This is a genomic window from Crocosphaera sp. (genome assembly GCF_030064895.1).
Lineage (GTDB): Bacteria > Cyanobacteriota > Cyanobacteriia > Cyanobacteriales > Microcystaceae > Crocosphaera.
The window spans coordinates 1-49,300 of the sequence record NZ_JASJEB010000116.1 but is presented as its reverse complement, the minus strand read 5'-3'; the positions used below and the strand labels follow the sequence as shown (position 1 = coordinate 49,300).

Here is a 49,300-nt window from a genome sequence, read left to right as displayed (position 1 = left end):
GTTCTGCTAACATTGGACGTAAAAGTAAAGCCAATCTCTTTGAAAAGAGAGAGGTATTAGAGGGGCTTTTGGACGCTCCAAGACGATACTTTATCGTGTAAAGAATCCCCAACTTCTAAAGTTGGGGTAGTTCAATTCAATCAGCTTGCTAGCAATAGTGCTACTGCTTGCACTTCCCTGTCAACCATCCCAAGCAGAAATCGTTCGTATTATGGCTGCCAATACTTCTAGCGGTAACCAGCAAGCCTATGAAAATCCAGGTATTCGGATTTTTCAAGGCTTAAAGCCAGACATTGTTCTTATTCAAGAGTTCTCTTACGAGCAAGGAACCATCGAACAGCTCGTTGAAGATGCATTTGGTCCAGATGCATTTTTTTATAGGGAAGATACACAAGGGGATACAAGCAACCCTCTTCCTAATGGCATAGTTAGTCTATACCCCATAGTAGATACGGGTGAGATTGAGGACAATAATATCAGCAATCGGGATTTTCCCTGGGCAAAGATTGATATTCCTGGGGATACTGATTTGTGGGTTGTAAGCGTTCACTTTAAAGCAAGTAACGATTCAAAAAGTAGGAGGAATGCTCAGGCAAATAGCTTGATCGATGAGTTAAAAGATCTAGTTCCTCCTGAAGACTACTTAATCATTGGTGGAGATTTCAATACTTCAAACCGCTCCGAACAAGCCTTGAAATCTCTAAATACTTTGGTAAATACTTCTGGTCCCAACTATCCAGTAGATCGCTCTGGAGATCCTGATACCAATTCGAGTAGGAAAAAGCCATATGATGCTATCTATACTGATGTAGATTTAGAAGAGCAAGAGGTTCCAGTTGTAATTGGCAGTAACACTTTTCCCAATGGACTCGTATTTGATAGTCGGGTCTATTCTCCTCTCTCTGAAGTAACACCTATTCGGAAAGAGGATAGTGGCGCGCCAAATATGCAGCACATGGCGGTTGTTCGTGATTTTGATTTTTAGAATGATTGGCTTTTTTTTCTTTGATAACCATTAATTATATTTTTACAAGGAGGAATTTTGGTGATTATTTTAAAAAACTGTTTCTCAGCCTTAATCATAGGATGTTGGTTGTTCTTCAGTTGTACATTTACACCCTCAGCACTGGCGCAATCTACAGATATGCTAGAGATAGCTACATTCAACGTAGAATCCCCTCGTTTCTGTAACGGTGAGACTATTGTGGAAACCAATCCTCAGATAGTTAAAAAACGTTTTGAAGCATTGGCTGGACCTGCGCTTTGGGCATTATCAGAAGTCCCAGACAAAGATACCGCAGAGATATATGCTCAAGCTGCAAGTTATCCAGGTTCTGATTTCAAGGTCATAATGGGGACTAAAGGTAGGTGCCAAGATAAGCTAGCTATTCTTTACGATAACGAGCGTATGTCTATAGTTGGGAGAGAACAAGAACTGGTTGATGAGGTTGGAGGCGATCGCGATCCATTGGCTGTGCGCTTTAAATTAAGCGATGATACTGAATTCTGGGCGGTTGCCAATCATTTTGCAAGAGGTAATGAGGACTCTAGAAACAGTCAAGCAAAAAAACTGCGTGAGTGGATCGAGCGACAAACGCTTCCTGTAGTAGCTATGGGAGATTTTAATATGGACTACAGTGTCGATCCTTCTCTCAATAGTAGACGTCCTGAGGGTCAATGTCGGAATAGGGACTTGAACAAATTAGGAAATAAAGCCTACGAGACATTCACAACTTCTAGCGACATTAGATGGATTCAACCCAAATGCTTAAGTGATGGAACCTGTCCTATTGAAGGAACAGGTTGTTTCCTACCTTGCTTCAATAGCATCCTGGACTTTGTATTTCTCGGCGGTCTTGCTTCTTCTGATTGGCAAGGAACATCCGAAATTGGTTTCAAAGCAGATCGCGATTATTGCTCTTTAGATCCTGAAGGAGACACCGATCATCGTCCCGTATTAGCTACCTTGACTTACCCGATTCGAACAAGACCAATTATTATTCCTAATACTTCCGTAAAGATTGTAGAGATTTTCCCCAATCCATTGGGGAATAATCAAGTCGAGACACAAAATGAAGCTATTACTATCGAAAACCTCGGTACCGAAGCAGTAGATTTGTCAGGTTGGAAGTTCCGCGATGTGGCTAACCAAATGTGGAACCTTTCTGGAACAGTCGCTCCTGGAGAAAGAGTAGAGTTTCGCCGTAACGGGCAGTCAATGGCATTGAATAATAATGGAGATACTGTTGAACTGCTTGATGCCACCGGCAATATTGTTGATTTTGTAAAGTACGAGGAAACTTTTGAGGGTGAGATAATCGCCTTTTAAGGCTAAAACTAGCCAGGCTGTCACCTGGACAATCTGGCTCAAAACCCTATCTCCTATTCCTAATACCTAGTTCCAAAACGTCACTGGTTGTTTCTAATATCGTCAATGGAAAAAATGAGGTTAGAATTACCTTATTTTGTCGTAGAATTACATTCACCTAGTGATAATTTAAAGTCCTTGCAAAAAAAGATGCAAGAATACATAGAGAATGGGACAAAATTAGCATGGTTAATTAATCGTCAAGAGCAACAAGTCGAAATTTATAGACCAGAAAAACAAGTAGACATATTAAATAATCCTGAAACATTATCAGGAGAAGATGTGTTAGTGGATTTTGTCTTAGAATTAGAAAGAATCTGGTAATATATTAACCGAGAAATCACATTAAAAATTATAATGTCTACAGGGCTAATAATTCCATGAAAAAGGTACAAATTTACACCGACGGTGCTTGTTCTGGCAACCCAGGAAAAGGCGGTTACGGGATTATTTTAAGCTACAATGAACACAGAAAAGAACTCTCAGGAGGTTATCGTTTAACCACCAATAACCGCATGGAAATGATGGCCGCTATTATTGGCCTCGAAGCCCTAAATACACCCTGTGATGTTACTTTATATACTGATTCGCGTTACTTAGTCGATGCTATAACCAAAGGATGGGCAAAAAAATGGCAAGCCAATGATTGGCAAAGAAACAAAAAAGAACAAGCCAAAAATCCTGATTTATGGCAAAAATTATTGGACCTCTGTGAACAACATCAAGTAGAATTTATCTGGGTTAAAGGTCACGCCGGACACCCTGAAAACGAACAATGCGATCGCTTAGCAGTGGCCGCTTGTCAACAACTAGAATTATCTATTGATGCAGTTTATGAACAACAAGATTAAGTAATTTAACATTTTTGAAGATCAATGGATCAACGAAAAAAAGGAATTCCCTTGCTTGTACAATAAGATATAGAAGATTGGAAAAAAATTATGAACGATAATGCGACCTCTACTCAGCGAAACGCTGATAAAGTGGAAATCTCTATTAACATTGATGCAGAAGTTCTAGAACAAATCAAACACCTGACCAATGATCCTAGTCGCATTATTGAAACAGCGATTAAGCAATGGTTAAACGGGGAACGAAATAGAGATGATGACTTGACTCGTACCTTTCGTCGTAACCCTCCTTTACCACCGCGAGGAGAATGGAACGATTAACAGTTGAGGACGCAAGGTTTGCGTCCCGCTTTGATCCTAATTGGGGTTTCCAATAGTATGAATATTAAGGAAACTGGTGCTTCTGCTTTGTCTCAAGGGTAAACCACCCAAAATCAAAACTTGATCCCCTTGACTGACGAAATTTCGCTCTAATAATAAGGCTTCCATCTGTTTAAGTAATTCTTCTAGGGTTAGGTAATCGCATTCAAACAGAACTGGACGTACACCCCAAACTAGGTTAAGACGGTGATAAACTTCTATGCTAGGGGTCAAAGCCACCACAGGAACTTTGGGACGCTCAGCAGCAGCAAGTTTAGCGGAATATCCCGTTTCTGTAAAAGCTACAATACATTGTAGAGCCAGCACCTTATCAATGGAGTTGAGGGCCTCGGCTAAGGCATGAGCTTTATCTAGATTTCGTGGAGCATAATTAGTAAAGGTAATTTCCGACTCAATATCACGGGCAATACTCGCTAACATGGTCACCGCTTGCACAGGAAAGTCCCCCACAGCAGACTCTCCTGAGAGCATAACTGCATCGGTTCCATCAATGATAGCATTAGCCACATCGCTGGCCTCAGCGCGGGTAGGACGAGGGTTACGAATCATACTATCTAGCATTTGCGTCGCAGTAATCACAGGAATACCCTTTTGATTACACATCCGAATAATACGTTTTTGCAGTAGGGGAACCTTTTCGGGACGCATCTCCACCCCTAAGTCTCCACGGGCCACCATGATGGCATTACATTCATCGACTATTGCTTCTAAATGTTCGATGGCCTGGGGTTTTTCGATTTTTGCTAACACGGGAATGTCCACATTTCTCGCAGCTAAAAAGGCTTTGAGTGCTTGAATATCGGCTGCTTGACGAACAAAACTCAAGGAAATGATATCTACACCCTGAGAGATACCAAATTCCAAGTCTTTTTTATCCTTTTCGGTCATGGAAGGCAGTCGTAAATTCAGAGAGGGAAAGTTGACCCCTTTATGACTTTTGAGAATACCCCCTTCAACTACTTTACAAGTCACTGCTTTACCCTCGACGGTTTCCACGGTTAACTCTAGTAGACCATCGTCTAACAAAACTTGTGTCCCTGGTTGCGCTTCTTCGGCTACATAAGGATAATCGATCCCTACGGTGTTTTCTTGACCGTTCCATTCTTCTAAAGGAACGATAGTTAAAGAGGAACCTTCTGTTAAAGTCATGCCGTTATTAGGGATGTCTCCCACCCGAATTTTTGGCCCTTGTAAGTCTTGTAAAATGGTTAAGGGAAGGTCTAATTCTTGGGACAATTGACGCAGTAATTTGACCATTTTTCCATGATCTTCGTAGCTTCCGTGAGAAAAGTTTAATCTAGCTACGTTCATTCCTGCCAACATCATTTGACGCAATACATCGGCAGAATAACAAGCTGGTCCAATAGTGGCAACAATTTTGGTGCGAAAAGTTAACGGTTTCATAAGTTTCCTGATTTTTGCTTAAATTCTTTTTGTTTTGTAGTTTAAATTTTCTCACATAGATAAATAATTAATTCTGTTGAAATACTTTCTTTTTATTTTTTAGAGGAAAGTCAGAAGTAAGAATTAAGTTTTATTATCCATTATCCATTGTTCATTGTCCATTACTAAACTAACTTCTATTGAGACATTTTTTTTTAAACCACCTTAAAATAATATTAATTTTTTCTTGATTTGGCAATAAAAAATTATAATTTTAGTTATAAATTAATTCATTATTAATATATTCTTAACAAAACTATAAAAGCAAAGGTTAAGATTATTAAAAGTTTTAAATGGTTAATGACAAAAAATTTTATAATCGGGTAAATCTAGCAATTCTCATACTTGTGAGGTACAGAGTTTTCTAGTTTTAGGAGTTCGGAGTTCGGAATTCGGAGTTAGGAGTTCGGAGTTAGATATTAGGTGTACCTCATGAGTCCGAGAAAGGCTATATAAAAACTTATCATCTCCTAAATTTAAGGAGAAACGGAGGGAAAATGATTAAAAAAAATCCTGTCAAAGTTGAAGATGATCGCACTGGTTTAGAGATCCAAACTTTACGACGAGCAATTTTAGATAATCTCTTCTATATTCAAGGTAAATTTCCAGAAATTGCCACCAAAAATGACTTTTATTTAGCCTTAGCTTACACCGTCAGAGATCGCCTTCAACAAAGATGGTTAAACACCATACAAACTAAACTAGAAAAAGATGTAAAAAAAGTTTGTTACTTATCAGCAGAATTTTTAGTGGGACCACATTTAGAAAACAATTTAATTAATTTAGGTATTGCTGAAAAAGTAAAAGAAGCTGTAACAGCATCAGGTTTAAACATAAAAGAATTGATTGAAGCAGAAGAAGAACCTGGACTTGGTAATGGTGGTTTAGGACGTTTAGCTGCTTGTTATATGGACTCTTTATCCAGTTTAGAAGTACCGGCCATTGGTTATGGAATTCGCTACGAATTCGGCATTTTTGATCAGGAAATTAGAGACGGTTGGCAAGTAGAAATAACGGATAAATGGTTACAGTATGGAAACCCTTGGGAAATTTGTCGTCCTGAAGCTTCTGTTACTGTTAATTTTGGCGGTCATACTGAACCTTATGTCGATGGACATGATCAGTTTCATATCCGTTGGGTTCCCGAATATATAGTTAAAGGAATTCCCTATGATACCCCTATTACTGGTTATAAAGTTAACACAGTTAACACTATGAGATTATGGCGATCAGAAGCTTGTGAATCTTTCGATTTTCAACGCTTTAATGTGGGAGATTATTATGGGGCAGTGGATGATAAAGTTAGTTCAGAAAACCTGACAAAAGTTCTTTATCCTAACGATGAACAAATCGAAGGTAAAGAATTAAGATTAAAACAACAATACTTTTTTGTCTCTTGTTCTTTACAAGATATGATTCGGATTCATTTATTAAATAATCCAAATTTAGATAATTTTTATGAACAATGGGCAGTACAATTAAATGACACTCACCCGGCGGTTGCTGTAGCTGAATTAATGCGCTTATTGGTGGATATTTATGAATATGAATGGGGCAAAGCTTGGAATATTGTTGAGAAGACTTTTGCTTATACTAATCATACTTTATTACCAGAAGCATTGGAAAAATGGCCTATTGAAATTTTTGGTAATTTATTACCTCGTGTTCTCGAAATTATCTATGAAATTAATAGTCGTTTCTTAGATCAAGTTCGCATTAAATTTCCTAACGATGATAGCAAAATTTCTGCTCTTTCTATTATCGATGAAAGTGGGGAAAGATATGTCAGAATGGCGCATTTAGCTTGTATTGGTTCCCATCATATTAATGGGGTGGCTGAGTTACATTCCCAATTGGTAAAAGATACTATTCTTCACGACTTTTATCTACTTTGGCCTAAAAAATTTACCAATGTTACTAATGGTGTTACCCCTCGTCGTTGGGTGGTTCAAAGTAACCCTCGTTTGAGTGAATTAATTACTTCAAAAATTGGCGATAATTGGATTAATAATTTACAGGAATTAAAGAAATTAGAAAGCTACGCAGAAGATAAAACTTTCCGGAAGAAATGGCGAGAAGCTAAACAGGCGGTTAAAAAAGATTTAGCTAATCATATTCAACAAAAAGTAGGAATTGTTGTTAACCCTGAATCCTTATTTGATGTACAGGTGAAACGCATTCATGAATATAAACGGCAACATTTAAACGTCTTACACATTATTACTCTGTATAAGCGTCTTAAGAACGATCCTAACCTAGATGTTCCCCCCCGTACCTTCATTTTTGGTGGTAAAGCAGCCCCTGGTTATTTTATGGCCAAACGTATGATTAAATTGATCACAGCAGTAGGGGATGTGGTTAATAATGATGGAGATATAGGCGATCGTTTGAAGGTAATTTTCTTACCAGATTATAACGTTACCTTTGGTCAAAGAGTTTATCCGGCGGCTGATTTATCAGAACAAATTTCTACAGCAGGAAAAGAAGCATCTGGAACCGGAAATATGAAATTTTCTATGAATGGTGCCTTAACTATTGGTACATTAGACGGGGCAAACGTAGAAATTCGTGAAGAAGTTGGAGCCGAAAATTTCTTTTTATTCGGGTTAACAACTCCAGAAGTTTTAAACTTAAAAGCACAAGGTTATGTTCCTCGTCGGTATTATGCTTCTATTCCCGAATTAAGAGGAGTTTTAGACTTAATCGAGTCTGGATTCTTTTCTCATGGCGATCCCGAATTATTTAAGCCTATTGTAGATAATTTAATGTACGAAGATCCCTATCTTTTATTAGCGGATTATAAGTCTTATATTGAATGTCAAGATAAGGTTTCTCAAGCTTATAAAGACCAGGAAAATTGGAGTAAAATGTCTATTTTGAATGTGGCTAGAATGGGTAAATTTTCCAGTGATCGCTCCATAAAAGATTATTGTGATAAGATTTGGAATGCTTCTCCGGTTCCCATTAAACTCAAAGATTATGTCCAAAAAGACGCACAACTCAGTGTCAATAAATTCTAAGATATATTGATGTTAAAGGGAAGATTTTATCGTTATATTACGCTATATTGTTACCAAGGCCAACAAAATTAACTTTCCATGACTGAAACTACTAAACCCCTTACCCATAAAAAAATTGGTGTCGCTGTCATCTATAATGACACTGGTTTAATTTTAATAGATCGTCGTCCTGATAAAGGTTTATTAGGAGGTTTATGGGAGTTTCCTGGGGGAAAAATAGAACCAGGTGAAACAGTAGAAGATTGTATCAAACGAGAGATTAAAGAAGAGATTGATATTGATATTGAAGTCGGAGAAAATCTAGTTAATTTAGAGCATACTTATACTGATTTTAAAGTAACTTTATGTGTTCATATTTGTCGCTATTTAAGAGGGGAACCCAAACCCATCGAATGTCAGGAAATACGTTGGGTAACTTTAAAAGAAATTGATAAGTTTACTTTTCCTGAAGCCAATATAAAGATCATTGAGATGTTGAAAAATAGATAAAAAATAATAGTAGGGTTCAACGGCCGTTGAACCCTACAAATATATAGCAATCAAGAATGAACTATTACAAAATAAGCAAAAAAATTTAAACTAGAATGAAATAATTAGAAGCAATTGATTTTATTCCCAATAGTAAAATAGGACAATTAACAATGAATTTAATCAAAGATAGAGCTAAAAATTTATTGGTAAAACTAAAACAAAAAAAATGGATGTATTTACATAAAAAATTAATTTCTATTGGCTTAATTTTATTAATTTATGTACTAATTTTATGGGGTAATTTCACAATATTCACAGTTAACTCTTTTGCGCAACCTTTACAAGAATTTTCCAGAATAAACGCTCTTGATAATACCCTGTCCTTAACCACAGAGTTTAAAAATAATATTTGTTGGAATGTTGATGAATGTAAGATTGCCTCAAACAGAACCCAAAATGATGACGTAATTAGTGAAACAACAGATTTAAGAAATATAATAGAACACCAAATACAATTTATTCGGGATCTTAGAAAAATTTATGGTAAGGACTCTTGGTCTAGATTAACTATAATTTTATTTATGACAATTGGACCTATAAAAATTATTCCAGTGTTTGCCAGACTGACTAAAAATGCTAGCAAACAAGTCAGAATTCAGTTAGCTATCAGAAGTTTTATTTTATCAACTTTATCTATTATTATAGTTGCTTTAACCAGTGAAAATCTTTTAAATAAATACAAAATTAGTCTCAGTTCTTTAATGGTAGCCGCAGGAATTGTTTTATTTTTACTTTCCCTAAAAATGCTTTTACAACAATATGATCCTCAAACAAATAATTCTTTTCCTATACCAGAAAATCCCTTGACAGCATTAGTTTCCCCACTTACTTTTCCGACAATTTTAACTCCTCAAGGTATAGCATTAGTAATGATATCTATGACTGTAGCACAAAGACTTGACAATAATGTTTATAAAATTTTGGGATTAATTATGGTTATAATGATTCTTAACTTACTCTCTATGCTATACGCAAGACAAATTTTAACTGTTCTTCAACCGACATTACTACAAATTTTAAGTTTAATTTTAAGTATTATTCAGTTAGCCTTAGCTATCTCTTTTATGTTTTCGGGAATTACCTTACAAATACTAACTATTAATTTTATTCTTCAACAATAATATTAGATAATTGACTTGACACAAACAATGAATAGAAGTACCCTTATTCTATTCTTTAACTTGTTTAGTTTCATTACATAACCTAGCTAATAATTTTACTCCATTTATAACAATAAATTGGCTCTAATTAATTCTAAAAATGTCTTTAAATCGTCGTCAATTTTTAAGCGCATCTCTGGGAAGTTTAAGCCTTTTAACTTCTCTTTATTTTACAGCATCTGCTCAAAATGCTTCTCTTATTAAACCCCGAAAACTTAAACCAGGTTCAGGAGTTGGCTTAGTTAGTCCAGCAGGAAAAACTTATATTACAGAACAGATTGATATTGTACAAGATGCCATCAAAGCATTAGGATTAGTCCCTTATTTAGGTAATCATGTTTTAGATCAATATGGTTATTTTGCAGGAAAAGATCGAGATCGTGCCGATGATATTAACCAGTTTTTTGCCGACCCAAAAATTGACTTATTATTACCCATTCGTGGTGGTTGGGGATGCGCTCGAATTTTACCTTATTTAGACTATAATGTAATTAGAAATAACCCTAAAATTATTGTTGGTTTTAGTGATATAACAGTCTTATTAATGGCCATTTATACCAAATCAGGATTAGTAACCTTTCATGGTCCCAATGGTTTTAGTTCTTGGCGACCAAAACAAGTAAATTCTTTCAAACAAGCATTATTTACTGAACAAAAAATTAGCTTTCAAAATGAACGAGATACTGATGATAATAACCGCTTAATGCAAGTAAAAAATAGAATAAAAACAATCAACTCAGGAACAGCCAGAGGAAAAATAATAGGTGGAAACTTATCAGTTTTATCAGCAATTATTGGTTCTCCTTATGTACCAGATTTTAGAGGACATATTTTATTCATTGAAGATGTTGGAGAAGATATTTACCGTATTGATCGCATGATGACTCACTTAAAAATAGCTGGAATTTTAGATAAAATATCGGGGTTTATTTTTGGTCAGTGTACCAAATGTTTACCTAGTGGTGGTTATGCTTCTTTAACCTTAGAACAAGTTATAAATGACCATATCAAACCATTAGAAATTCCAGCTTGGATGGGCGCACAAATTGGACATATTGAACCAATTTTAACCTTTCCTATGGGAGTAGAAGTGGAAATTAATGCCAATACAGGAACAATTAACTATTTAGAATCAGGGGTTATTAATGGATAATGGATAATGGACAATAGATAATTAATTAAGTCTGGATAAAACCTCTTCTTTCAAAGATGGATAAGAATGCGCTTTTTGCTAATTCTCCCCATCCCCCAGTCTCACCCTGCCATATCTGCTATGATGATATAGACCCTGTATCCCATGATATAAATATTCTCAATTCAACTTTAAGCAGCCTTTAACCCTTATGTGCTACAATTTTTAAAGATTTTGCCATTGAGTCGGAACAAGGCACATCAAAAGCGATTATAAGGAAACTCCATGACCACAAAAAGTAATTACGGTGCAGAACAAATACAAGTTCTCGAAGGGTTAGAACCGGTTCGCAAACGTCCAGGGATGTACATTGGAACCACAGGGTCCAGAGGACTTCACCACCTCGTCTACGAAGTCGTGGATAATTCCATTGATGAAGCCTTGGCTGGTTATTGCACCCATATCGAAGTTGATATTAACGCCGATGGTTCAATAACTGTTACTGACGATGGCCGTGGCATCCCTACAGACGTTCATCCTACCACGGGTAAGTCAGCTTTAGAAACTGTCATGACTGTCCTTCATGCCGGGGGAAAATTTGGAGGGGGTGGTTATAAGGTTTCGGGAGGTTTACACGGGGTTGGTATTTCCGTTGTTAACGCATTATCTGAATGGGTTCTTGTTAATGTTTGGCGTAATAATAATATTCATACCCAACGTTATGAAAGGGGAGTTCCTCTTGGTTCATTAGACACAAAACCGGATAAAAAACATTCAACTGGAACCTCTGTTTCTTTTCTCCCTGATATTCAAATATTTTCAGGAGGAATTGAGTTTGATTATAATACTTTGGCTGGAAGATTAAAAGAATTAGCCTATCTCAATGCCGGGGTGAAAATAACATTTACTGATCATAGAAAAGAAGAACCTTATAGTGAAACTTATTGCTATGAAGGAGGGATTAAAGAATATGTCACTTATATGTGTCGAGATAAAGATCCTTTACACAAAGATATTATTTATGTTTCAGGAGAAAAGAACGGGACACAAGTTGAAGTTGCTTTACTCTGGTGTGTAGATGCTTACAGCGATAACTTATTAGGATTTGCCAATAACATTCGCACCATTGATGGAGGAACACATTTAGAAGGGTTAAAAACAGTTCTCACTCGTACCATGAATAATGTTGCTAGAAAACGCAACAAATTAAAAGATAATGATTCTAATTTAGGGGGTGAAAATGTTAGGGAAGGTCTAACAGGAGTGATTTCTGTTAAGGTTCCCGAGCCGGAATTTGAAGGGCAAACAAAGACGAAATTAGGGAATACAGAAGTTAGAGGTATTGTAGATTCCTTAGTAGGGGAAGTGTTAACCGAATACTTAGAATTTAATCCCCAAGTTGCTGATAATATTATTGAAAAAGCTGTACAGGCTTTTAAAGCAGCAGAAGCAGCGAGAAGGGCCCGTGAATTAGTTCGTCGTAAGTCCGTTTTAGAATCTTCTCCCTTACCCGGAAAATTAGCAGATTGTAGTAGTAGAGATCCCGAAGAATCAGAGATTTTCTTAGTAGAAGGAGACTCTGCTGGAGGTTCAGCAAAACAAGGAAGAGATCGACGGTTTCAAGCTATTTTGCCACTCAGAGGTAAAATTATTAATATTGAAAAAACCGATGATGCTAAAATCTACAAAAATAACGAAATTCAATCCTTAATTACTGCTCTAGGTTTAGGTATAAAAGGAGAAGAATTTGATTCAGCACAATTGCGTTATCATCGTATTGTAATTATGACCGATGCTGACGTAGATGGGGCTCATATTCGGACTCTGTTATTAACCTTTTTCTATCGTTATCAACGGGCATTAGTTGACCAAGGATATGTTTATATTGCTTGTCCTCCCTTGTATAAAGTAGAGAGAGGACGAAACCATGTTTATTGTTACAATGAACGACAATTACAAGAACATATTAATAGTCTTCCTACTAATGCAAATTATACGATTCAACGGTTCAAAGGGTTAGGGGAAATGATGCCAACTCAACTGTGGGAAACTACTATGAACCCAGAAACTCGTAGCATGAAACAAGTAGAAATAGAAGACGCTGCCGAAGCCGATCGCATCTTTACTATTTTAATGGGCGATCGTGTTGCCCCCAGACGGGAATTTATCGAAACTTACGGACCAAAATTGAACTTAACGGATCTCGATATTTAATCGTTACTCTAGCAAGTTAAACTGCTTTGGTAGAGATTTTGCCTTGAATATCTCTACCAAATTTTATTTTCTAACTTCCGACAATTAACTCTATGAAGATTAAATCAGGTTTACTTTGGTTTTGTGCGTTAGTCTTGACTGTTTTTCTGAGCTTAACTACTTTTAATCTACCCGCTCATGCTTTTTCCTCCTCAGATTATGACCATTTGTTGCAAACAAATGAATGTAATGGATGCGATCTCACAGGGGCAGATTTATCTGGAAAAGATTTATATGGTAGCGTACTGATTGGTGCAGATCTATCAGGAGCAGATTTATCTGATTCACTATTGATAGAGGCTAAACTAGCAGGGGCCAATCTTACTGGAGCAAATCTCTCTTATGCAGAGTTATCAGGTGTTAAACTATCCGATGCTGATTTAACTGGTGCCGATCTTTCTGATGCTAAACTATCTAATGCTGAAATGGACCACGCCACTTTATCAGAAGCTATCCTTACTGCGGCGGATCTTGAAGGTGCTATTCTTATTGAGGCTGATTTAATTGGTGCGATCGCTCAATCTGCCAACTTTGATCAAGCAATTTTGTCTGGTTCTAATTTGTCCAGTGCTGATTTTGAAGGTTCATCGATGAGAGACATAACACTTTCAAATGCTATCTTGACAGAGGCAAATTTCTCGGTTGTAGATTTATTTCGTGCAAGAATGCCTAATGACACCATCTACCGTGGAGATGTGTCTAAGTTTGGGGCTTATCAATAACCGAAGTAGTTTATTAAGTTATTCAGAAAATTATTACACTCTATCTTCCCATCGTTACCCAAGAGTGGGATGATAAATACAAACCTTGGGGCAAATCACAGACCAGGAGTTGCCCACTCCACACTGATTGTTGTCTTATCGTAGTTTATTTCAAGAAAAATTATGGTTGCTGCCACCCAGTCACTTCAAGAACTTTCTATTAATTCTATTCGTTTTTTAGCAGTTGACGCTGTAGAAAAAGCTAAATCAGGACACCCCGGACTGCCTATGGGTGCGGCTCCCATGGCCTATGTCCTCTGGAATCAGTTCATGCGGTTTAACCCCAAAAACCCCAAATGGTTTAACCGCGATCGCTTCATCCTATCTGCTGGTCATGGCTGTATGTTACAGTACGCCTTACTATATTTGACCGGTTACGATAGTGTCACCATCGAAGACATTAAACAGTTCCGTCAATGGGGATCGAAAACCCCTGGACACCCAGAAAACTTTGAAACCGAAGGGGTAGAAGTTACCACCGGACCTTTAGGACAAGGGATCGCTAATGGAGTAGGTTTAGCCGTAGCAGAAGCCCATTTAGCAGCTACTTTTAACAAACCCGATGCCACCATCGTTGACCATTACACCTATGTTATTTTAGGGGATGGTTGCAATATGGAAGGTGTGGCCGGTGAAGCTTGTTCTATTGCTGGACACTGGGGTTTAGGCAAACTGATCGCTCTTTATGATGATAACCACATTTCTATTGATGGTTCTACAGATGTAGCCTTTACCGAAGATGTATCCAAACGCTTTGAAGCTTACGGTTGGCACGTTCTCCATGTACCAAATGGTAACACCGATTTAGATGCTATTGCTAAGGCCATCGAAGAGGCGAAAAAAGTCACCGATAAGCCTACGATGATCAAGGTTACCACCACAATCGGTTATGGTTCTCCCAACAAACAAGACACCGCCGGTGTTCACGGTGCTGCTTTAGGTACGGATGAAGTGGCTTTAACCCGTAAAAACTTAGGATGGAACTATGAACCCTTCGATATTCCCCAAGATGTTCTTAGCCACATGAATAAGGCTGAACAGGGTGCTAGTTATGAAGCTGAATGGGATCAAGCGTTTGCAGCTTATAAGGCTAAATATCCCGCAGAAGCGGCTGAGTTTGAACGTTATTTAAGTGGTCAACTTCCCGATGGTTGGGATAAGGACTTACCTAAGTTTACTCCTGATGATGATGGACTACCTACTCGGAAGCATTCCGCCGCTATCCTCAACATCTTAGCTCCTGTGTTACCTGAGTTAATTGGTGGTTCTGCTGATTTAACCCACTCTAACTTAACAGAATTAAAAGTTTCTGGGGACTTCCAAAAAGGAGAGTATGCTAACCGTAACGTCCACTTTGGGGTGCGTGAGCATGGTATGGGTGCTATCTGTAACGGAATCTCTTTACATGGTTCAGGTTTAATTCCTTACGGTGCTACTTTCTTAATCTTTACTGATTATATGCGGGCTTCTATCCGTTTATCAGCTTTGTCTCAAGTTGGTGCTATCTGGGTTATGACTCACGACTCCATTGGACAAGGTGAAGATGGTCCTACTCACCAACCTGTAGAGGTTTTGGCTTCTTTACGAGCTATTCCTGATTTAACTGTTTTTCGTCCTGCTGATGGAAATGAGTGTTCTGGAGCTTATAAGGTAGCGGTTGAGAAAGCGAAAGCTCATGCTCCTAGTTTATTAGCCTTTACCCGTCAGAAAGTGCCTAACCTCCCTGGAACTTCTATGGAAGGAGTGGCTAAGGGTGCTTACCCTATTGTTGACTGTGATGGAACTCCTGATATTATCCTCATGGGAACCGGTTCAGAAGTCAGTCTTTGTGTGGCTGCTGCTGAAAAATTAACTGGCGAAGGTAAGAAAGTTCGCGTGGTTTCTATGCCTTCTTGGGAGTTATTTGAAGCACAAGACGAAGCTTATAAAGAGTCTGTTTTCCCCAAAGCTGTAACCAAGCGTTTATCTGTGGAAGCTGGTGTTAGCTTTGGTTGGTCAAAATACGTTGGACCTGAAGGCTATAGCGTCAGTATTGATACTTTTGGTGCTTCTGCTCCTGGTGGAACTTGTATGGAAAAATTCGGCTTTAGTGTTGATAATGTTTTGGCTAAAGCTAAGGCTGTTTTAGGTTAATTAATGCCTAATTACTATTATTAATTAATCAAAGCCCTCTGAATGTTTAGGGGGTTTTTTCTTGTTTATTTTTTCATTTATTATAGCGTTTCTCGGACTCATGAGGTACACCGAACTCCTGCCTCCTGCCCCCTGCCTCCTGCCTCAAAGAGATAACCTATGTACCTCACAAGTATGAGAAGTGCTATATATAGCAGGAGGCAGTAGCCAAAAATATTGCTGCTATTTATTATTTAACTCTGCATGAAAAATAAAAAGAATTGGGGGAGGTTCATATGGGAAAAATTCCTCCCCTCAACGCTTGAACAGGTGCCGAGTTAGATTGACCCTGGATGTTTTTTCTTTGTTCCCATTCTCAGTTATCAGTTACCAGTGAGCAGTGAGCAGTTACCACTTGTAAGAACTTATTGGCAAGAAATGTAAAAAAAACTTGCTTTTGCTTGACTTGACATGATATTCTATAAATAGTGGAAAAGGCGTGCGCTTACAAAACCCCTAGTTAAGTCCGAGAAGTAGCAAAAAGAAACAGTATTTTTCAATTCCCAATATTCCCCTTTGAAAAGCGATCGCTGCTTAGATGGAGTAGTATATCAGTATTTAATTATTTCTAAATTCTGCATCCTACATTCAGTTGGAGTTTGTAGCTACAATCTAGGTGAAACTGTAGACTGTTATAACGATGGAGAATTTTAAGGGTATTTTGGAGAGTATTACCGAGACAATGAAAAGTCTTGTCTCGTTGGTACAGATGGTAGCAGAGTTGATACGGGAAAAGAAATGGGTTGAGTTAATCTGCTTAATTTTAGCGGTTATTATTGTTGGTTGGGTTTCACGGGAACCTATTAAAAGTATTTTCGGGATACAAGAATATCCTCAATGGTTTATCTGGGGATGTTTGGGATTAATACTATTATTTTGTGTTGCGGTATTGATTGCAGTTTTTAATAAACCGAAACTGATCTCAGATGGTCCAGTTGAAGAACAAGTTGCTATTAAAGGGTTACGTCCCTTTACACAAAAGGATGCTGAAGTTTTTAGTAAGTTGGAACGAAATAAAAGTATTAATGCTTGTTTATCTATGTTGCAAGATAGAGAGTTTCGCATTGGTATTTTATGGGGAGAGTCTGGGTGTGGAAAAAGTTCTTTTATTCAAGCGGGTTTAATGTCAAAATTGACCACAGAAGAAAGTCAGTATCGAGGTATATATATTAAATTTAGTGATAAAAATCCTCTAGAAAAGGTTAAAAAAGAAATTATTAGGGATTTAAAGTTAAATATTCAAGAGGCTGAAAATTTAGATTTTTTAGGAGTTTGTGAACAAGGAATTAAAACAGTTGGGAAACCTTTGATACTTTTCTTTGATCAGTTTGAGCAAGTTTTTGTCCATCGTTATAAATTTCCTGATGTTTATGAACAATTTCTTGACAGTTTAAAACAGTGGTATGAGCAAGATCAAATTGATGTCAAAATTTTGATGTGTTTACGCTCAGATTTATTTTATTTTCAATCGGATATTCAACATAAGCTAGATTATCCCCTTTATTCTTCTAATAGTTTTGAGTTAAAAAAGTTTTCTGCTGAAGAAGCAACCAATATTCTAGAAACGATTGCGAAGATAGAAAATATAGACTTTGAACGGGACTATATAAAATATCTTTTTGAAACAAACTTTATGGGAAAAGATACTCTAATTTCACCTGTTGACTTACAAATACTATCCTTAGTTATTAGTAGTCAGAAGATATCAGAAAAAAGAGCCTTTAAAAAGACTGCAATGCAAAAAATAGGAGAGGTAGAAGGATTATTATATCAATATTTAGAAGAGCAATTAAAATTGCGAGAAAAATCAACACCCACATCCCAAACAGAAAAATTAATGAAGGTTTTATTAGAATTTGTAGATGGGAATGAGTTGACTAGATCGGGTGCTTTGACTATCAAAGAGTTACAAGAAAAGTTAAAAATAATACCACCTCAAGAAATCAGTGAAGCCATTAAATGGTTGGCTTTAGAGCGATTAATTACTCCTATTCAACAAGAAGAAAAAACCGCCTACGAATTAGCACATGAGAAGATGATTCCTGCGGTGATGAAACTGTCAGGGAAGATTTTACCGAAAGCTTATAAAGCCAATGATTTACTCAATAAAAAGGTGAGAGTGTGGATGGAAAATAATTATAGTTCTCGGTATTTATTGGGAATAAGAGAATTATGGTTGATTGAATCCCATAAACGGTATTTAATCTGGGGAAATAAAGAACGACAAAAACAAAAATTTTTGCAACAAAGTAAACGACGACTGTATCGAAACTTGGGTATTTTGGGGACAATCTTACTGTTATTGATGACAGGGTGGGGATTGTTGCACTATACCACCCCCGGACAACTATGGCAGATTCGGCAAGATTTGGCTTATTGGAGTGAAAAAGTACGAGATGATAATTATCAGTCAAAAGCAGCCATTGCTTTCGCTAAAAATGGAGAAATAAAGCAGATGAAGGCACTATTAGACGAGATAGATGATTCCGACTCCAAAGCCTGGGCATTAACAGAGATCGCCGAAGCCTCCAGTGAACTATCAGACAGCACAGAAGCAGTTACCCTCTTAAAACAAGCTCTGACTCTTGCGCAACAGATAGATTCTTCCCACTCCAAAGCCAGAGCATTAAGAGCGATCGCCGAAGCTTACATTAAACTATCAGACAGCACAGAAGCAGTTACCCTCTTAAAACAAGCTCTGACTCTTGCGCAACAGATATATGATTCCGACTCCAAAGCCTGGGCATTAACAGAGATTGCCGAAGCCTCCAGTGAACTATCAGACAGCACAGAAGCAGTTACCCTCTTAAAACAAGCTCTGACTGTTGCGCAACAGATAGATGATTCCGACAACAAAGCCAGAGCATTAAGAGGGATCGCCGAAGCCTCCAGTGAACTATCAGACAGCACAGAAGCAGTTACCCTCTTAAAACAAGCTCTGACTCTTGCGCAACAGATAGATGATTCCGACTCCAAAGCCTGGGCATTAGGAGGGATCGCCGAAGCCTCCAGTGAACTATCAGACAGCACAGAAGCAGTTACCCTCTTAAAACAAGCTCTGACTCTTGCGCAACAGATAGATGATTCCGACTACAAAGCCTGGGCATTAGGAGGGATCGCCGAAGCCTCCAGTAAACTATCAGACAGCACAGAAGCAGTTACCCTCTTAAAACAAGCTCTGACTCTTGCGCAACAGATAGATTCTTCCGACTCCAAAGCCAAAGCATTAACAGAGATCGCCGAAGCCTCCAGTGAACTATCAGACAGCACAGAAGCAGTTACCCTCTTAAAACAAGCTCTGACTGTTGCGCAACAGATAGATGATTCCGACAACAAAGCCAGAGCATTAAGAGGGATCGCCCAAGCTTCCAGTAAACTATCAGACAGCAAAGAAGCAGTTACCCTCTTACAACAAGCTCTTACTGTTGCGCAACAGATAGATTCTTCCGACTCCAAAGCCAAAGCATTAACAGACATTGCCGAAGCACAAGCCAAGCTACAACGATGGGGAGATGCACTCCATAGCACCAAACAATGTCCTAGTCATGACTGTCGGGTAGAGTCTTTGTCTAAGGTTTTAACAGTGTATGCAGAGTTGAAAAATCCTGAGTTGAAGGAAGAGGAGTCATGAGTGTGCGGAGTGTGGGGGGTGTGGGGGGATTTTTGTTTGTATAATGTTTTGAGAGTATAGAGATTCCTCGTTCCTCACCAATGACAATCACATAACGTTTAATCAACGAGGTACATTAGGAATCAAACGCACCAATAATGTTAATAGTGCAGTAGATACAGCCACCACAATAGGAATAATTAAAGATTTTACCCCTTTTAAGTTTGAGACTTCGTTAATTAAAGAATTTTGAACAGTTTTTATTTCTTTCACATCTTCCTTTCAATTGCGTACCTCTGTCTTTAGTTCCATTTGTCCTACTTTTAAATCATTGACATCCTTTTGAAGAGTATCAAATTTTTGATTCATATCCTTTTGAAGAGTATCGAATTTTTCATCCATATCCTTTTGAATGTTGGCTAGATTCTGATTAACCTCTTTGATACTCTGTTTTAGCTCCCCCAATACCTCTTCCAAGGGATACTTTACCGTTATTGGTGTTTGGCTCATGAGTTATACTCCTTATTAGTTAATTATCTTTTTTCTGTCCCCTAAATGGCTTTTTGGGGGACTGTTTCTATTTTATGTCATTCTCTCGATCATCTTTCATTTTTGCTCCCTTACAGAGATTCCTGGTTCCTTGAAATAACAATTTTAGGATTACACTTAAATGACGTGTAACGTTATCCGTCAATTTTCGTGATTGCTGTTTCCTTGGACTAGAATATTGATAGAACTATCTAAAAACTGCCATAAAGCGTAATTATGACTGTTAAAGAACAATTAATCCAAGAAATCGAAAAAGCACCTGATTCTTTGGTGGAAGAGGTGTTAAACTTCTTGCTGTGTCATAAAAGCAAACATAAGCCAGAACCCTCTGATAAAATCGCTTTAGACTCTATAGAAGAACAATTGCAAAGGATGGCAAATGATCCAGATATCCAAGCAGAATTAGCTATGATTAACGAAGAATTTAAGTCTACAGATATGGACGGTTTAGCCTAACCTATGACCATTCAAAGAGGAGATATTTATTTTATTAATCTTAATCCTGTTCAGGGAAAGGAACAAGCAGGAAAAAGACCCGTTTTAGTCTTATCTGTTAATACTATTAATAAATTGCCTTTATAAGAAAAATTTGGCGACGTTCTTGACTTGAATAACGATCAAATTTTGAGCGGAGAATTACCTCACTATACTCTGCTAAAGTTGAGGATGAAGCGAGTAATATCCCAGTATCAAGAGCCTTAATATAAGCATTATAAGCAGTTGACTCAGGCAAAAGAATAGCACTAATCAACACATTAGTATCAATGACATAACGTTTAATCGTCACTATTAAGAATATCCTCTAACATTTCTGGTGTTAATCCTTTTTCTCTTGCTTCATAACCTATTTCATCTGCCAAATTTTTAAGACGTTTATTCTTCAAACGAATTAATTCCTCATAATCTTCCATTGAAATAATCGCTACATAATCAAGAGAATTTTTACGCACAATAACAGCTTCTTTTTGTGCAGTATCCATAATTTTATCAATATCTTTAGGCAGTTCTGATGCAGAAACTTGGAGCATAGGGATTAATTTTTGACTAAATTATTCTTTTTCGTATTATACAATATTTATTACAGGAGTCATCTTGAATTAATAAAGTGTAACTATGACTGTTAGCGATCGCAGAAAAGTTATAAACAAAAAACGAAGATTAATAATTACTTTTTATAAATTCTACTTTCTAGCCAAAATTAAACTTAAAACATTAATTTCATGGGAGTTTAATAAATATTTATCTGTAAAAAGTTTACTTCTCAGTTCGTTTAAACTGTAGCTACGGAAAATAATAAAAGGGAAATGTTCGTATTTATTTCCAATAGGTAAAAGACTGGAAACAGGATAAAGAGAACGAAGATATAATTTTAAAATATCTTTAAAGCTATATTGTTCGGTTTGATCATCATCACACTGAAAATACTCTTCAAGGAGTTCAGGAATAATAAAAGCATATAATGGAATAGCATAATATTGATCATCATACTGACTATTTTGTTCGTAGTTTTGAACACTATTATCTTTTTCAAAAATAATATCGACAAATTTAATTATATCTGGAACTGTTCTGGTGATGGTTTCTGGTAATTTTGGATGTTTATTAATATACTGTAAATTATTGATAATTTTTTCATAGTTTAAGGTGTTTGAATTCTGATCAGTTCTTATTTTATATCTTTCTTCAATTCCTTTATTTTTAATAGGAACAAACAATAAACTACCATTGATGTGACAGTATTCAATGGGATAATAATTTAATAATTCCTCAAAACTATTATCCATTAATTTTAAGAATTCATTGCATAATTCTGTGCGTAAGTCAAGAGGTGATATACCTGCTTTTTCTGGATCTTTAAACATTTTTTTGAGAGTAATTTCACACTCTTGTAAAAGCTTTTCTAAACAAGTAGAAACTTCTATCAGTCGTTCCGTATCGCAAGATTTTCTCGCTTCTCTTTTAAGTTGTCCAATTAAATTATTGAGTTTACTGCTAAAAGTTTCACCAGCAGCAGAAACAGATTTTCCACTGACAGGAATCATTAAAAATTCATCGTTTCCGATTATACCAGAACCTTGAATCCTTGTCATAATTGAAGTTTTCAAGATTAACAGGAGATTGATAAACGATAAAATACTTTCTTGTATCGCTAATTGACGTTTTTCTTCATCTTCTTCTTGATCATATATTGCTTGTTCACTAAGATAAAATATTAACTGTTTTTCTTGTTTATCAATCTCATCGTTTCCTCTCCCTCGATAAATAACTTGTATCACTTCCATTAAATTTCTTTCTACTTCAAATCTAGGAATTTCTACTAAAATATGTTTAACATTTGGAAAAGATAAACCTCGACTTGCAGAAGATGTCATAAAGATGACTTTTATTGTTTCTTGATCAAGGTATTTTTTAACCTCTTTTTTATCCTTATCTCCTAAGTTTGCATGAATCTCTAAATAGTCTTGTTTCTCTTCAAATTTTCGAGATGCTTTAATTTGTGTAATTAATTCTGCTAGTTTTTCCTTATTTTGAATATAAACAATAATTTGTTCAGAAGGATGATTTTTGAGGGTATATTTAATGTCTTTAATAAGTTGCTTTTGTACTGCGTCTTTTAGGTTTTGATTTTTTTGTAAATATAATTCTTCATGAAATTCGATAGATTCGATAAATAATTTATAAGTTATCTTTAAATTTCTTGCAGGATAAGCATTACTATTAATAATCGTTGCTGGTTTATTTTTAAATCTAAAATTTTCAATTGATAAAGGTGAATTATTAGCAAAGCTTTGTCTAAAAAATATTTTATTAGGTTCAGGAACAGTAGAAGAAAAATGCTGATTAATCACATCAGGATTAACAATAGAAGCATCAGCAACAATAATTTTATAATTAAATCCATATTCTTCTTGAAAATGTTTAAAAAATTTACTAATTTCATGAAGAAGGTTAACCCCATTTTCATCCCCTGTAATCTCATCAACCATGACAAAAATATGTTTAATTCGACTAGATATCTCTCTCATATTGTCTTCTAAAAATTTTTCTTTTATAGAACTATAAGCACTATTAAATATTTTTGGAAAATGCTTCTTAAATGTATTACCTCGGTTCGTTTTTTTATATGATTGCATAGAAACAGTAGCAACAATATTATTAGATATTTCACTTTTAATTAGAGTATCGCTTGCTTCACAAATACTCTGTAAAACTCCACTACTATTGATATTCTGATCTCTTAAAGTATCTTCATTTTGACGAATAACTTCATCAATATTGGATGGATTATATTCTAGTTCCTCATTTTGATGAATAAAATGGACATTGTGATGCTTAAAACGTTTATCCTGATAAATATTTGAACGATAATTAACCGTTATATTACGATTATTAGATCGAATAAGAGTAGCATTACTTGTAATAGCAAAAATTCTATCATCATAAAGTTCACCTGTATTTTTATCAGTAAACTTCTCTATAATATCCAGATTAACTTGTATTCGTGGACTAATATAAAAAAATAAAAATCCCTCATTTAAAATTTTTGGTTGTTTCAGAAACTCTGTGATAGCAGTAGTTTTACCAATTCCAGGATTTCCTGTTAAAAATAAATAATGTTTATCAGATTCTAATTCTCTTTGAATCAGTTCTTTATGTGCATTTCTTAAGTCTAGTTTCGGGTCTAAATTTAAGTTGTCAGAGATTTCTATAGGAATAGTATCAATGGGACTCAAAAAATTATCAATTGTTTCTGTATGAGTTAACGAATGTATTTGTTTATTATTATTTTTTGTTTCCATTAGTTCATTAAAGAAACTTTTTCCATTAATAAAACTTTTTGCTGCTTTACGTTTAATTACATCTAATATATCTTCACGCGCTGTTGATAGTTCTTTTTGTTTGTTATCTTTATGTTTATAAATATGGTGACAAGTTTTAAGTATTTTGATATGTTCTTCTGTATTAGTTAAAGTTAGAGAACTAATTCCGCGATCGCTATATCCAAAAATATTTATATTGACAGATTCTTGATCTTCCAGTAAATTTTGTGATTGAAGAAAACAATAAAAACTATAAGCATAACTTCCTGCTTGGATCATTTTCATGCTTTCTTTATCCTTGGTAACAAATGCTTTATAATGACTCGCTAAACTCTCAGATAAATTAATTTTAGGTGTTTTACTATCCAGTCCCAAAGTAGCAAAAACACTCTTTTTTCTTAAATAAGCAATTTCTTTAAGCAATATTCTTTTTAAGACTTCAACACTATGAAGATTATCTAAATCTTGAATTTCTCGAATAGCAAAAATAGAATAATCAATTGATATAATATACTTTCTATCTTTATACTGAACAAACATTAAACTATCAGCTTTTAGAAATTCTCCTTTTCCCTTATTTTGAGCAATATATTGATCAAAATCATCAATATTCTCTAACTGTTGAAGACTTGACTTGTATGCGTCTCTATCTGTTTTTTTTGTATAAGTTCCTAAACTATTATTCCCATGAAAATAACATTGATAATAAAGAATATCTAGCTTTTTGTAATGCTTGGGTTTAATCTCAACTGCTGCAAAATATTCTTGTAAAAAGTTCAGTCCTGATAAAAAAGCTTTTTGCAGAAAAAACAAAACCCAATCTTTAATAATTTTACGATTTGAGTCACTAACAACTCTTTCATCTATTGCTAATCTATCAATAATCCTAGTAAACTTTAATTCTCTTAAATCTTGAGAATATAAGTCGTCATAATGATGCTTAATATTATTTTGTTTGATGTAGGTAAGGAGTCCAATATTAAACCCAACTTCAAACAAAAATCCTAACTTTTCTCCAAGTTCAATATCTTTACCGATATTTGACATTATTCTTTTTCCTCCTTCTATGGTTTATCGTACAAATATTTTCTTACTTCCGTGAGAAAAGCAAGAGAATTAAACTCAATCTTTCTATTCCCTTTAATATGATTGAAAACTGATAATTGACCCACTGATTTGTCTCCTATTAAATTTTGATAAGGATCTAACTTTAAACTAATTGGTTTATTTCTTGTAGCTGTTGCTTGATAACGAGAAAAATGAAATAAAGTAAGATAATTCAATATATCTTTTTTAAATTGAGTATCATTAATTAGTCCCTGATAAATCGTTTTTTCGTGTTCAGTATCATTATAAATATTCAATAAGGTTATATAAGATATAACCCCATTATATGAGTTATCATTTACCACAGTAATACCATTAAACAAATTGAAAAATACTAATGATCTTTGACTTGCATCTGCTTTATCATTGACTAAGTTTGTTAGTTCAGTAGTATCTTGAATATACAGAGAAGCTGCATTAATTTTTTGTAGTTTAACGACATAATACTTGTCGAAGAAAATAGGATAAATATGTATATCATTTTTACCTGATTTTAATTCTTTAATAACATCCGGTGACATAAAATACAGTTCTCTATTTTCCCCTGTAATATTTAGGTAGTTAGAGTATGGAGATTTAGCAATATACAAGAAATGACGATATCCTTGATCATAAAGTTCACTTATTTTATTAACCAAAATATCAGGTTTTTTGTAGATATCTTCAGTATCATAATTACTGGAGAATGTTCCTTGATTATATAACCTAATTGTTTTATCTTCTTGACGCTCTAAACATATAACTTCCCCTATCATGTTCTTTATTTGATAGGTATTGGTGTATTTGCGATCGCATTCCCAACTAGACACAACAATAATAGCAAGTTTATCTAACTCAGGAGTATAATTATCAAACTGAAATATCTTAGGGATGGTAGAATAAAGGGAACTTAATGAATTACGATTTTTGAAAAAATTAATGTTTTTAATACAAATTCCTTGAGAGCTAAAATCATATTTTTCATTTAAAATATGAGATAATACATAGGAAAAGGAACGCATAAAGACTTCTTCTGGTGAAGCATCATCTTTATCAGTTAAATGAAGACGTAATAAAGGAATAAATAATTTGTCCTTTGATTGATATAATAAAATTTTTAAACTCAAGTAAGTTAACAAAGAAAAAGTTAACTGATACCAAAACATATTAGGATTATCTTCCTGATTAAAAATTTCTTCTTTGAGACGTTCATGATTATAATTACAAACTAAAGATGCTTGATTTTTTAATCCTTGTTTATAAATTTCACGACATTGATCTTCTTGGGGAGTTAAAAGCATAGGTATTGTATTAATTCCATCTAGATCATACTTCATGCTAAACAACTGTTGTTCATTACTCCGAAAGTACTGAATATCAGTAAACTTAATATCAACTGATAGACCACATAATGTTTCAGTATCAATTTTACTACTATCATTAACTGAAATATACTTTAAACCTTCTTTATTATTTAATTCAGGTTTAAATAATGTATTATTGTTATCAACTTTATCTGAATCTTTTTCTAAAATACCCTGACTGATATTAATTGTTAGAGTATATGGTTTAGTATTAAATATTTTTTTACTCTCAATATAGTCTATAAGCAATTCTCTTAATTTTTGTAATTTAAAAGATATGTTATATTGTTCAAAACCTCTTTTGATATCGTTAAATAGCTTTTTCTTAGCTTGATCATCATTTCCTTTCAAAATAGGTAAAATTTGCTGCTCAAAATTTTCTACTGGATCGTAAGTTAATTCTGAAGATATATCATAAGATCGGTCATATTTTTTGTTTTTATCTAAAGGTTTACTGCGAGAAGCAAAAACAAAGTAATATAAAAATACAATTCTTAAAACTTTTCTGATGAATTTTCCTTTTTCGATTTCATTGCTTAGTTTATCTTTATTCTCTTTTTTATCTAAATCGAGAAACTTAGTATGATATTCAAAAGAAGTTTCTCCTTTGGAAGTTTGGACTTGTCCATTTAATTTTAGTTTCATTCCAAAGATAAATTCTTGCTTATCTTGATCCCTATCATTCATTTCTCCTAAATATCCCTCAATTTGTGAAATAATAGGTAATGAATCAAAAGCATAGGAATTATTGAAAAACTGTCGAAAATCAAATTCAACCCCTTGATAGAAAACTTTGTAATAATCATCTGGTTTAGATTCATCATTAATATAAGCTTCTAGGAGTTTCAATCTTCTAATTAAATCTTTTAGATAAACTGCATCTTGATCATTTTTCACTTGATCATATAAAAATTCTAGATATTTAATACTTGCCGCTTTTTTTATCTTTCCTAATGATTCTTCTTTCATTAATTTTTTTAGCTTGTAAATATCATTATTATCTTTATCTTGATTTTCAAATAAGGGTTCTAGAATATCCTCAATTAAATCCTCTTTTTCCTCTTCAAAATGTATTTCAACATAATTTTTTAAACTACTTCTTAATTCATTCAAAAATCTAGTGGGTTGCTTAACAGTTATACTAAGTTTATGTAATCTGAGTAATGGTAGGATATTTTGTTCATCTTTAGGTAAGGTTAACCGTTGTTTTTGTAGATTGGTATATTTTTGATCAAAAGGATAATTAAAACTAATATTATCATTGACTTTACCTTTTAAATTTTCTAAAGGTACTGCAATTTTTTCTAAATAGTTTTCAATAGATATATCTTGTTTTAACTCATTTTTTAATAATTCTTTGACTTTTGCTTGGATTAAATGTAATTGTTCACTAAATGTTTTTTCTGTCCCTTCAATAAAATTAATTGATGCACATTTTGTTCCGAAAGGTTGACTAATAAAAGGATCATTAATAGATAACTGAGAAACTTGATAAGCAAGTTCATCAACATTCATTAATAGACGTTTATTATCTTCAGATATCTTAAATAGTTGTTGAGATGTATCACTATTTAAAACTTCAAGAACTTTACCCAGAAAATCACTGTAATTTAGTTTAACTAAATCGTTTCCATCTTCCCGTAAGTTAGATCCAGAATTTGTCATTTTATTCTATACTTTGACCCTAAGTAATAATTAAGCATTTCCTAGACTATGACCATCTTAAGTCAGTAGGTAATTTTGTACTGTACTAAATTATAGTTCAAGATTAACTCATCTAGGTGATACTAATCTTAGAGTTCCCTAATTTGTAGCTAAAGTTAACATCAACAGTAATAAAGATAATCGAAACATTTTAGAAGAAATAACGTCGTACTTAGTGAGTAACATTGATCTTTATTCTCAATTCACACCATTTATGTTAGCGTATTGCGCTAATGCCCTTATTACTAAAAATTTATGCAAACAATCGATTATTTAATTATCTTTGTTTATCTAATTCTTACCCTAATGATTGGCTTTATGCCCCTTTTATTTCGTAATAAAAAAAATATCAAACAAGGGGACAGTACACAATATCTCCTCGGAGACTTTCCCTGGTGGGCGTTGGGTGCTTCAGGAATGGCCTCTAACGTAGATATTGCCGGAACAATGGTTATCGCAGCCCTAGTTTACGCTTTGGGAACTCAAGGCTTTTTTATCGAAATTAGGGGTGGAATCGTTTTAATTATGGCATTTTTAATGATATTTATGGGGAAATGGACAAGAAGAGCAGTTATTAAAGAAGACGGTAAAGAAATACGGGTTATGACTACAGCGCAATGGATGATTTTTCGGTTTGGCAAGGGAAAGGGAGGAGAGTTTGCTCGTCTTATTAGTGCTATTTCTAATATTGTGTTTTCCATTGGTGCAATGAGTTATTTTTCCATTGGTGGGGGAAAATTTATTGGCAATTTGATGGGAATTAGTGATAGATTTGCGTCAATTTTATTAGTTGTTTTAGCTGCCGCTTATACCATTGCTAGTGGCTTTAGTGGGGTTATTTGGACTGATGTTTTTCAAGGATTATTAATTCTCAGTTCAATTATTTATATTTCTTGGTTATCTTGGACTACTGTTACACTACCTGATACATTTTCTGTGTCAATTCCCAATGGAGATAGTTTCTTAATTAAGGATTGGAATTTTACAGATTGGAGTAGTATTTTTCCGCCTATGACGGCTAATTTACCAGGAGATTATGCCATCTTCAACTTGTTTGGTGGGGTAATATTATTTTACCTTCTTAAAACTATTATTGAGGGGTGTAGCGGTGCGGGTGGATATATGGCACAACGATATTTTGCTGCTAGAAATGAACGAGATACGGCATTTTTATCCTTGTTTTGGATTCTTTCAATGTCTTTTCGTTGGCCACTAATTTCTGCTTTTGCCATCTTAGGAATTCATTATGGTTTGACCCATAGTTCCCCTATTACTGACCCAGAATTAATTTTACCCATTGTTATTAACACTTATATTCCCACAGGAATCAAAGGCTTATTGGTAGCTTGTTTTATGGCTGCTGCCATGTCAACCTTTTCCTCAATTATTAATGCTAGTGCTGCTTATTGGACTAAGGATATTTATGAGCCTTATTTTCTGAGAAATAATCCTATTAATAATTCCCAACAGCATGAAAAAAGATTAGTTTTTCAAAGTCGTTTAGCCTCTGTCTTTATTGTAGTAATTGGTTTGTTTTTTAGCTTTAACCTAAGTAACATTAACGAAATTTGGGGATGGTTATCTTTAGGATTAGGGGTTGGTTTAGGCATTCCCTTATTATTACGTTGGTATTGGTGGAAGTTTAATGGTTATGGCTTTGCCTGGGGAACTTTGGCAGGAATGATCGCTGCTATTCTGACAAAAGCTGTTATTTTACCCATAATTAATAATCCTCAAAATCAAGAATATATTCTCTTTTTTATTCCTGCAATTTGTTCTTTATTAGGTTGTCTTATTGGTACTTATGTAGCCCCACAAGCCTATCAAACCGATAAAGAAGTAATCGAAAATTTCTACAATACGACAAAACCGTTTGGCTTTTGGGGAGAATTTAGTAATGGGCTAACGAGAGAACATAAATATGATATTATTTCTACCTTTATTGCTGTTCCTTGGCAACTTTGTTTATTCTTGTTAGGGATGATGATTATGATGAAAAATTGGCAAAATGTAAAAGTATTAGCATTAGGTTTCTTTTTATTATCAATTGCCTTATACTTTACTTGGTTAAGCCCAATAATCAAACAAACATTAAAAGATAAGAAAAAGGCTAATTTCAAGGATAGTAATTTAAAAGTCTGAGTTAAGTAGGGGCTTAATAATATTAAGTCCTTCTTATTGATAAAATGTCAATCAAAAAATTAACTATGCAAACAATAACTTCATATAACCCCGATGATATGGCACAATTTAACAAGGTAACTACTAACACACCCACTTTGTATTGTCCATGACCGCAAGTATACCCGAACTACCCACCCAATACGACCCCAAAACCACCGAGGCCAAATGGCAAGAAGCATGGTCAACCCATCAAGTCTTCCAAGCAGACAACAGTAAGGACGAAAACTCCTACTGTATTGTCATCCCTCCCCCCAACGTAACAGGAACTCTCCACATGGGTCATGCGTTTGGCGATTGTCTCATGGACGTATTGGTGCGGTATCATCGTATGTGCGGTCATAATACCCTCTGTCTTCCTGGAACCGATCACGCGAGTATTGCAGTTCATACGATCTTAGATAAGCAGTTAAAAGCAGAAGGTTTAACCCGTCAGGAAATTGGACGGGAAAAATTTTTAGAAAAAGCTTGGCAATGGAAGCAAGAATCTGGTGGGAAAATTGTTAACCAGATGAAAAGAATAGGACTGTCTGCTGACTGGTCAAGGGAACGTTTTACCCTAGATGAAGGGTTATCAAAAGCGGTTAGAACAGCATTTGTTAAGCTCTACGAAGCAGGGTTAATTTATCGGGGTAATTATTTAGTTAATTGGTGTCCTGCTTCTTTGTCTGCTGTCTCGGATGTAGAAGTAGAAAGTAAAGAGGTAGATGGTCATTTATGGCACTTTCGTTATCCATTAAGCGACAATAGCGGCTATGTTGAAGTAGCCACTACCAGACCAGAAACCATGTTAGGAGATACAGGAGTAGCAGTTAATCCTAATGATGAAAGATACAAAAATTTGATTGGAAAAACCATAACTTTACCCATTGTTGGGCGAGAAATACCGATATTTGCCGATGAATTAGTTGATCCAGAATTTGGTACCGGTTGTGTTAAAGTTACCCCGGCACATGATCCTAACGACTTCGAGATGGGAAACCGCCATAAACTACCATTTATTAATATTATGAACAAAGACGGGACACTAAACGAAAATGCAGGAATCTTTGCAGGACAAGATCGTTTTGTTGCCCGTAAAAATGTCGTTGAAAAGTTAGAAGAAGATGGCTTTTTAATCAAAATAGAAAACTATAGTCATGCGGTTCCTTATAGTGACCGAGGTAAAGTTCCTGTTGAACCCTTACTATCCACACAATGGTTTGTCAAAATCGATTCCTTAGCCCAAAAAGCCCTAAAATCTCTAGACGAAAATAATTCCCCCAATTTTGTACCCCAAAGATGGAAAAAAGTTTATCGAGATTGGTTGGTAAAATTAAAAGATTGGTGTATTTCTCGTCAATTGTGGTGGGGTCATCAAATTCCAGCTTGGTACGTCATTAGCGAAACCAATGGAGAAATTACCGATAACACACCCTTTATTGTGGCTCATTCAGAAACAGAAGCCTTAGAAAAAGCAAAAAAAGAATACGGAGATAACATCAAATTAGAACAAGATCCCGATGTTTTAGATACTTGGTTCTCCTCCGGTTTATGGCCATTTTCAACACTAGGCTGGCCCGAAAATACAGAAGATTTAAAAACCTATTACCCCACCAGTACCCTCGTAACAGGATTCGATATTATCTTCTTTTGGGTCGCTAGAATGACCATGATGGCCGGTTATTTTACCGATGAAATGCCCTTCAAAGATGTTTATATTCATGGTTTGGTTAGGGACGAAAACGGCAGGAAAATGTCGAAGAGTTATAACAACGGCATCGATCCTTTGATCTTAATCGAAAAATACGGTACTGATGCACTACGTTATACCCTAATTAGAGAAGTCGCTGGTGCCGGACAAGATATCAGCTTACAATACGATCGCAAAACCGACCAATCAGAGTCCGTAGAAGCATCCCGAAACTTCGCCAACAAACTTTGGAACGCGGCCAGGTTTGTGATGATGCACCTCAAAGGAGAAACCCCCCAAAGTTTAGGCACTCCCGATGTAGAAAAATTAGAATTATGCGATCGCTGGATACTCTCACGCTTCCATCAAACCGTCCAACAAACCAGAGACCATATCGAAGCTTATGGCTTAGGAGAGGCAGCTAAAGGACTATATGAGTTCATTTGGGGAGATTTTTGCGATTGGTACATCGAACTGGTGAAAACCCGTCTCTGGCAGGAAACACCCTCCCGTGACGTTGCCAGACAAACCCTAGCATACATTTTGGATGGAACCTTAAAGCTACTTCATCCCTTTATGCCCCATATTACCGAAGAAATTTGGCAAACCCTCAGTCAAAGCGAGGGGCAATTTATCGCGCTACAAGCCTATCCTAACGTAGATAACGCCCTAATTAATCCTGACTTAGAAGCCTCCTTTAGCCTCCTTTTTGAAACCATTCGTACCCTAAGAAATATGCGGGCCGAAGCCGATATTAAACCAGGGGTCAAGGTATCGGTCATTTTACAGAGTGAAAGTGAGCAAGAAAGGACTATCCTAGAATCAGGTCGAAAATACATCCAAGACTTAGGGAAAGTGGAAACCCTAACCATTACGCCCCAACTCGAACAACAGACAGAACAAGTCGTTGCTGGAGTCGTAGGAACCATACAGGCTTTAATTCCTCTTTCTGGGGTGGTTGACATTGCCGGTCTTCGTGCCAAACTAGAGAAGAGTTTAGCTAAAATTGAGGCTGAGATTAAATCCCTCTCAGGCCGACTCAACAACCCAGGTTTTGTCAATAAGGCCCCCGAAGCGGTTGTTCAGGGGGCAAGAGATGCTTTAGCAGAAGCCGAAAAACAGGCTGAAATTTTGCGCGAACGTCTTAAGCGTCTGCAATAATAGAGACTGCCACCCTGCTAACCCCTTAACCCACTATGTTGCACCTAGCCCAAGTGAAAAAAAATCCCAATTCAGGGGAGATGGAACTTTTGTTGCTGGCACGTCAAACCCCCCAAAACCTCTGGGAAATCATCTCTGATGAGGTCATTTCCTGTAAAATTTTGATGGGTTTTTGTGATGGGGTTTTAGTGTTAGCAAAGCTAGACAATAATCAAGAGATTTTAGAACTTAAAGAAGCAAAAGATTGGGTTATGGGTTTAGTTGAAACCTATTTAACTAATGGGGTAATTACCCCGGAATGGGTGGAAAAAGAACAAGAAAAAGTTGAACAATGGCGACAAGAGATTACAGCTAAAAGTCTTGATTTAACCCGTCGTCAATTAGAACTAGAAACACAGAAAGAACAACTGCAAGAATTAGAAGGAAAATTAAGAAATCAGGAATGAGAATTTATGGAAATCGACTAATAAAAACATTACCAGGAGAGTTAACCCGTCCCACTTCAGCTAAGGTGAGAGAAGCATTATTTAATATTTGGCAAGGGGAAGTTATGGGGTGTAGTTGGTTAGATTTGTGTGCAGGAAATGGCGCAATGGGGGCAGAAGCATTATGTCGTGATGCTTCTATTGTTATTGGAGTTGAAAAGTATGGCAAAGCTTGTAAGATTATCAATGAAAATTGGCAAAAAATAGGCAGTCATCAACAAGAATTTCGTATTATTAAAGGAGATATTTTAAAAGTATTAAAGAATTTAGACCGTCAAGAATTTGATCTGATTTATTTTGACCCACCCTATCAAAGTGGACTTTACCAACCTGTTTTAGAATTAATTGTTACTCATCAGTTATTAAATGAAGAAGGAGAAATAGCCGTAGAACATAACCCTAAATTTTGGCAAGCAACAGTCATAAAAGGATTGAAAATCAGTCGAGAAAAAAACTATGGTAACACCAGTTTAACCTTTTATCGTATCTAGGTTTGCCCACTCTACAGACCAGATAATTTGCTTTTTAGATTTGCCCAACCTACAGACTAGAACTAACTTGACATAAAAACGTCATCTCATTGTCATCGGGTTGTCATATCTCCCTCCTATAGTAAAAAATGTCAGTCCAATAACCGTTTTCCCATCAATCACTCCTCATACGGACTGACTTTTCTTTCTTATTGTTGACAATATAAATAAACAAAAACCATGAAAAACCATAGTCTAAATCAATCCTATACCTCAGCCAAAATGTCCAATTCTAAAAATTCTATCTTGCAAAAACCAATCACTTATATCTCCTTAATTCTCTTAGGAATGGGAGTCGGTATCGGGGGAAGCATTGCCTTTAGTTATCCCAATCTTTTCCGCCAACAAGCAGAAGCAATAGTCCCATCTACCAATGCGGAAGTTCCTCAAGAATGGGCTTCTTTACCCCCGATAACGTCAGAAAACTTTGTCACAGATGTAGTTAAAAAAGTCGGTCCTGCGGTCGTCAGAATTGATGCTTCTCGCACCGTTAAAACCGAAGTTCCCCCTATGTTTGAAGATCCCTTTTTCCGTCGCTTTTTTGGCTCACAAGTTCCTAACATTCCCAATGAGCAAATTCAGCGAGGAACCGGTTCAGGATTTATCTTAAGCGAAGATGGAAAAATTGTTACCAATGCTCATGTGATTGCGGGAAGTCAAGAGGTAAGCGTTACTTTAAAAGATGGTCGAACTTTTACAGGGAAAGTATTAGGAACAGATTCCATTACTGATGTAGCTGTTATCGATATTGAAGCCGATAATTTACCCACAGTTAAAGCAGGAAATTCCGATAATCTTAACGTAGGCGAATGGGCGATTGCTATTGGTAATCCTTTGGGATTAGATAATACCGTCACCACGGGAATTGTTAGTGCTACTGGACGCAGCAGTTCTCAAATTGGTGTAGGAGACAAACGAGTTAATTTCATCCAGACAGACGCTGCCATTAACCCTGGTAATTCTGGTGGTCCTCTTCTCAATGCAAGGGGTGAAGTCATCGGAGTTAATACCGCTATCTTCCGAAATGCTCAAGGTATTGGCTTTTCTATTCCTATTAATAAGGCACAAGAAATTGCGGCTGAATTAATTGCTAAAGGTAGCGTAGATCATCCTTATTTGGGTATCCAGATGGTAGAAATTAACCCAGAAATTAAACAAAGAATACAAGCAAGTAGTGGTTTAAATATTAATGCGGATTCCGGAATTTTAATTGTCCAAGTTGTTCCGAATTCCCCCGCAGCAGCATCTGGCTTAAAATCAGGTGACATTATCCAATCTATTAATCAAAAACCCCTGAGAACTGCTGAAGGAGTTCAACAAGCAGTAGAACAAGTTGAGGTTGGTAGTGTAATTCCTGTACAGGTTGAGCGCGATGGTAAACCATTAAGCTTAAATGTACAAGTTGGGGTTTTACCCAATAGTTAAATCTCAAAAATAGGCGACTTATTATTAACTGAGTTGCCTATTATCAGTCTTAATTTAGTTATTTTTGTAAGCGCAAAACATTCAAAGCTTTAGATAATAACTTTGGTTGAGAAAAATTATCTTTAAATTTCCTAAATTCCCCTGCATCGAACCAAATACCTTCACACTGAGGACAGGTTTCATACCAAATAGGATGCTTATCGAAATCTAACATTTTTATCATTGGAATATTACAATGGGGACAAAGAATATGAGTGTCTAATTCTTCTTTCTGGTGTTCATTATCTACTTTTCCAATATCGATTTTTTCTGAACCCCTAAGTTTTTTCAAGTTTTCTGCTTCTAAAGAGTCAAACCAAATACCGTTACATTGACAACAGCGATCAACTTCAATAATGTCATACATAACGGGTTCTAATTTTCCCCCACACTTAGGACAGCTTAATGACTTCATGACTTTTTTGAGTTTTCTAGAGTATCTAAAGCTTAGCAAATCTTTTAAATTATTTATGAAAACCTAACCTTATTTTAGTTATTAATATGAATGAACACGCAAAAAGAATTATTGGTTTGACAGGAGGAATAAGCACAGGAAAAACAACGGTTTCCCATTATTTAAGCACTGTTTGTCATATTCGAGTGTTGGATGCTGATAATTATGCTAAGGAAGCAGTTGAGAAAAATTCTCCTATTTTACAAAAAATTCAACAAAGATATGGAGCAGAAATTTGTTTTACAAATGGAGAATTAAATCGCAAAAAATTGGGTAATATTATTTTTAATGATGCCAGAGAAAAAATATGGTTAGAAAGTCAAATTCATCCTTATGTAAGACAAAAATTTAAACAAGAAATTTCCCAAGATAAAGGAAGAATTCTCGTCTTAGACATTCCCTTACTTTTTGAATCAAAATTAACCCATTTAGTTACAGAAATTTGGGTTGTTTCTTGTTATTATAAACAACAATTACAACGATTAATGAGTAGAAATGACTTAACCGAACAAGAAGCGATATCCCGCATCAAAAGTCAACTACCACTTGAAGAGAAAATACAAAAAGCTGACGTTGTTCTAGATAATTATTCTACATTAGAAGCTTTATATCAGCAAATTGAAGACGCATTAAATATTTCTGAATATAGCACTATCAATTATAATTAAGAAGTTGAAGAGATTTCTTATACCTCACCAATAACATTTAATGTTTTTGGTTTATTATCCATTATCCATTGTTCATGAATTTACCTAATTCGATCACAATTTCCCGTTTAATAGGACTGCCTTTTCTTTTCTATTTCCTTACCAGTCCTACCCCTAGTCATCGTTGGCTTAGCCTCGTTATTTTCCTTCTTGCTGCCTCAACAGACTGGGTAGATGGTTATTTAGCTAGAAAGTTAAATCAAGTGACCGAATTGGGCAAATTTCTCGACCCTCTGGTGGATAAATTATTGGTACTTGCACCCCTCTTAAGTTTAATTTCTCTGCAACAAGTTCCGGCCTGGGGAGTGTTCTTAATATTAAGCCGAGAAATTGCGATCGCAGGATGGCGTATTAACCCAAACTTAACCGGAAATACCGCTATTCAAGGAGCAAATATTTGGGGAAAATTGAAAACAGTAAGTCAAATAACAGCGATCGCACTTTTGATCGCTCCTTTGCCTCAACCTTGGGAAACTATCTCCATCACAGTATTTTGGCTATCAGTGGTGTTAACTCTTGTTTCTGGGATAATCTACTTACTTCCTAACCTTAATCCCTTAAAAGACGCTTGATGGAGGAGTGTGAGGAGTGTGACCATCCTGCTTACTAACATAACTTTGAAGGCTCAATAACTGATAATTGGTAACTGTTAACTGATAAACTAGAAATGTTAAGAAATTGTAATCAAATATGACTAGGACAGGGACGGCCATCGCCAAAAAAGACTACGATGTTATCGTTATTGGTTCGGGAATGGGAGGTTTAGTGACGGCCACCCAACTTGCAGCCAAAGGAGCGAAAGTATTAGTCTTAGAAAAGTATTTAATTCCTGGAGGAAGTGCCGGTTATTTTGAACGGGAAGGCTATCGCTTTGATGTGGGTGCATCGATGATTTTTGGTTTCGGAACGGAAGGAACCACAAATCTTTTAACCCGTGCTTTAGATGGGGTTAATATGACCCTAGAAACTATACCAGATCCTGTGCAAATACACTACCATTTACCTGACAATTTAGAGCTAAAAGTACACAAAGATTATGATAAATTTATTGAAGAATTAACTGCTAAATTTCCTCATGAAAAAGTTGGTATTCGTCGCTTTTACGACGAATGTTGGCGAGTTTTTAACTGCCTAAATGCCATGGATTTACTTTCCTTGGAAGAACCTAGATACTTGATGAGAGTGTTTTTCCAGCATCCTTTTGCCTGTTTAGGTTTAGTTAAATATTTACCACAAAATGCAGGAGATATTGCCCGTCGTTATATCAGTGATCCAGAACTACTAAAGTTCATTGATATGGAGTGTTATTGTTGGTCTGTAGTTCCAGCAGAAAAAACCCCGATGATCAATGCAGGAATGGTTTTTTCAGATCGACATTATGGAGGGATAAATTATCCTAAAGGGGGTGTGGGAACCATTGCTGAAAAATTAGTTGAAGGTTTAGAAAAATTTGGGGGGGAAGTTGAATATAAAGCCCGTGTTACTAACATTTTAATGGAAAAGGGTAAGGCAGTGGGAGTTAAATTAGCTGATGGGAAAGAATATCGAGCAAAACGGATTGTTTCTAACGCAACTCGTTGGGATACATTTGAAAAATTATTGCCTAAAAACGAGATGCCAAAAAAGGAAGAAAAATGGCAACAACGTTATGAAAAATCTCCAAGTTTCTTAAGCTTACATTTAGGTGTGAAATCTGAACTTTTACCCATAGGAACAGAATGCCATCATATCCTTTTAGAACAATGGGAAACGATGGAAGATGAACAAGGAACCATTTTTGTCTCAATTCCCACCTTGCTTGATCCCAGTTTGGCTCCTCCTAATCATCATATTATCCATACCTTTACCCCCAGTTATATTAGCGAATGGCAAGGACTATCTAACCAAGAATATTCCCAGAAAAAAGAAGTAGCAGCTATTCGTTTAATTCAACGGTTAGAAAATATTTTTCCTGGATTAATTGATAATTTAGACTATCAAGAAGTGGGAACACCGCGCACACATCGACGCTTTTTAGGACGAAATGATGGCACTTACGGGCCTATTCCCAGTCGTAAGTTACCAGGTTTGCTAGGAATGCCGTTTAATCGCACGGTTATCCCTGGATTATACTGTGTAGGGGATAGTACCTTTCCGGGTCAAGGACTGAATGCTGTAGCCTTTTCAGGGTTTGCTTGTAGCCATCGCATCGCTGTTGATCTAGGACTCTAAAATATTAACCATCAATTATTATATTTTTTTGCATTGGTTTGCGTGAATTTACTGTTGAAGAATATCGTATTATTACTGATGATAAGTATATATCGGTAACTTGTCATCTTCTGATTACATTTTGCTTTTTCTAAGTTAGAATGTAATTTGAAACCGATAAAGAAAATGCTGTTTTTTCTTGGAACTTAGATAAAGGTATTGTAAATGTCGATGAAACTATTAAATTTTTTATAAACCAGATGCTATTAGTACAATGTCAAATTCTTCTAAAGATAATAACATTGAAAAATCTTTAATTAACGCAATTATTGCTCGCTCAGATTATGATAGAAATTTAGAAAATATAGCCGAGATAATTCGAGAAGAATTATTAGTTGATTTTTGTCTAATTATTACTAATTTTAATGACTTACAATACTTTTATAGCTTAAGAAATTCACCGATAGATAATTCAATTATGCACCAAAGTAAATTATCTGAATTGATACAAAATCCTTGGATACAAGAATTAAAAAATGGTTCAAACTTGAGATATATTAGGGATTTAAAACACAAAAAATACCATAAATTATCAGTTTTATTGGAAGGCATTATACTGGAATCACTACTAGGAATAAGCACGCATTTTAAAGGAGAAAACAATGGCATTATTCTCGTAGGTAAATCAACTTCTTATCAATGGAATAGTCAAGATAAAAACAAGTTAAAAGAAGTAGTAAATATTGTTAGTATTGCTTGTCATCTAAATCAAGTAAACGCAATGGTTGATGAAAAAAGTATTAATAAAGATTCTTCTTTTTCTCTTGGTGATATTCCTCAACTTTTACAAGAAAATCCAATTCTAAGACTGTGGTGGAAAAGTACAAGACAACAATTAGAAAAACAACTAGAATGGAATAGAAAAGTTATTTATAATATGATTACGATTATGAGTGATCAAACTCGCAATCCTTTGGCTATTCTAAAAATGGGGATCACTGTTTTAAAGACTAGAGAACTATCCCCAAAAGAGTTAAGCAAAAGAATTGCCATGTTAGAAGATTCTTGGAATAAGCTTAACAGTATCAACGAAAAAATCTTACAACTGAAACATTTAAAATCTGAAAATATGAGCTATAACTTAGTTCCTGTTAATTTAACTAAACTACTTATAAATATTACTAATTCTTGCCAAGAAAAATGGCAAGAAAATTTAAAAAGTAATCTAACATTAAACACAAACTTTAATATTCAAGGTGAAGAATCACTGCGTACAGATGTTCAACATTTAACTAATATTATTGAAGAATTATTAAAAAATGCCAGTAAATTCTCGGTTCCAAACTCTACTGTTACCTTAGAAGTCAACCAAGAAAATAATCATAATAAATCCTTAATTGCTATCACTTTATCGAACATTAGTGAGTACGGGTTTCACAACAATATTAGTGAGTTTTTTGAACCTTTCTATCGAGAACAAATCGTTATAGATAGTGGTATTCCTGGTATTGGAGTTGGACTAAATATTGTTAAAGATTTAGTTAAACTCCTGCAAGGAAAAATTAGCGTTGAATGTCTCCCCACAGAAAACCCTAAACATTGTAAAATTATATTTAGATTGGTTCTTCCTCAATCATTATCCTCATCATAATTTAAAGGTTGTATGCTAACAAAACGCGGTTCCTCCAAGTCACTGCGATGGCAACATTCTCAATATTCTCCTCTTGGTCGTCAGTGGGAAGTCTCCTTATTCACCTGTCAATTTTTACTGTTTCTATTATGGGATAAATTATTAAAAAATAATAGCTCAAAACAACGAAAAAAACGAGCAAAATGGTTAGTTAAAAATTTGCTACAACTAGGTCCAACATTTATTAAAATTGGCCAGTCTTTATCCACACGCGCTGATTTAATACCCTTGGAATATATTCAAGAATTAAGTCAACTGCAAGATAACGTTCCCCCTTTTAGTCCGGAAGAAGCCATCGCTGTCATTGAAGTAGAGTTAGGTAAAGCAATTTATGATTTATTCGACGATTTTGAAATAGAACCCTTAGCATCAGCAAGTTTAGGACAAGTTCATAGGGCAAAATTATATACAGGCAAAGAAGTTGTGGTCAAAGTTCAACGGCCTGGGTTAGAAAAAATTTTTAATTTAGATTTTGAAGTAGTTCATCGTTTAATTCGTATTTTAACTCGATATTTTAAGCCTTTTAAAAAGTATGATTTAGAGGCAATTCATAAAGAATTTTTTGAGCTTTTATTTCAAGAAATTGACTATGTTCATGAGGGTAAAAATGCAGAGAGATTTGGCAATAATTTTCGAGGTTATTCCCGAATAAAAGTTCCTAAAGTTTACTGGAAATGTAGCACGAAAAAAGTCTTAACTTTGGAGTATCTACCTGGAATAAAAGTAGATGATAGAGCAGCATTAGAAGCGAATAATATTAATTTAGATAATATTATTCAATTGGGAATTTGTTCCTATTTAAAACAATTATTACTGGATGGTTTTTTTCAGTCAGATCCTCACCCTGGTAACATGGCCGTCAGTCAACGGGGAGAACTTATTTTTTATGATTTTGGTACCATGGCCGAAGTTAAAACCTTTGCCAAGGATCAGATGATTCAAGTGTTTTTTGCCGTCTTAAAAAAAGATACGGATACAGTGGTAGATAACTTAGTTTATATGGGTTTAATTGAACCTTTAAACGATATGACCCCTGTAAAAAGAATTGTTGATTTTTTATTAGAAAACTTTCGTGATAAACCTGTGGATGTTCGTGCTTTTGAACAAGTGAGTGATGAGGTTTATTCAATGTTCAAAAGTCAGCCCTTTCGTTTACCCCCACAAATGACATTTATCCTGAAATCTTTGACAACCTTAGATGGTATTGCCAGAGCGTTAGACCCTCAGTATAATTTACTAGCAGCTAGTCAACCTTTTGTCAAAAATTTGGCTTTAAGTGGTAGTGGGGGAAGTGTTGTTACAGTCATAGTCAGACAGGCGAAAGATATTATTAAAACTAGCTTAAATCAAGCTAATCTGTCTGAAAAGTTTCTCAGAGGTTTCGAGCAAAGAATAGACAGAGGAGAGTTACAGTTTCGAGTTCGCTCTTTAGAAAATGAAAGGGTTTTAAAACGTATTAATTTAGGAATAAGAAGCTTAATCTATGCTTGTTTAACTGGGTTTGTTTTATTATCAGCTTCTATACTTATGACAACGGTTTATACTAAGTTTGCTTTAATCTGTTTTGGTTTTGCCGGACTTTTTAGTTTATTTTTGTTTAAATCTTTAATCTCTTTACTTTTACAAGAAAAAGTTGATAAATTATTAGAGAAATAAAGTTAATGAGTCAGTTTATGAATGTACTTTCTATTCCAACTTGGATGGTTCATGTTTCCAGTGTCATTGAGTGGACAGTGGCTATTTTATTCGTTTGGACTTATGCCCAAGTCAGTGCTAAATTATATTGGCGATCGCTATCTTGGGGAATGTTACCGGGTTTAGTCAGTGCCATGTGTGCTTGTACCTGGCATTTCTTTGATAATCCACCTTCTTTAGATTGGTTAGTCACCTTACAAGCGTCTTTAACAGTTATCGGCAACTGTACCCTTTGTTTTGCTGGTTGGTGGATATTTCGCTCTTCTTCTTCTTCCCAAAAAACTGATAGCTGATAACTCATCTATGATCATAATACTGATACAATATGTCTAATGCTTCCCCAAAAATATCAAAGTTAAGCAACTCTCCCTGACAATCAATAGAAGAAAAAGGAATGACCTCCACAACGCTGTTTGTATAGGCAACTATTTCTAGAGATTTAACCCAGTAAGGAGTCCATTGATTTTCTACAACTTTGATATTTTGTTCACCTAACCAGTGGATTAATTGCCATCTTCCAATACCAGGTAAAATTTCACTATTTAACGCTGGTGTGTACCATTTTCCCTGTTTCCATCCCCAAAGATTTCCCGTTGTTGTTTCCAACCAATTATCTTCTGCATTAACTAAAATTGCTTCTTGAAAACCCAGTTTTTTAGATTTTTGTAGAGCTAAGTAAGCTCCTAAATAATTTCCCGTTTTATGAGCTTGTAAACTGCGTTGAAACAACGAATCCTTAGCCAACCATCCTTTCACCCCCTGCTGTTGCAATTTAACTAAATTTTCGGGTAAAAAACGTCCTATAATCCATTCTTTACCATCAGGAAAAACAGTTATTCTTAACACAGGGTAAGTACCAATCAAATAGTTTGCCCCTTGAGCTATTTTTTGCCAATTCGGTAAACACCAACCAAACTGTTGTAAACTACTTTTAAGACGATGACAATGAGCTTTCCATTGCGTTAAAGGGTGGTTTAATGATTGTTGATAAACTCGAACTGTAGTAAAAACAGTTGCCCCAAATTTTAAACCTGGATTATCAATAGATAGACAAATTTTGTCTTCTGTAAATAGCTGACCATCATACCAATATTTCACACTACACCTTGATACACATTATCTTAAAAAATGCAAGCTAAATTCAAATTTATTAACAAAAATCGACATTTCAACGAAAGAATGGCTAATATAGACCATTCAAACATTATGAGTAGATAAACTAAGCCCACAGCCTACCTGAAAAATAAAATATCATGAAAATGCCCAAAATGCAAATATGGCTAAATTTTAGCAAAATCAGGAAAAATAAGTTGTTTCTTAACAAGTCTAAAAAAGCAAGCATTATTCAGGAAATTAAATATCTTATCGCAATAAGATAAGTTCATTTTATTAATAAACAGAAAGGTATGATGTGATCAGAAACAGAATTAAGACAAGAGACAGGAAACCTGCTTAAATGATTAATAATAGGCTATTCTAACGACTATGCAAACCGACGACGATCCCACCGTAATTGAGAGTGTAGAGCAATTTGATGACCTCTTGGATCCCCTGGAAACTGTAGATGTACAGGGTACCAGTCCTGATCCAGACGAAATGTTGCCAAAATTGAGAGATGAAGATCCATCACAGAGAATGCTGGCAGCGAGGGTGTTTTGTGAACTAGAAGACCCCAGAGCGATCGCCCCACTGATTCAACTGCTAGATGATATTTGCCCCTTAGTACGGGTTAGTGCAGCCTATGCCTTGGGAAGAAATACCAGTCCTGAAGCCGTAGCCGCTTTAATAGACTTATTAGGAAGAGATTGGAACGGATACGTCCGTAAAGGCATTGTTTGGGCCCTAGGCAATGGCAGCGATCGCAGCAGTGTTCAGCCCTTGATCCATGCTCTGAGAACCGATATTTCTGCCGTACGTCTTTGGGCGGCCAGTAGCCTAGCTCAAATCGCTAAACAAGAATACGAAGATGCGATCGCCGCAATGCCGCCCCTAATTCAAGGATTAAGGAGAGATTCCGTGGCCGCCATACGAGGGAACTGCGCTTGGGCCATCGGGCAACTCTGTCGAGAACTCCCGTCAAACGTGGTTTATGCCACGGCGATCGATGCTTTAATCGAAGCATTAGTAGAAGATGAAGACTACAGCGTTAAAGAAGATGCTAAAAGTGCTTTATTGCGCCTTGGTGATACCAGGGGAATGCAGATGATCGAGGATCTTGAGCTAGAAGGGCTAATTTAGTTATACAATCTAAACCCGATGAATTCGCCAACGCCTGAGTTCCCTTCTCAAAGTTAACTTTAGTTTTGTTGAAAATAAAAACGAATCGAGTTTATACTTAGTGAGGCGAAATATTGGATATTGGAAAAAATATCTTATGAATAATTATTTTGAGAAATACAAAAAAATCAAAAATAAACTATCCTATCAGTATCAAGGATATAACTTAGGTGAAATTATTGCTTTCGATATAATTTATCATATTTACTTTGAGAGAAAGAATGATCTTGAAGATCAAGCATATCGAATAATATTATCACAAATCAAACAACATCCATACATTGATAATTTACAAGACATTTGTGAGCATCCTGGGGTTGTTTTTACCATACCTAAAACTCAAAGTCGCCGTAATGATTATTGTGAACTTATTGAGTTAACAAGTCAAAAAATAAACAAATCTGTCAATTTTATTTTAGACATGAAGATTGACAGTAAATCAATTCCTTTATTTAGCAAAAGCTTTTTATTATTTCTGATTACTTTTCTCAATAACTTTATAAAGCTTTTTAAGCTTTTAAGTATAAAAGAAATTCTTATGTTTAGTTGTCGATTACAATTTTATAGAAATTTTATTGATGCTCTTGAGAGTATTGACGAAAATAAAGTAAAAATCAAAAAGTATATTGCCTTTAATGGTGCCTTGAACTATGAAAATATATTAGTAAAATTTTGTCAAAAGAGAGACATTCCTACTTACTCATTACAACACGCTATTATGGATAGATATTTTCTTAATAAGTCTTCTCCTCCTTATGACTTAATTAACATAGAAAACCTGCAAACTGATTACTTATTGTGTTGGAGTCAAAATACAATTAATCAAATCAGAAAATCTTCCATGACATCGGCTGAGTTATTATTAGTGGGTAATCTCAAATATAGTAAATGGAAAATTGAGGAAATAAAACAGTCTTTCAGAAAAGGTCTAGTATTTCTAGGTGGGAAAGGAGATGATTTAATTAATTTAGAAGTTATAGAGATAATCAAAAAACTATCGAAAATACGCGGAGATATTGAATTCTATTTTAAATTACATCCTCAAAATCTCAATGAAAAATACTACAAAAAAATTACAGAAGAACACAGTATAAATGTTGTTCAGACCAATGAAATTTTATCCAATTTATTGATTAATAGTGACTTTGATTTTACAATTTCTTATAATACGACAACAACAGTTTATTATGAATCATTATGTTATGGATTACCCTGTTTTAGATATAACCAAGAGCAAACAGTCAATGTTTATGGATTAGAAAATGATGATTTTTCTACAGTTGAAGAATTGGTGCAAAGAATCTTGTATTTCCAGCAAATAGATCCTTCTATGTTGCTTGAAAAAATTCAAAAAATGCTGCAAAATACAGTAGGCATTAACATAAACAATTATCATCAATATTTTGCTGAATATTCGTATAATGACCTAAAAGTGGTCAATAAAAATGACTATGGATAACATCTAAAAAAATGAAACAAAACAAACGTGCTAGGCTTATTGCCAATTATCTACCCCAGTATCATCCCATTCCTGAGAATAATTTGTGGTGGGGTACGGGTTTTACAGAGTGGACAAATGTTACTAAAGCTAAACCTCTATATAAAGGTCACTATCAACCAAATTTACCCGCAGACTTAGGATTTTATGATTTACGAATTCCTGAAATTAGAGCAGCCCAAGCAGAGTTAGCCAAAGAGCATGGAATCGAAGGCTTTGCCTATTGGCACTATTGGTTGGGATCGGGTAAAAGGTTACTAGAGCGGCCATTTGAAGAGGTTTTAAGTTCAGGAGAACCTAATTTTCCTTTTTGTCTCGGTTGGGCTAACCATTCTTGGACAGGAGTATGGTTTGGTGCGCCCGATAAAACATTGGTTGAGCAAACCTATCCTGGTTGGGAAGATCATGAAGAACATTTTTATTACCTATTACGGGCTTTTTCTGATCACAGGTATATCACTGTAGAGGGTAAACCTTTATTTTTAATTTTTCGCCCTTTGGAGATTCCTGATGTTAAGGAAGTTTTGGAATTTTGGCGTAAGTTAGCCCAAAAAGAGGGTTTAAAAGGCTTACATTTAGTGGCAGGAACTTTAAACCCGAAAAAAGCCAAAGAACTAGGTTTTGATGCTTCCTCTTATTCTCATCATCGCCTTGTAGCTCAATTGCTCCCCAAAAATAAATTACTAAAAAAATTAGTCAATAACTACCGGGCAGTCTTTAAAAAACCTGCTACATATACCTATCAAGAAGCTATGCCCTATTTCCTCAAAGCAGGTAAAGCTCCCCTCAATGAGTATCCTTCTATTGTTCCTAATTGGGATAGCACACCAAGATGTCAAGAGCGAGGTATCGTACTACATAATTCTACCCCCGAACTATTTAGAAAACATTTTCGAGATGCTTTGGATAAGGTAGCCGATAAACCATTTGAAAATCGGATTCTGTTTGCAAAATCTTGGAACGAATGGGCTGAGGGTAATTATCTCGAACCCGATCAAAGATTTGGTAAGGCATATTTGGAAGCCATTAAGGAAGAAATATTTACGGGAGATTAAAAGCCCGAAGATATTATGTATCGTAGACATTCTCCAGCTACTCATTAGCTCAATTAACACTTATCATAGCAATAAGACAAAACACAAGGGTGTGTAATTATAGATAATAATAAATGTATATTAGAGGTATTTTTAAATGTCTAAAGTATCCATTGTCATTCGCTGTTATAACGAAGAACAACATATTGGTCGTTTGCTGAGTGGTTTAATGCAGCAAACCGTCCAAGATATTGAAATTATCGTCGTGGACTCTGGTTCAACAGATAGTACAGTTGCTATAGCTTCTTGTTACCCTATTAAACTCGTATCCATTAAACCAGAAGACTTTTCTTTTGGACGATCCCTTAACTTGGGTTGTCAAGCAGCAACAGGAGAGTTTATTGTCATTGCCAGCGCGCACGTTTATCCTCAGTATCAAGACTGGATTGAGAAATTAATCTTTCCCTTTGATGATCCTGATATTGCATTAACTTATGGAAAACAACGGGGTAATAGCACCACAAAATATTCTGAGGAACAAATTTTTATTAGTTGGTTTCCTGATCATCAAACGATCCTTGATAAAACCCATCCTTTTTGTAATAATGCTAATGCTGCCATTCGGCGATCGCTTTGGAAAGAAATTCCCTATGATGAGAGTTTAACGGGGTTAGAAGATTTACACTGGGCAAAACGCGCGATTAATTCGGGATATCGCATTGCTTATGTTCCTGAAGCAGAAATTATTCACGTTCATGATGAAACCCCAAAACGTACTTATAATCGCTATCGTCGAGAAGCGATCGCCCTGAAAAATATTTATCCCCAAGAACATTTTTATTTTTGGGATTTTCTGCGTTTATTTATTACTAATTTAATTAGTGATTATTTTCATGCGTGGCATGATGGTGTATTTTGGGTAAATATTACTTCAATTCCAATCTTTAGGTTTATGCAGTTTTGGGGAACTTATCAAGGGTTTAGGCAACAAGGAAAGATTAATAACCAATTAAAAGAAACCTTTTATTATCCTCGTCGATTATCACGGCCAGATGATCAATCCCAACTAGATAAAAATCGCCCTATTATTGACTATTCAACTCAGTCAATAATTTCAGAGAAAATACCATCATCTAAATAGAAATAAGGAGTAAATGAGCATGATTAAGCAAAAAATTAGACAAGTTTATCAATTGGGAAGAAGATATTATAAAAAACAAAAATATCGTCTGTATTTGAGGGAAAAGTTAAAAAAAAGGAAAATTATTTTAGTCCATCAAATGGGTAAAGTTGCTTCAAGTTCTATTGTTAATTCTCTGAGAACAAATAAGTTAGATATAGCTATTTGTCAGACACACTATCTTAAAAAACAGTCTTTAGATAATTGTGTTAAAAAATATAAAATTTCAAAAATTCCTCTCCCAAATTATATTATTGCTAGTCAAGAAATTAGTAAGTTTGTTGATACAGCATCTCAAGACTACCCTTGGAAAATAATTACAATTATTCGTGATCCAATTCATAGAAATATATCAGCGTTTTTTCAAAATGCTTATGCAGGGAAACAAAGTGATTTGTATATTCCTAATTTAGTCGATAATTACGAAGATGGACAGCTAGAAATTACAAATTTGATTGATGATTTTTTAGTGAATTATCCTCATGAAATTCCCTTAAAGTGGTTAGATAGGCAAGTTAAAGATGTTTTTGGAATCGACGTGTATCAACGGAATTTTCCTCATCAGAAAGGATATCAAATTATTAAACTTCAAAATGTCAATATTCTTATTTTGAAGTTAGAGTGTTTACAAAATTGTCTTCAAACGGCCGTTTCAGAATTTCTAGAAATAGATAATTTTCAATTGAATAATAAGAACCAAGCTAAGCAAAAAGGTTACTTTGATGTTTATTCTGATTTTCTAAATTCTATTACTTTACCTCAATCTTAGAGACTGTTTGTAAAAAGAAAATGAAAAGACTTTTTTAAAAAATCATCCCTAATAAACCTATGAGAAGTTTATTAGTTTTTAAGAATGGAGGAAAATTAATAGTGGGG

37 protein-coding genes and 2 pseudogenes are annotated in these 49,300 nt (G+C 35.2%); 31 read left to right on the top strand and 8 right to left on the bottom strand.

Going from position 1 to position 49,300, the window contains the following annotated elements; genetic code table 11:
* Window positions 1-211: 211 nt before the first annotated feature.
* From QNJ66_RS22050 to QNJ66_RS22030, 5 genes and pseudogenes are all read left to right on the top strand, one after another.
* Window positions 212-985 (top strand): endonuclease/exonuclease/phosphatase family protein, encoded by a 774-nt coding sequence (locus QNJ66_RS22050; RefSeq protein WP_300510798.1) that lies wholly within the window; start codon window positions 212-214, stop codon window positions 983-985.
* A 423-nt stretch (window positions 986-1,408) separates the two neighbouring features.
* Window positions 1,409-2,329, top strand: coding sequence for a lamin tail domain-containing protein (locus QNJ66_RS22045; RefSeq protein ID WP_300510797.1), 921 nt, complete (start codon window positions 1,409-1,411; stop codon window positions 2,327-2,329).
* Window positions 2,330-2,449: 120 nt separating this feature from the next.
* Window positions 2,450-2,692 (top strand): annotated as a pseudogene (locus tag QNJ66_RS22040) (Uma2 family endonuclease); the annotation flags it as partial.
* Window positions 2,693-2,748: 56 nt separating this feature from the next.
* The gene (gene rnhA / locus QNJ66_RS22035) at window positions 2,749-3,219 is read left to right on the top strand and encodes a ribonuclease HI (protein WP_300510796.1); all 471 of its coding nucleotides are present in this window, start codon (window positions 2,749-2,751) and stop codon (window positions 3,217-3,219) included.
* A 90-nt stretch (window positions 3,220-3,309) separates the two neighbouring features.
* Window positions 3,310-3,540: a hypothetical protein gene (locus QNJ66_RS22030; RefSeq protein ID WP_300510795.1), complete on the top strand. Its 231-nt coding sequence runs from the start codon at window positions 3,310-3,312 to the stop codon at window positions 3,538-3,540.
* Window positions 3,541-3,576: 36 nt separating this feature from the next.
* Here QNJ66_RS22030 and pyk read toward each other — a convergent pair whose 3' ends face one another.
* Window positions 3,577-5,004: a pyruvate kinase gene (gene pyk, locus QNJ66_RS22025; RefSeq protein WP_300510794.1), complete on the bottom strand. Its 1,428-nt coding sequence runs from the start codon at window positions 5,002-5,004 to the stop codon at window positions 3,577-3,579.
* A 536-nt stretch (window positions 5,005-5,540) separates the two neighbouring features.
* Between pyk and QNJ66_RS22020 the strand changes: the two genes are divergently transcribed.
* The 8 genes from QNJ66_RS22020 to QNJ66_RS21985 all read left to right on the top strand — a co-directional run bounded on the left by QNJ66_RS22020 (window position 5,541) and on the right by QNJ66_RS21985 (window position 19,703).
* Window positions 5,541-8,063: a glycogen/starch/alpha-glucan phosphorylase gene (locus tag QNJ66_RS22020; RefSeq protein WP_300510793.1), complete on the top strand. Its 2,523-nt coding sequence runs from the start codon at window positions 5,541-5,543 to the stop codon at window positions 8,061-8,063.
* A gap of 78 nt (window positions 8,064-8,141) precedes the next feature.
* On the top strand, window positions 8,142-8,552 hold the full coding sequence (gene mutT, locus QNJ66_RS22015) for an 8-oxo-dGTP diphosphatase MutT (RefSeq protein WP_300510792.1): 411 nt from the start codon (window positions 8,142-8,144) through the stop codon (window positions 8,550-8,552).
* 152 nt (window positions 8,553-8,704) lie between these two features.
* The gene (locus tag QNJ66_RS22010; protein ID WP_300510791.1) at window positions 8,705-9,715 is read left to right on the top strand and encodes a MarC family protein; all 1,011 of its coding nucleotides are present in this window, start codon (window positions 8,705-8,707) and stop codon (window positions 9,713-9,715) included.
* Between the two features lie 139 nt (window positions 9,716-9,854).
* Window positions 9,855-10,907: an LD-carboxypeptidase gene (locus QNJ66_RS22005; protein WP_300510790.1), complete on the top strand. Its 1,053-nt coding sequence runs from the start codon at window positions 9,855-9,857 to the stop codon at window positions 10,905-10,907.
* A gap of 264 nt (window positions 10,908-11,171) precedes the next feature.
* The gene (gyrB, locus tag QNJ66_RS22000) at window positions 11,172-13,100 is read left to right on the top strand and encodes a DNA topoisomerase (ATP-hydrolyzing) subunit B (RefSeq protein ID WP_300510789.1); all 1,929 of its coding nucleotides are present in this window, start codon (window positions 11,172-11,174) and stop codon (window positions 13,098-13,100) included.
* A 92-nt stretch (window positions 13,101-13,192) separates the two neighbouring features.
* A complete protein-coding gene (locus QNJ66_RS21995) occupies window positions 13,193-13,861 on the top strand; it encodes a pentapeptide repeat-containing protein (RefSeq protein ID WP_300510788.1) in 669 nt (222 codons plus the stop codon).
* Between the two features lie 162 nt (window positions 13,862-14,023).
* Window positions 14,024-16,033, top strand: a complete 2,010-nt coding sequence (gene tkt / locus QNJ66_RS21990; RefSeq protein ID WP_300510787.1) for a transketolase — start codon at window positions 14,024-14,026, stop codon at window positions 16,031-16,033.
* A gap of 721 nt (window positions 16,034-16,754) precedes the next feature.
* Window positions 16,755-19,703, top strand: coding sequence for a tetratricopeptide repeat protein (locus QNJ66_RS21985; protein WP_300510786.1), 2,949 nt, complete (start codon window positions 16,755-16,757; stop codon window positions 19,701-19,703).
* Window positions 19,704-19,964: 261 nt separating this feature from the next.
* Here QNJ66_RS21985 and QNJ66_RS26290 read toward each other — a convergent pair whose 3' ends face one another.
* On the bottom strand, window positions 19,965-20,192 hold the full coding sequence (locus QNJ66_RS26290) for a hypothetical protein (RefSeq protein ID WP_366146308.1): 228 nt from the start codon (window positions 20,190-20,192) through the stop codon (window positions 19,965-19,967).
* 255 nt (window positions 20,193-20,447) lie between these two features.
* Here QNJ66_RS26290 and QNJ66_RS21975 point away from each other — a divergent pair, with 255 nt between their 5' ends.
* Together QNJ66_RS21975 and QNJ66_RS21970 are read left to right on the top strand one after the other, a co-directional pair.
* Window positions 20,448-20,687: a DUF2281 domain-containing protein gene (locus QNJ66_RS21975; RefSeq protein WP_300510785.1), complete on the top strand. Its 240-nt coding sequence runs from the start codon at window positions 20,448-20,450 to the stop codon at window positions 20,685-20,687.
* A gap of 3 nt (window positions 20,688-20,690) precedes the next feature.
* A pseudogene (locus tag QNJ66_RS21970) lies at window positions 20,691-20,810 on the top strand (type II toxin-antitoxin system PemK/MazF family toxin); the annotation flags it as partial.
* Here the strand turns inward: QNJ66_RS21970 and QNJ66_RS26285 are convergent.
* From QNJ66_RS26285 to QNJ66_RS21955, 4 genes are all read right to left on the bottom strand, one after another.
* On the bottom strand, window positions 20,794-20,985 hold the full coding sequence (locus tag QNJ66_RS26285; RefSeq protein ID WP_366146309.1) for a hypothetical protein: 192 nt from the start codon (window positions 20,983-20,985) through the stop codon (window positions 20,794-20,796). The pseudogene QNJ66_RS21970 and the gene QNJ66_RS26285 sit on opposite strands and share 17 nt — an antisense overlap.
* A 22-nt stretch (window positions 20,986-21,007) precedes the next feature.
* Window positions 21,008-21,259, bottom strand: a complete 252-nt coding sequence (locus QNJ66_RS21965; RefSeq protein ID WP_300510783.1) for a type II toxin-antitoxin system Phd/YefM family antitoxin — start codon at window positions 21,257-21,259, stop codon at window positions 21,008-21,010.
* Between the two features lie 153 nt (window positions 21,260-21,412).
* Window positions 21,413-25,099, bottom strand: a complete 3,687-nt coding sequence (locus tag QNJ66_RS21960; protein ID WP_300510782.1) for a helicase-related protein — start codon at window positions 25,097-25,099, stop codon at window positions 21,413-21,415.
* Window positions 25,100-25,116: 17 nt separating this feature from the next.
* Window positions 25,117-28,167: a hypothetical protein gene (locus QNJ66_RS21955; protein ID WP_300510781.1), complete on the bottom strand. Its 3,051-nt coding sequence runs from the start codon at window positions 28,165-28,167 to the stop codon at window positions 25,117-25,119.
* 294 nt (window positions 28,168-28,461) lie between these two features.
* Here QNJ66_RS21955 and QNJ66_RS21950 point away from each other — a divergent pair, with 294 nt between their 5' ends.
* The 5 genes from QNJ66_RS21950 to QNJ66_RS21930 all read left to right on the top strand — a co-directional run bounded on the left by QNJ66_RS21950 (window position 28,462) and on the right by QNJ66_RS21930 (window position 35,660).
* Window positions 28,462-30,348, top strand: a complete 1,887-nt coding sequence (locus QNJ66_RS21950; RefSeq protein WP_300510780.1) for a sodium:solute symporter — start codon at window positions 28,462-28,464, stop codon at window positions 30,346-30,348.
* 148 nt (window positions 30,349-30,496) lie between these two features.
* A complete protein-coding gene (locus QNJ66_RS21945; RefSeq protein WP_300510779.1) occupies window positions 30,497-33,220 on the top strand; it encodes a valine--tRNA ligase in 2,724 nt (907 codons plus the stop codon).
* A gap of 35 nt (window positions 33,221-33,255) precedes the next feature.
* A complete protein-coding gene (locus QNJ66_RS21940) occupies window positions 33,256-33,666 on the top strand; it encodes a hypothetical protein (protein ID WP_300510778.1) in 411 nt (136 codons plus the stop codon).
* Window positions 33,663-34,196, top strand: coding sequence for a 16S rRNA (guanine(966)-N(2))-methyltransferase RsmD (rsmD, locus tag QNJ66_RS21935; RefSeq protein WP_300510777.1), 534 nt, complete (start codon window positions 33,663-33,665; stop codon window positions 34,194-34,196). The genes QNJ66_RS21940 and rsmD overlap by 4 nt, the downstream gene beginning before the upstream one ends.
* Before the next feature lie 219 nt (window positions 34,197-34,415).
* Window positions 34,416-35,660 carry an HhoA/HhoB/HtrA family serine endopeptidase gene (locus QNJ66_RS21930; RefSeq protein WP_300510776.1) on the top strand — a complete coding sequence of 415 codons (1,245 nt, stop codon included), beginning with the start codon at window positions 34,416-34,418 and terminating at the stop codon, window positions 35,658-35,660.
* 58 nt (window positions 35,661-35,718) lie between these two features.
* On the opposite strand, the gene QNJ66_RS21925 is transcribed toward QNJ66_RS21930, so the two are convergent.
* Window positions 35,719-36,114 carry a zf-TFIIB domain-containing protein gene (locus QNJ66_RS21925; RefSeq protein ID WP_300510775.1) on the bottom strand — a complete coding sequence of 132 codons (396 nt, stop codon included), beginning with the start codon at window positions 36,112-36,114 and terminating at the stop codon, window positions 35,719-35,721.
* 86 nt (window positions 36,115-36,200) lie between these two features.
* Here QNJ66_RS21925 and coaE point away from each other — a divergent pair, with 86 nt between their 5' ends.
* The 6 genes from coaE to QNJ66_RS21895 all read left to right on the top strand — a co-directional run bounded on the left by coaE (window position 36,201) and on the right by QNJ66_RS21895 (window position 42,728).
* On the top strand, window positions 36,201-36,821 hold the full coding sequence (gene coaE / locus QNJ66_RS21920; RefSeq protein WP_300510774.1) for a dephospho-CoA kinase: 621 nt from the start codon (window positions 36,201-36,203) through the stop codon (window positions 36,819-36,821).
* 74 nt (window positions 36,822-36,895) lie between these two features.
* Window positions 36,896-37,432, top strand: a complete 537-nt coding sequence (pgsA, locus tag QNJ66_RS21915) for a CDP-diacylglycerol--glycerol-3-phosphate 3-phosphatidyltransferase (protein WP_300510773.1) — start codon at window positions 36,896-36,898, stop codon at window positions 37,430-37,432.
* 118 nt (window positions 37,433-37,550) lie between these two features.
* Window positions 37,551-39,071 carry a carotenoid isomerase gene (gene crtH, locus QNJ66_RS21910; RefSeq protein WP_300510772.1) on the top strand — a complete coding sequence of 507 codons (1,521 nt, stop codon included), beginning with the start codon at window positions 37,551-37,553 and terminating at the stop codon, window positions 39,069-39,071.
* Window positions 39,072-39,324: 253 nt separating this feature from the next.
* Complete coding sequence (locus QNJ66_RS21905) at window positions 39,325-40,701, top strand: HAMP domain-containing sensor histidine kinase (protein ID WP_300510770.1); 1,377 nt, start codon at window positions 39,325-39,327, stop codon at window positions 40,699-40,701.
* A 12-nt stretch (window positions 40,702-40,713) separates the two neighbouring features.
* Entirely contained in the window at window positions 40,714-42,396 is a 1,683-nt protein-coding gene (locus tag QNJ66_RS21900; protein ID WP_300510769.1) for an AarF/ABC1/UbiB kinase family protein, read from the top strand.
* A 17-nt stretch (window positions 42,397-42,413) separates the two neighbouring features.
* Window positions 42,414-42,728, top strand: a complete 315-nt coding sequence (locus QNJ66_RS21895; RefSeq protein ID WP_300510799.1) for a DUF2499 domain-containing protein — start codon at window positions 42,414-42,416, stop codon at window positions 42,726-42,728.
* A 4-nt stretch (window positions 42,729-42,732) separates the two neighbouring features.
* On the opposite strand, the gene QNJ66_RS21890 is transcribed toward QNJ66_RS21895, so the two are convergent.
* Window positions 42,733-43,533 carry an aminotransferase class IV gene (locus tag QNJ66_RS21890; protein ID WP_300510767.1) on the bottom strand — a complete coding sequence of 267 codons (801 nt, stop codon included), beginning with the start codon at window positions 43,531-43,533 and terminating at the stop codon, window positions 42,733-42,735.
* 387 nt (window positions 43,534-43,920) lie between these two features.
* Here QNJ66_RS21890 and QNJ66_RS21885 point away from each other — a divergent pair, with 387 nt between their 5' ends.
* The 5 genes from QNJ66_RS21885 (at window position 43,921) to QNJ66_RS21865 (ending at window position 49,193) form a co-directional block, all read left to right on the top strand.
* Window positions 43,921-44,673 (top strand): HEAT repeat domain-containing protein, encoded by a 753-nt coding sequence (locus QNJ66_RS21885; RefSeq protein WP_300510765.1) that lies wholly within the window; start codon window positions 43,921-43,923, stop codon window positions 44,671-44,673.
* A gap of 136 nt (window positions 44,674-44,809) precedes the next feature.
* A complete protein-coding gene (locus QNJ66_RS21880; RefSeq protein ID WP_300510763.1) occupies window positions 44,810-46,171 on the top strand; it encodes a hypothetical protein in 1,362 nt (453 codons plus the stop codon).
* Window positions 46,172-46,182: 11 nt separating this feature from the next.
* The gene (locus QNJ66_RS21875; RefSeq protein WP_300510761.1) at window positions 46,183-47,265 is read left to right on the top strand and encodes a glycoside hydrolase family 99-like domain-containing protein; all 1,083 of its coding nucleotides are present in this window, start codon (window positions 46,183-46,185) and stop codon (window positions 47,263-47,265) included.
* 136 nt (window positions 47,266-47,401) lie between these two features.
* Window positions 47,402-48,385: a glycosyltransferase family A protein gene (locus tag QNJ66_RS21870; protein WP_300510760.1), complete on the top strand. Its 984-nt coding sequence runs from the start codon at window positions 47,402-47,404 to the stop codon at window positions 48,383-48,385.
* A gap of 19 nt (window positions 48,386-48,404) precedes the next feature.
* Complete coding sequence (locus QNJ66_RS21865) at window positions 48,405-49,193, top strand: putative capsular polysaccharide synthesis family protein (RefSeq protein ID WP_300510759.1); 789 nt, start codon at window positions 48,405-48,407, stop codon at window positions 49,191-49,193.
* The last annotated feature ends 107 nt before the right edge of the window (window positions 49,194-49,300 follow it).

What these genes read in the sequence shown, in the direction of transcription:
- QNJ66_RS22050 (WP_300510798.1), top strand. Translation starts at nt 212, where the DNA reads ATGGCTGCCAATACTTCTAGCGGTAACCAGCAAGCCTATGAAAATCCA.
- QNJ66_RS22045 (WP_300510797.1), top strand. Translation starts at nt 1,409, where the DNA reads ATGTCTATAGTTGGGAGAGAACAAGAACTGGTTGATGAGGTTGGAGGC.
- rnhA (WP_300510796.1), top strand. Translation starts at nt 2,749, where the DNA reads ATGAAAAAGGTACAAATTTACACCGACGGTGCTTGTTCTGGCAACCCA.
- QNJ66_RS22030 (WP_300510795.1), top strand. Translation starts at nt 3,310, where the DNA reads ATGAACGATAATGCGACCTCTACTCAGCGAAACGCTGATAAAGTGGAA.
- pyk (WP_300510794.1), bottom strand. Translation starts at nt 5,004, where the DNA reads ATGAAACCGTTAACTTTTCGCACCAAAATTGTTGCCACTATTGGACCA.
- QNJ66_RS22020 (WP_300510793.1), top strand. Translation starts at nt 5,541, where the DNA reads ATGATTAAAAAAAATCCTGTCAAAGTTGAAGATGATCGCACTGGTTTA.
- mutT (WP_300510792.1), top strand. Translation starts at nt 8,142, where the DNA reads ATGACTGAAACTACTAAACCCCTTACCCATAAAAAAATTGGTGTCGCT.
- QNJ66_RS22010 (WP_300510791.1), top strand. Translation starts at nt 8,705, where the DNA reads ATGAATTTAATCAAAGATAGAGCTAAAAATTTATTGGTAAAACTAAAA.
- QNJ66_RS22005 (WP_300510790.1), top strand. Translation starts at nt 9,855, where the DNA reads ATGTCTTTAAATCGTCGTCAATTTTTAAGCGCATCTCTGGGAAGTTTA.
- gyrB (WP_300510789.1), top strand. Translation starts at nt 11,172, where the DNA reads ATGACCACAAAAAGTAATTACGGTGCAGAACAAATACAAGTTCTCGAA.
- QNJ66_RS21995 (WP_300510788.1), top strand. Translation starts at nt 13,193, where the DNA reads ATGAAGATTAAATCAGGTTTACTTTGGTTTTGTGCGTTAGTCTTGACT.
- tkt (WP_300510787.1), top strand. Translation starts at nt 14,024, where the DNA reads ATGGTTGCTGCCACCCAGTCACTTCAAGAACTTTCTATTAATTCTATT.
- QNJ66_RS21985 (WP_300510786.1), top strand. Translation starts at nt 16,755, where the DNA reads ATGAAAAGTCTTGTCTCGTTGGTACAGATGGTAGCAGAGTTGATACGG.
- QNJ66_RS26290 (WP_366146308.1), bottom strand. Translation starts at nt 20,192, where the DNA reads ATGAGCCAAACACCAATAACGGTAAAGTATCCCTTGGAAGAGGTATTG.
- QNJ66_RS21975 (WP_300510785.1), top strand. Translation starts at nt 20,448, where the DNA reads ATGACTGTTAAAGAACAATTAATCCAAGAAATCGAAAAAGCACCTGAT.
- QNJ66_RS21965 (WP_300510783.1), bottom strand. Translation starts at nt 21,259, where the DNA reads ATGCTCCAAGTTTCTGCATCAGAACTGCCTAAAGATATTGATAAAATT.
- QNJ66_RS21960 (WP_300510782.1), bottom strand. Translation starts at nt 25,099, where the DNA reads ATGTCAAATATCGGTAAAGATATTGAACTTGGAGAAAAGTTAGGATTT.
- QNJ66_RS21955 (WP_300510781.1), bottom strand. Translation starts at nt 28,167, where the DNA reads ATGACAAATTCTGGATCTAACTTACGGGAAGATGGAAACGATTTAGTT.
- QNJ66_RS21950 (WP_300510780.1), top strand. Translation starts at nt 28,462, where the DNA reads ATGCAAACAATCGATTATTTAATTATCTTTGTTTATCTAATTCTTACC.
- QNJ66_RS21945 (WP_300510779.1), top strand. Translation starts at nt 30,497, where the DNA reads ATGACCGCAAGTATACCCGAACTACCCACCCAATACGACCCCAAAACC.
- QNJ66_RS21940 (WP_300510778.1), top strand. Translation starts at nt 33,256, where the DNA reads ATGTTGCACCTAGCCCAAGTGAAAAAAAATCCCAATTCAGGGGAGATG.
- rsmD (WP_300510777.1), top strand. Translation starts at nt 33,663, where the DNA reads ATGAGAATTTATGGAAATCGACTAATAAAAACATTACCAGGAGAGTTA.
- QNJ66_RS21930 (WP_300510776.1), top strand. Translation starts at nt 34,416, where the DNA reads ATGAAAAACCATAGTCTAAATCAATCCTATACCTCAGCCAAAATGTCC.
- QNJ66_RS21925 (WP_300510775.1), bottom strand. Translation starts at nt 36,114, where the DNA reads ATGAAGTCATTAAGCTGTCCTAAGTGTGGGGGAAAATTAGAACCCGTT.
- coaE (WP_300510774.1), top strand. Translation starts at nt 36,201, where the DNA reads ATGAATGAACACGCAAAAAGAATTATTGGTTTGACAGGAGGAATAAGC.
- pgsA (WP_300510773.1), top strand. Translation starts at nt 36,896, where the DNA reads ATGAATTTACCTAATTCGATCACAATTTCCCGTTTAATAGGACTGCCT.
- crtH (WP_300510772.1), top strand. Translation starts at nt 37,551, where the DNA reads ATGACTAGGACAGGGACGGCCATCGCCAAAAAAGACTACGATGTTATC.
- QNJ66_RS21905 (WP_300510770.1), top strand. Translation starts at nt 39,325, where the DNA reads ATGTCAAATTCTTCTAAAGATAATAACATTGAAAAATCTTTAATTAAC.
- QNJ66_RS21900 (WP_300510769.1), top strand. Translation starts at nt 40,714, where the DNA reads ATGCTAACAAAACGCGGTTCCTCCAAGTCACTGCGATGGCAACATTCT.
- QNJ66_RS21895 (WP_300510799.1), top strand. Translation starts at nt 42,414, where the DNA reads ATGAATGTACTTTCTATTCCAACTTGGATGGTTCATGTTTCCAGTGTC.
- QNJ66_RS21885 (WP_300510765.1), top strand. Translation starts at nt 43,921, where the DNA reads ATGCAAACCGACGACGATCCCACCGTAATTGAGAGTGTAGAGCAATTT.
- QNJ66_RS21880 (WP_300510763.1), top strand. Translation starts at nt 44,810, where the DNA reads ATGAATAATTATTTTGAGAAATACAAAAAAATCAAAAATAAACTATCC.
- QNJ66_RS21875 (WP_300510761.1), top strand. Translation starts at nt 46,183, where the DNA reads ATGAAACAAAACAAACGTGCTAGGCTTATTGCCAATTATCTACCCCAG.
- QNJ66_RS21870 (WP_300510760.1), top strand. Translation starts at nt 47,402, where the DNA reads ATGTCTAAAGTATCCATTGTCATTCGCTGTTATAACGAAGAACAACAT.
- QNJ66_RS21865 (WP_300510759.1), top strand. Translation starts at nt 48,405, where the DNA reads ATGATTAAGCAAAAAATTAGACAAGTTTATCAATTGGGAAGAAGATAT.